The sequence below is a fragment of the Nocardia salmonicida NBRC 13393 genome (assembly GCF_001613085.1).
Classification (GTDB): domain Bacteria; phylum Actinomycetota; class Actinomycetes; order Mycobacteriales; family Mycobacteriaceae; genus Nocardia; species Nocardia salmonicida.
On record NZ_BDBR01000050.1, the window covers coordinates 1 to 57671 of the forward strand.

Consider the following 57671-nt stretch of genomic DNA (forward strand, 5'->3'; position numbering starts at 1 on the left):
CGGCGGGGCCGGTCAGCGCGGGTTCGCGCGGCGCGGAGCCGTCGGCGCCCGCCATCAGGGTGCTCACGTCCCACAGCACGCGCGAGAGCGGCACGTCGAGTGCCTCGCAGATGCTGGCGAGCAGTTCACTGGAGGCTTCCTTGCGGCCGCGCTCCACTTCCGACAGATAGCCGAGGCTCACGCGCGCCGAGGTCGACACCTCGCGCAGCGTTCGATGCTGGGCGAGACGCGCACGCCGCAGACTGTCCCCGATTGCCTCCCGCAGCAGCGTCATCTCGTTCTCCTCCACCTCGTGTCACCGCCGTAGCGGTGCTCACCTCTTTCTGGCACAACGTCGAGCATGGACCGGTGGTTCCCGAACCGGGCTACTTCACACTGACACAGCGCAGCAACTCACGCACCGCACTGTGCACCGCACCGAGTCTGATCGTCCACCGGTCACCGTGCAGTTTCAACCGGACCACTTCACTGTGACGTGGACCGGCCAACCCGAGGTATACCGTGCCGACGGGATGCCCGTCCTGGGAATCGGGTCCGGCGACCCCGGTCAATCCGACACCCCAGTCCGCGCCGCACTGCTCCCGCGCCCCCACGGCCAGCTGTTCGGCGGTCGAGGCGGCGACCGGGCCGTCGGTCCGAAGCAGGTGGTCGTCGACGCGGGCCAGGCGACTCTTGAGGTCGGTGGCGTAGACGATCAATCCGCCCCGCAACACCGCACTCGCACCGGGGACGCCCGCCACCGTGGCAGCCAGCAGACCCGCGGTGAGCGATTCGGCCGTGGCGACGGTCTGACCCGCCGCGTTCAGGGCCCTGACCAGTTCGGCGACCGGCGCACCGTCGACGAGCGGATCACTCACGAGCGCGACCGTCCACCCGCCAGCCACACTCTGGTCGCCTGCCCCACGTAATCCAGGCCGGTGATCACCGTGAGCGCCACGGCCAGATACATCAGCCACATGCCCGCGGTGGCGAACACACCCGACAGGGGCAGCACCAGCAGCGCGATCGCAACCGACTGCACCAGCGTCTTCAGCTTGCCGCCCCGCCCCGCCGGGATCACCCCGCGCCGCACGACCACCAGTCGCAGCAGCGTGATGCCGATTTCGCGGCCGACGACGACCACGGTGATCCACCACGGCAGATCGCCGAGTACCGAGAGCCCGATCAGCGCCGATCCGATCAGCGCCTTGTCCGCGATGGGGTCGGCGAGCTTGCCGAAATCGGTGACCAGCCCGTATTTGCGCGCCAGTTGCCCGTCGAAGCGGTCGGTGATCGCGGCCAGGCCGAAAACCGCCGCGGCGATGACTCGCCAGCGGGTGTCGTGCCCGCCCTCGGCGAACAGCGCCAGCACGAACAGCGGCACCAGCACGATGCGGGCGATGGTCAACACATTGGCGATATTGAGCAGCGGAACCTGAGTCTCCGGCACCGAATGCATCGGTGTCGCCGCACTCGACCCACGATCGATCTCTTCGGGTCGCACGCTCATGCCCCGCCCTCTCGGCATTCACCGGCACTGCGCCGAAATCCAACGGTTTCGCGAGCTGTTTGCTCGCTCGATCGGCGCCACGCGATCCGGTCGTCGAGCCCGGCGCGATGCGAGGAGCGGAACGACAGGATGTGCGGCACATGTTCAGACTATCGGTAACCGGTCCGACTACTCTGCACCCATGACCTCACGGGGACCCTCGAGCAGTCCGACCAGCGAAGCGCATGCTGTCGCGCCCACTGTGGCGCCTGTTTCCGGCGTGGTCGTGCGACGAGCGCGAACCTCCGATGTCCCCGAGATCAAGCGCCTGGTCGACGAGTACGCCGGGCGCATCCTGCTGGAGAAGAACCTGGTCACGCTGTACGAATCGGTGCAGGAATTCTGGGTCGCCGAGCTCGACGGACAGGTCGTCGGCTGTGGCGCGTTGCACGTGCTGTGGGCCGATCTGGGCGAAGTTCGCACTGTCGCAGTGGATCCCGTCGTCAAGGGCCGCGGCGTCGGCGGCGCGGTGGTCGAGCACCTGGTGACCGTCGCCCGCGAACTGCAGTTGCAGCGTGTGTTCGTGCTCACTTTCGAAGTGGACTTCTTCGGCAGGCACGGGTTCGTCGAGATCGACGGCACGCCCGTCACCGCCGAGGTCTACGCCGAGATGTGCCGCTCCTACGACACAGGTGTCGCCGAATTCCTCGACCTCAGCTTCGTCAAGCCCAACACCCTCGGCAACACCCGCATGCTGCTCACCCTCTAGAGAATCCATCGCGAGAAAGTGATCGACTGTGCCGATCTTCGCTGTCCACTACACCTACTCCGAGTCCACCGCGGCCGACCGAGCGACCAACCGACCCGAGCACCGGGGCTGGTTGAACGCTCTGGTCGACGCGGGCACGGTGCTCAGTAGCGGCCCCTACCCCGACGGTACGGGCGCGCTGCTGCTGTTCCGCGCCGAGGACGGGCCCTCGCTGACCGATCTGCTGAGCAACGACCCGTTCGCGAAGCTCGGCCTGATCGATGCCGTCCGCGTGGTCGAGTGGCTGCCGGTGATGGGCGCCTTCGCCGAATAGTCGATGCGCACACAACACTGCCCGGAACCCCAGCGGTTCCGGGCAGTGTCGTTGTGAGTCGTGTCAGGCGTTGGTGTGGCGGGTGCGCAGCAAGCTCGCCACCGTCGCGATGACCAAGATGCCGATGATGACGCTCAGCGAGACCACCGTGGAGATCTCCGGGACGCTCACGTGCTCGCCGCCGTTGATGAACGACAGCGTGTTCTCGTGCAGCGCGTGCAGCACCAGCTTCACGCCGATGAACGCCAGGATCGCGGCCAGGCCGTAGGACAGGTACACCAGGCGGTCGAGCAGCCCGCCGATGAGGAAGTACAGCTGACGCAGACCCATCAACGCGAAGGCGTTGGCGGTGAACACCAGGTACGGCTCCTCGGTGAGACCGTAGATCGCCGGAATCGAGTCCAGCGCGAACAGCAGGTCGGCGAAACCGATCGCCAGCAGCGCGAGCAACAGCGGGGTCACTACACGTTTGCCGTCGATCCGGGTGATGAGCTTGTCACCGTCGTACTCGTCGGTGGTGGGCAGGACCCGTTTGGCCAGCGAGACGATGTAGCTGTCGCGTTTCTGCTCGTGTTCGGCCTCGTGCCCGCTCTCGCGCAGCAGATTGATCGCGGTGTAGATCAGGAACGCGCCGAACAGGTAGAACACCCAGCTGTAGGCGCTGATCGCGGCCGCGCCGACTGCGATGAACACACCGCGCATCGCCAGCGCCAGCACGATGCCGATCAGCAGCACCTTCTGCTGATAGATCCGGGGCACGGCGAAGGTGCTCATGATGATGAGGAAGATGAACAGGTTGTCGACCGAGAGCGCTTTCTCGGTGACGAAGCCCGCGTAGTACTCCCCCGAGAAGGTGCCGCCCCACTTCCAGGCGACGAACAGGCCGAACAGCAGCGCCAAAGTGATGTAGACGGCTGACCAGATGCCCGATTCCTTGAAGGTGGGCTCGTGCGGGGTGCGCACGTGGGCGTAGAAGTCGAAGACGAACAGGCCGAGGATCACCAGTCCGGTGATCACCCACTCGAGCGTGGTCACCTGCATGTGGTGGTCCGATCGATGAAGTTCATGCCGTCCATCATGCCCGAATTGTCCGTTTCAGTTGGCTTGCAGAACGATTGCCCGCCATGATTTCACACACATCGGCGGCCGCGCACATGCCGCGCACACGAAAAAGCCCTATCGCCCCGTCCGCGCTCGCTGCTACCGTCACCGCATCACCCCGACAACACAGACCCGAGAGGAGCGAGCCGTGACCGAATCCACCGCGCAGATCAAGCGCCGAAACGCGATGCACCGGCTCTGCCCCGGTGTCCTGATGTCGGGTACCCGCCTCGCGCGCGCCCGCTTCACCGCCTGACAAGGCGATCGCCGCCCGATCCACCTCCGGGCATTCGATGACCACGAGCCGTGCCAGGTCCCTCCTCGTTCGTCGCCGTCTGCTTCCGGCACGGTCAGAGCAAACCGGGAACGGCGTCACTCGTCGTCGGACGCGCCCGGATCGCCGCCACGAATCGACCACAGCAAACCGTCCAGCTCATCGGGCTTGATCAACACGTCGCGCGCCTTCGAGCCCTCGCTGGGACCGACCACACCGCGGGTCTCCATCAGGTCCATCAACCGGCCCGCCTTGGCGAAGCCGACCCGCAGCTTGCGTTGCAGCATCGAGGTGGACCCGAACTGCGAGGTGACCACCAGTTCCACGGCCTGCAGCAACACGTCCATGTCGTCGCCGATATCGGGGTCGACGTCCTTGACCTCGCCGGCCTTGGCCGCGGTGACGCCCTCCTGGTATTCGGGTTCGGCCTGGGTCTTGCTGAACTCGACAACGGCCTGGATCTCCTCGTCGGAGATGAACGCGCCCTGCAGACGGGTCGGCTTGCCCTGCCCCATCGGCAGGAACAGCCCGTCGCCCATGCCGATGAGTTTCTCGGCACCCGGCTGGTCCAGGATGACGCGCGAGTCGGTGAGCGAGGAGGTGGCGAACGCCAGCCGCGAGGGCACATTGGTCTTGATCAGACCGGTCACCACGTCCACCGAGGGGCGCTGGGTGGCCAGCACCAGGTGGATACCGGCGGCGCGCGCCTTCTGGGTGATCCGCACGATCGCGTCCTCGACATCGCGCGGGGCGGTCATCATCAGGTCGGCGAGCTCGTCGACGATGGCCAGGATGTACGGGTAGGGCCGGTAGACGCGTTCACTGCCCAGCGGGGCCGTGATCTTGCCCGATCGCACGTTCTTGTTGAAGTCGTCGATGTGGCGGACCTTGTTGGCCTGCATGTCCTGATAGCGCTGTTCCATCTCCTCGACCAGCCAGGCCAGCGCGGCGGCGGCCTTCTTCGGCTGGGTGATGATGGGCGTGATCAGGTGCGGAATGCCCTCGTAGGGCGTGAGTTCCACCATCTTCGGGTCGATCAGGATCATCCTGACCTCTTCGGGGGTGGCCCGGTGCAGCAGCGAGACCAGCATCGAGTTCACGAAGCTCGACTTACCCGAGCCGGTGGAACCGGCCACCAACAGGTGCGGCATCTTGGCCAGGTTCGCCGAGACGAACTCGCCCTCGATGTTCTTGCCGAGGCCGATCACCAGCGGATGGTGGTCGTTGCGGGTATGCGGCGACTTCAGTACGTCGGCCAGGCGCACCAATTCGCGGTCGGCGTTGGGCACCTCGATGCCGACGGCCGATTTGCCGGGGATGGGCGCGAGCAGGCGCACGTTCTCGGTGGCGACGGCGTAGGCCAGGTTGCGGGCCAGCGCGGTGATCTTCTCGACCTTGACGCCGGGACCGAGTTCCACCTCGTAGCGGGTGACCGTCGGGCCGCGCACGAAGCCGGTGACCGCGGCATCGATCTTGAACTGCACCAGCACCTCGGTGATCGCCTCGATCATCGATTCGTTGGCCGCCGAACGCTTCTTGGGCGGATCGCCGTCGAGCAGCAGGGTCAGCGGGGGCAGCGTGTAGTCGCCGTCGACGACGCGATCGGTGACGAACTCCGGTGCCGGTGGCGGCGGCGGGGTCTGGTCGACCGGCTTGGCCACCGGACGCTTGCGCGCCGGTTTCGGCGCGGGCGCGGGCGGTTCCTCGATCGGCTTGGCATCGCGCAGCGGCGGTTCGCCCAGCGACTCGGTGACCGCGTCGGAGCCGCCGAACTCCTCGGGCGGGTAGTTGTCGTCGGGGTCGGCGCCACGGCGACGGGTTCGGTTGCGGTGCACCGGGAATCCGTCGGCGTCGTAGTTGGCCGGATCGTAGGGGTCGCTGTCATCGGCGTATTCGCCGAGACCGAAGTATTCGCGCAGCTTGGTGGGCACCTCGCGCACCGTGGTTCCGGTGAGCAGCAACACGCCGAACATCATGGCCAGCAACAGGATCGGCAGCGCGAGCCAGGGCGTGAGGCCCTGGCCGAGCGGTCCACCGATCGCGTATCCCACCGCGCCCGCCGCCGTGGAGCGGCCGTCCGCGTCGGTCGGGGACCCGGCCGCCAGATGCCACACGCCCAGCGCGGGCAGCACAACAAGCAGCCCACCGAGGACCAGCCGCGGCCGGATCTCCGGGTGCGGTTCGGTGCGCATCAGCACCACCGCGAGCGCGACCAGCAGAATCGGCGCGAGCACGGCCGCCGAACCGGCGATCGCCCGCACGACGTCTTCGAGGAAACGGCCGACCGGTCCGCCCGCCGAGAGCCACATCGCGGCGGCGATGATCGCGCTCAACGCGATGAGCGCCAGGCCGATGCCGTCGCGACGGTGCCCGTGGTCGAGTTCGCCTGCCCGGCTCAGCGTGCGCGTGGTGGCGCCGACCCCGCGCGCCAGCATGGTCCAGCCACTGCCGATGCCGCGGCTGATCACAGCCAGCGGAGCGGTGTCGGAGGCACGTTTGACCGGCCTGCGCACGGGTGTGGTGCGCCCACGGGGAGCCGCCGTCGCTCGCGGGGTCGCCGAACGAGACCGCGCCGCCGGCGTCCGCCCCCTGGTCGATCCCGCCCGCGCACGAGAGGTCGTGGTGCTGCGGGACTTACCTGCCATGACCTCAGGCTAGCCGCTCGAGCACCTCCGAGACCATCCGCAACACTGGTCCCACCCCGCTCGCCGGGGTGATCCAGGGTGGATGCGCAGGTCGCAGCGCCCCGGTCAGCGCGGGGAAATCTCGCCGGGAACCGCGTTTCGCGGGCCCGCACTTACGGAATCCTTGTCGATCGCCATTGATTCGGGCGAGCGCGGGCTCGCTGGTCTAGCGCGGGCGCCGTAACCCTCGGTACGTTGGCGGCGCTCTATCGGGTCGTCGACCCGTGCAGATGAAGGGGACGCTACAAGTGAAGAGAATGCTCACCAGCGCGGCCGTGCTCGGTGCCACCGCGGCAGCAGTGTTCGCGGGACACATCGCACCGGCCCAGGCGCAGTCGGGCAATTACGGCGCCATCGCGGTGTCGGTCAGACCGGGGGTCTACGGGTACGCCACTGATTACAGCAGCTATGCCGATGCCGAGGCGGGCGCCATGGCGGCCTGCCTGCGGGGCGGTGGCGGGAGCGGGTGCGATGTGAAGGTGTCCTACCGCAACGGCTGCGGCGCCATCGCCGTCTCGCGCGGTTGGTGGAGCTACGGCTCCGCGTCGACGATCGGCGGCGCCAAACGCGAAGCGCTGAACAACAATCCGGGCAACGCCTCTATCAAGCACTGGAACTGCACCAGCGGCTACCAGCTCTAGCCCGACCCGTTCCGACCATGATCATGGGAGTTGTAGTGAATATCCGTCCAGTGAAAACCGCCGCTGTCCTCGTCGCGATCGTCGCGGCGCTCGGCCTCGGCGCGTGCGGTTCCGACGCGGGCTCGACCAGTACGAGCACGGGAACCACGACGAGCAAAGCCGGCGCCTTCGAAACGGGCGACGCCAAATCGGGCAAGGAAGAGGGCGGCGAGCCCGCGGCCACCACGGTGCCCAACCTGCCCAAACCGACCGCCGCCGAGCTGAACAGCCGGGTGACCAAGGCTCTCGCGGGCCAGCTGACCGGCGAGGAGAAGAAGACCTACATCGAGGACGCCGACCAGGATCCGATGCTGGTCGACAAGTTCGTCGAGGCGGCGAACCAGAACAACGTCAAGGTCGCCATCACCACCGTCGGCGACCCCGTCGATGGGAAGCTCAAGGCGAACGCCGATGTCACCATCGACGGGACCCCGGTGAAGGATGCCTTCGTCGACTTCGTCGCCGAGGACGATTCCTGGAAGGTCTCGCACGTGTTCGCGTGCAACATCGTGAAGTCGGCCCAGCTCGACTCCGCGGCCTGCCAGGCCTGAGAACCGGAATCCGTCCGAGGACAAAGAAAACCGCTGGGCGACCATGTCGCCCAGCGGTTTTCCGTTGATCTGTATCAGTCGATCAGACGGCGACGACCGTCGGCACGATCATCGGACGACGACGGTAGACGTCGGCGACCCAGCGGCCCACCACCCGGCGCACGCCCTGGGCGATGCGATGGGTGTCGGTGATGCCCTCACCGGCCAGGCGCAGCAGTTCCGCCTCGACCAGTTCGTTCGCGCCGTCGAGCGCGGTCCGGTCGTCGGAGAAGCCGCGCCCGTTGAGCTCAGGCGTGCTGACCGCCTTGCCGGTGGTCGAGTCGATGACGATGGTGATCGAGATGAAGCCACCCTCGCCGAGGACCAGGCGGTCCGACAGGGTGGACTCGCCGACGTCACCGACCGAGAGGCCGTCGACGTAGACGTGCCCGACCGGCACGCGGCCGACGATGGAGGCGATGCCGTCGACCAGGTCGACCACCACGCCGTCCTCGGCCAGCATGACCCGCTCCTCGGGCACACCGGTCGCCACGGCCAGTGCGGCGTTGGCGCGCAGGTGGCGCCATTCGCCGTGCACGGGCATGGCGTTGGTGGGGCGCACCGCGTTGTACAGGTACAGCAGCTCACCGGCGGAGGCGTGCCCGGAGACGTGCACCTTCGCGTTCTGCTGGGTGATCACGGTCGCGCCGAGCCGGGCCAGGCCGTTGACCACGGCGAACACCGAGTTCTCGTTACCGGGGATCAGCGAGGACGCCAGCACCACCAGGTCGTCGGCACGGATGTTGATCTGGCGGTGCTCGCCGCGCGCCATCCGCGACAGCGCCGACAGTGGCTCGCCCTGCGAACCGGTGGAGATCAGCACCAGGCGGTTGCCGGGCAGGTTCGCGGCCTGGTCGAGGGTGACCACGACATTGTCGGGCACCGTCAGGTAGCCCAGGTCCTGCGCGATCTCCATGTTGCGCACCATCGAACGGCCGACGAAGCAGACCTTGCGGTTGTACTTCTGCGCCACGTCGACGACCTGCTGGATGCGGTGCACGTGGCTGGCGAACGAGGCCACGATGACGCGATTGGTGGCCTTGCCGATGACATTGTCGAGCACGCCGCCGATCTCGCGCTCGGGAGTCACGAAGCCGGGGACCTCGGCGTTGGTGGAGTCGACCAGGAACAGGTCGACGCCCTCGTCGCCCAGGCGCGAGAAGCCGGCCAGGTCGGTGAGGCGGCCGTCGAGCGGCAGCTGGTCGAGCTTGATGTCACCGGTGTGCAGCACCACGCCCGCGCCGGTGCGGATCGCGACCGCCAGTGCATCGGGGATCGAGTGGTTGACCGCGAAGTACTCGATCTCGAACGGGCCGTGCACGGTGGTCTCGCCCTCGGCGACCTCGCGCAGCTTGGGCTGCAAGCGGTGCTCGCGAGCTTTCGCCGCCACCAGGGCGAGGGTGAACCTGGCGCCGATCACCGGGATGTCCTGGCGCAGACGCAGCAGGAACGGCACGGCACCGATGTGGTCCTCGTGGCCGTGGGTGAGCACGATGGCCTCGACGTCGGCCATCCGGTCCTCGATGGGCCCGAAGTCCGGCAGGATCAGGTCCACGCCGGGCTGCTGGTCCTCGGGGAACAGCACACCGCAGTCGACGATCAGCAGCTTGCCGCCGTATTCGAATACGGTCATGTTGCGGCCGATTTCGCCGATACCGCCCAGTGCGAACAGGCGAAGACCGTTCTTCGCCAGCTTCGGCGGCGGGCCCAGCTTGTCGTGGGCGGCCTTCTCGCGCGGCTCGGCTACCGGTGCCGCACCGCGACCACGACCGCCGCCCTGCCTGCCACGACCGCCGCCACGGGACTGCTCGGCGGCGGGCTTGCTCTTGGCTTCGGCCTGCTTGCCCTTGGCTTCGGTGGCCGGCTTCGTCCTGGCACGGCGCGGCGCGGTCTTCTTCGCGGTGACGCCTTCCTCGGCGACGCCGCGCAGGTCGGTGCCCGCTTCGGCGGCACCCGCCAGGTTCGCCTCGGCGGCGACCTCGGCGATCGGTTCGGCGATAGCCGGAGCTTTCACCGCGGCCTGCACACTCTCCACGGGTGTCGGCTCGGGCGCACCGGCGGCACGCGATGCCGAACGGCGACGGGGCTTACGGGCTACGGGTTCGGTCATGCCGACACCCCCGCTGCCTGCAGATCGAGCATCAGTTCCTCCAGTTGTGCCTGCGTCGGCATCAGCTGGGGCAAACGGGGCTCACCTACATCGATGCCGAGCAATCGGAGTCCTCCCTTACACATCGCCACACCTCCCAGGCGGGTCATGGCCGCGTACAGCGGCAGTAGTGTCGCGTTGATCTCTCGCGCCCTGGCCACGTCACCGGTGGTGTAGGCCTGGTGGATCTCGCGCAGTCGTTCCGGCACGAGATGGCCGATGACGCTGATGAATCCGATCGCACCGACCGAGAGCCAGGGCAGATTCAGGCCGTCGTCACCGGAGTAGAAATCCAGATCGGTGGTCGCGATGAGATCGGCTCCGGAGACGAGATCGCCCTTGGCATCCTTCACCGCGACGATGTTGGGATGCTCGGCAAGGCGCCGGATCGTGTCGATGGCGATAGGCACCACCGACCTCGGTGGAATGTCGTAGAGGGTGATCGGCAGCGCGGTGGAGTCGGCGACCGCGGTGAAGTGCGCGATCAGGCCCTCCTGCGTGGGCCGCGAGTAATACGGCGTCACGACGAGCAGACCGTGCGCGCCCGCGTTCTCGGCGGCACGCGCCAGTTCGATCGAATGCGCGGTGTCGTAGGTACCCGCCCCGGCGACCACGGTGGCCCGGTCGCCGACGCCGTCGACGACGGCCCGCAGCAGGTCCGCCTTCTCGGTTTCGGTGGTGGTCGGCGACTCGCCGGTGGTACCCGAGATGATCAGCAGGTCGACCCCACGGTCGACCAGGTGTGCCGCCAGTGCGACACCGGCATCGACGTCGAGCTTGCCCGCAGCGCTGAAGGGGGTCACCATCGCGACACCTACCGTGCCGGACGCGCGCAGCTCCGTTGGCGTCGATTCACCGTTCGTCATGGTCAGAAAGGCTACCCGGTCGCCGGATGTGTCTCGACACCCTAGCGGCCGAAGCGGCGGCCGGTGGGCGCCTTCCACCTTGCGTGATGTCATATATGACGTCACACTGATGTCATGGATCTGAATGCTCATACCGCGCGGTTGCGCGAGGAACTGATCGCCGCCGCCGCGCTCGGCGACGAGAAAACGCAGGCCACCGCCGCCGCCCTCGCCGCCGCGGTGGAGAGCTCGAGTCGGCTGGTACTGCTCTCGGCGCTGTCGGAACTGGCCGCCGAGATCAGCACCGAGCTCGGCGACCGCACCGTGCACGTCCGGCTGGAGGGCACCGAGGCGAAGGCCGACGTGCGCAAGAACACCCCGCCCGGGGCGGAGGAACCCCAGACTTTCGAGGAGATGACCGGCGACATCAGCCGGGTGACCCTGCGACTGGTCGAACAGCTCAAGTCGCGCGCGGAGGAGGCGGCCCAGCAGAACGGCCAGTCGCTGAACTCCTGGCTCTCCGGCGCCGTCAGCGGCGCGTTGAAGGATCAGATGCGCGGCTACGGCGGCAAGGGCTGGTAGACGCGGCCGCGATCAGAGCAGCGGGGCGAGATCGCCGCGTTCGCCGATAACGACTTCGTCGAGTTCGAGCCAGTCGGCCATTTCCCGCAGCGCCCCGCGCAATGCCTGAGCGGTCTCGGCGGTGGCGTAGCCGGGCTCGGCGAACGCGGCGGGGGCGAGCAGTCGGCCGGTGGCGCGTTCGGCGCGCAGATCCACCCGGCCGACGAGCTTGCCGTCGACGAGCAGCGGGAAGACGTAATAGCCGTGCACCCGTTTGGGTTCGGGGGTGTAGATCTCGATCCGGTAGTGGAAGTCGAAGACCCGCTGGGTGCGCGGACGGAAGAAGATCAGCGGATCGAACGGGCACAGCAGTGCGGTGCCGGTGATCCGGCGCGGGGTGGCGGCCTCCGGGTGCAGGTAGGCGGGCGCATCCCAGCCGTCGACGTCGACCGGCAGTAGTTCGCCCGCGTCGACCAGGTCGGCGATCGCCGGGGCGCTCTGGCGACGGGCCAGGCGGTAGTAGTCGCGCAGGTCGGCCTCGGTGCCGATACCGAGGGCGCGGCTGGAGCGGCGGATCAGCTCACGCACGGCGTCTTCCTCACCGATCTCGCGGCCGAGCACGTCGGCCGGGACGACGCGTTCGGTGAGGTCGTAGTGCCGGGTGAAGCCCACTCGACGCGCGGTGGACAGCTCCCCCGCGGCGAAGAGCTGCTCGCAGATCATCTTGGTGTCGCTCAGGTTCCACCACGTCCCTTTCAGGCGCGGCTTGTCCAGTTCCAGATGGCGTTCGATCTCCCCCGCGCTCGCCGCGCCCACCTCGGTCACGACATCGAGAATGTCCTTGCCCAGTGTCGGATTGCGTTCGACGACCTTGCGCATCCCCGACCAGCGCCCGTGCCGGTACTCCGCCATCCGCCAGCGCATCAACGGCCAGTCGGCGACCGGGATCAGCGCGGCCTCGTGCGCCCAGTACTCCACCAGCCCCCGCCGAGCCTTCGCGCTGTCGCTCCAGGCGGCGCCGTCGAGCAGGCTGCGATCGTAGGGGCCGATCCGGCTGAACACCGGCGCGTAATGCGCGCGCACCACCGCCGATACCGAATCTATTTGCAGCAGACGGGTTCTGGCGACCACATCGAGAATCGCCCGCCGCTTCGGGTTGGTCGGCTTTCGCTTGCCGAAGCCCTGCGCGGCCAGCGCCGTTCGACGGGCCTGCGCCGCATTCATCCGCTGCATCCCCTCAGCCTGGCACAGGGGTCCGACAGGTTTTCGGCGCTCAGGTGGAGACCCGAACCTCGCCCGCGGTGTCGATCTCGGTCCGTCGATCCCCGCCCGGCGCGGCAGCCAGCACGGTCGCCACCCAGCGTCGACCGACCGGGAGGACTCGCACGGTCACCGAACCCGCTCCCGCCATGTCGAGTTCCTCGACCGCGGCCTCGATCACGTTGTGGCGCACCCACTCCGGTACGCCGAGGAAGCCGCCGTCGTCGAGCAGGGTGACCTCGACCCCGCGCGATCGGGCCGCGCGCGCCGCGGCGCTGAGCCGGTCGGTGACCAGTTGCGGCGCCCGAAGACCGTCGCGCAGTTCGGCTTCGAGCAGCCTGCACTGTTCGCGTTCGGTCTCGGTCAGCTCGATCCCCGCCGCGATGCGGGCCAGCAGCGGCCCGGCCACCCGGTCGAGCGCCCCCAGCTGACGATCACGCTCGGCGTTGGCCGCGGCCAACGCCGCCTCGGTCGCCGCCCGGCGATTGGCCTCGCTGCGCAGTTCCCGCAGCGAACGCTGGGTGGGCCGCACGATCGACATGAACACCGTCACCGCGCCGACCGTGGCCACCGGCGTGAGCGCGCGCACCACGGTTTCGGGATGCCAACTGGTGAACACGCCCATCGCCACCAGCACCGTCGCGGCGGCCGCCACCCCCACCCAGGCCGACAGGATCCGCCCGCGCAGCACCAGCATCGCCAGCAGATACGACGTCGGATAGGCGGTCCACATCTGGTGGGCGAACCCCGAGTCGCTCTCGAGCCATGGCACGGTCAGCGCCATCGCCGCGGGCCCCGCGGACGCCACGAAGATCGTGACGGGCCACGGCAGCGGATCCACCGGGAACACCAGCACCACCAGCGCCGCCACGGTCATCAGCGCCAACGCAGCGAACGCGGCCGCGGGCGGCGCGATATCGAAATTCACCCGCAGATACATCACGATGGTGGCTTCGAAGATCACCACGAACAGCCATGCCGTGCCGTCGCTGAGGCCGAACAGGTCGCGCATCGCGAACGGCAGATCACGCTCGACCATCAACTCCCCCACACCAGAGTCACCACGGTTCCCGCGCCGGGCGCCGATTCCACGAAGGCCGCACCGCCGGCGAGCGCGCGCATCCGGCCCAGAATGCTGCCCGCGATCCCCATCCGGTCGGCCGACACCCGCGCCGGGTCGAACCCGGCGCCGTCATCGGAGAACACCACCCGGATGCCCCCGGTCGCGATGGTCACCGACACCCCACGTCGCACCGTCCGACCCGCGACGTCGGCATGGCGCACGCTGTTGCGCACCGCCTCAGAGAGCGCGGCCCCGAGCACCTGGGCGGCCTCGATCGGCAGGCACAGATCCGCCGCGCGGCGCGAGGACACCTGCACCGGAATCTCGGACTCCGCCTCACGCACCGCCTCACGCAGGAACTCGATCGTCGCGGCGGCGTCGAGGTGGTCGATCTCGGGCGCGGTCCGCGACAGCTCGAGCTGCTCGAGGGTGCGCGCGGCCTGATTGCGCAGCACCGACGAGGACTCCTGCGCCCGCGAGGCTTCCAGCAGCGTCGAGAGCACCGCGTCGTGGATGAGCGCCGCGAAGCGCGCGCCCTCGCGTTCCCTGGCCGACGTCGCCGCGACCGCCGCCGCTCGGCTGCGCTGACGGACCGCTTCCCGGTCGACCCGTTCGGCGGCGGCGCGCGCGTACACCACGCACCACAGGAACAGCGCCGCCACGCCGAGTCCCCTGGTGATGTCGCCGAACAGCGCCCACATCGAACTACCGGGCACGACAAGGGCATTGGACACACTGGTCGCCACCGCGAGCAGGGCGCCGAATCCGGCCGCACCACGCCGGGGCCACGCCAGCCCCGCGGCCATCACGCCCACCGCCAACCCGCGGTAGGGCCATGACGCGAACGAGCCGATGTGCACTACCGAATACACCAGCGGCGTCGCCAAGGTCGCCGCGAGATAACACACCGCGGCCACGGCGGCGGTGCGCCGGATCGCCTCGGCGGGGCCGCGCGTGGACACCAGGGCCAGCACCCCGAACATCACATACGCGGCCGCCAGATGCAGTTCCGGCCAGATCGACTGGTTGATCGGCTGAACCAGCACCGCGGGCAGTTCCAGCACCATCACGATCGTGGCGCCGGTTCCGATCACCAACCCGAGTCTGCGCAGGATCTGTTCGGTCGCCGCCCGCGAGAATTCGACATCGCCGACCGGTGCGGGCGCCGTCGCGACCGCGAGGTCACTCACGTGCGCTGCTGCCTTTCCGGCACGGGCAACCACCCGTCTTCGACGGCCCGTTTGTACAGATCGGTCTTGGTCGGGGCGGGCCGGCCCGCGTCGGCGTATTTCTGCCGGATGCGGCCGAGGTAGTCGTTGACGGTCTGTTCCGACAGGCCGGTCAGCCGCGCCACCCGCGAGGCCTTCTCCCCCGAGGCGTACAGCATCAGCACTTCCTCCTGACGCGGGCTGAGCCCGACGTCGGAGAGCTGGGGATCGCCGTCGATGGCGGCGGCCCAGTCGGTGGTCACCACCTGCTCGCCCGACGCGGCCCGGCGCACCGCCTCGACCACCGTCGCCACGCTCTCCGACTTGCGCAGCACGCCGAGCACACCGGCCTTGGCGGCGGAGCGGACCAGAAAGGCGTTGTCAGCGCCGGTGAACACCAGCACCTCGATGCCGCGTTCACGCAGCGCGGTCACGTTGTCCTCGGGCGTCGACCCGTCGGGCAGGCGCAGGTCGAGGACGACGAGATCGAGATCGGCGGTCTCGGCGAGCAGCCCGGCGACGGATTCGGCCACCGCCACCAGTTCCAGATCGGGTTCGGGGCCGAGCATGGCCGCCAATCCGATCGCCACGGACTCGTGGTCCTCCACCAGCCCGACCCGTCGCACCGTGCGCGTCTGCTCCAACTCGCTCACCGACCACTCCCCATCTGAAGAAACACCCACCGCGGCCAACCCGCAACACGTCGGTCTCGAGTTCTACCGCATCCCTACCCCGCGTGTCAGCCCACCAATATTCGGGGCGGGCCCGCTCCGGCGGACCAGTTACTCCATCAGACCGGCGGCGATGGTCGCGCCGAGTCCCCGGCATTTCTCCGGTCGCGCTCGAACGGCTGCGTGTGGTCACGGTCCCACACTCGTATCTGGAGTGGCAGCGCACCGTAGCCGCCGGGCCGTGACGACCTGGAGGAGGCCGTAGCCAGACGGATGTCCCGCAAGGGCGTTCTGGCGCGGGCCGGACACCGCTTCCACATGGTGGCACAGCTCGAACAGCTCCTCGGCGAGCTGAAGCGGCCCAACCTCCGGCTCGGCGTGATCCCCCTGGACGCCGAGTACCGCGCCCCGGCGACGAACTTCGTCATCTACGACCGCGCCCAGGTGCTCATCGAGACCGCAAGCGCGGAACTGACCCTCACCCGGCCGTCCGAGATCGCCCTGCACGAGAAGACCTTCGCGCTGCTCGCCGAGCAGGCCGCCTACAACGACGCCGCCCGAGCGCTCATCGGGCGAGCGCTGCTGCGGCGTCGGGATTCGGTGTGACTGTCCGGGCTAATAGCCACTGACACTTCAGCTGGCGCATATTTCGGCCAGGCCTGTCCGCACGGCGCTATGGCTTCCCGACCAAGTGCCGACGCTCGGCCACGCGCTCGGTATACCCAGTGACTCGAGGAAGTCCACGTATGCGGGCCCGACCGGTTCGGAGAAGACAGCGAGACAGATCGGCGGTCGATCCGGATCGTACAGGAAATGGGCATACATCTGGAGCTGAGCGGCGGCGGCGCGGACCGCCTCGGTGGCGTTGCCGTTGTAGACCACCTTGACTTCGACCATCACCTCTCGGTCGAGCCCGCGTATCAACAGATCCCGAGGATGCGCCCCTACCGTCACCGGGCGCAATCCCCGCGCGCCGCACCAAGCTCCGTACTGCTCGACAACGTCCTCGTGAGTTCGTTGCTTCACCAGCACAGCATGTTTCACGACAGCTCTGTAGTCGGCCGAGTCCTTTGGTTTGAAATCCTCGAAGGCACTGCGGGGCGCGTCATCGCGAAGGTCCTTCGCGGCCGATACACCTGCCTCCGACAACTGCCAGAGCCCTTTTTGCCCATCGACATTGGGGTCGCGGAGCAGACCGATCCGAACCATGGTGGCGCGCTCATAGGACGCTACGTTCATCCAAATAGCCTCGCCGGGGCGACTTTCGCGCTCGTAGTGGTCGCCTGGTAAAAAGTCACTCGCGTGAGCTGCCCCTATCAGGCCGAGCACTTGCTGACGGGATGCGGACCCTCCCACTGTGGCGAGTGACCGAAGAATCCACTCCCGGTACCGAATTTGCGGTGTCTGTTCTGCCATTGCTCCGAATTCCGAATCTGTCACCAGCTCGCCGAAAGTGCTGCTACCGCCCCGCGCAAACTGTAGCCAGTCGGTCCGACGCCGACTGACCGATCGAGGGTATCGCCCTAGGGGCCTCAGCCGGACGGCTCGTTTTGGCCCGCCCGAGAACCTGCCCCGAGATTCGTCTCGTCGCCGCGTCCACCACCGCCGAGGGCGTCGTGGTGGTGCACCGCGACATCTCCGCGCCTATGACCTCCGAGCAGTGGGCGCGGGCAGCGGTAGAGCTGGCGTTGGATGTGGGAGCGTCCGAGATCGCCGTCGAAGGCTTCGCGGCCCGCGAGACCTACACCCGCGTGGTCTCAGATGCACTGCGCCGCTACAGGACTGCCCGACCCATCCGGGTTGCGAGCTGGCCGCCTCGGGGGTCTGGCCGCGGGGGCGGTGACGCACAGGCTCGCTCGGCTGCGCTGCTGCAAGGGCTGGAAGTCGGGACGTGCCGGATCGCCGGTCACCTGCCCGCGCTCGAACAAGCGGCGGTGCAGTGGAATGCCGGACAGCACCAGCCTGATTCGCTCGCCGCGTTGGTGGTCTCGCACGACGTGCTGGTCCACGCGGCCGGGCAACGGATGACCTTCGGCTCCCCGCTGGCGGCCGAACGCAAGTTCGGCGAGGGCGGAGCCGTGACGGGGATGTCAGAGTTCCTGCGTCGCAGACTAGGTTGACCAGCATGGAGAACGAGAGTGCGCAGGCTCGGCGGTGTCGACCGGTTCCCGAGCGGGCAGTGTGCGCCGTCGAGGCATGCACTTACAACGACACCGACGACGGCATGCTGGCCGGTGGAGGTCGCACTCAGCTCCTCGAATTCCTCCAACAACCACCGGAGGGTGGCGACTGTGATTGTGCGCGGTGCCAGGCCCGCAATCAGCCGTTCACCTTCGAAGAGGCCATCGGCGTTCTCGATCATGTCTCAGACCGGGTCGCCGTGCTCTACTTGCTCGGCAAGGTTGACCTGAGCGCAGGCCTCACGTCGTGCGACAACTGCGGGCACTGGCTACCTTCGTTCGCGGATTCGCCATCATCGACGCCCGGCACCCTGGAACACGCACGCTGCCCCTACCACCCCGACGGTCGATCGTGGTCGGGCAGTCCTGGCGAAAACACGCCGGGCAACCTCTGATCGCGGCTGTAATCCGCTAACTGCTCCGGGTTGGCGAACGAGACGAACCCCGCTGAATCCCGCTAACTCGCGATGACATGTAGGCAAGATGTCGTATCCCACCGACAACAACGAGATCATGCTCTGGCTGAAAAGTCCTGAGTGTCAGAGCGGAATGCTTGGATGGGCTGCGTGATCGACTTCCTCCACTCCAACGCGGGTATCTACGTCACCGCGACCATCGGCTTGGTGTTCCAGATGGCCGGTGTTTATCTCGTCGTGCGAGACCTGATGCAGGCGCACGGCATCGCTCGCAAGTTCACGGACAACATGAACGTCATCGAGAAGGCTCATCAAGAGCTGCAAGACGATTCGATGACCGTCGCCCGTGAGTACACCCAGGGCGAGGACGAAGCATGGTCCACAATGATCCGCCCGACTGTCGAGATCGACATGCGTGCTCGGAAGGTCGAGTTGGTGACGCGCCAGATCGTTGGCTACTTGTTGTCCGAGGTGCAGGTTCCGAACCGCTGGAAGACATGGATCGGCCCGGCCTCGCTCCTGCTGGGCATCGTGTTGGCGTACGCAGCTTCTATGCTCTCAGTCCGGTGACTGCTGCTCAACCCAGGCCAGTGACGGCAGTTGCGCTGCCGGTCCTCGGCCTCGACGCGCGCACGGATGCCGTCGACCGACTTCTCCGGCGGGATGCGCTCGGGCCAGTAAATCGCACCGACGATGACCGCCAGCGGCAATCCGACCACCACCACCCACCCGAGGACGATCACCGCGCCGCCCGGCGCGGTCCCCGGAGGCACAGCAGACCGTGATGGACGGCGATCAGCAGGCGCTCATCCACCGGCGTCTCGTCCACGGCTGCGAGAGCTGCGGTCACGTCGGCGTGGAGTTCCAGGTACTCGTCCATCGGGACCGGCCAGCCGTCCGCTCCGACCACCTCCCAGGTTCCATCGCTGTGCTGGATGTAGCGCGCGCCATCCATGTCGTTCCCCTGCCTTCGCTGCTGCGTGTAGTGCGCCCGCCGCCGGGGAACCGGTGCCGGGCCGGGTCGCTACCCGGCGGCGGGGCTGCACCGAAGCTTGGACGGATACGAGCCGCAAACGGTCCCGCTGCGGGACACACAATGCCCGTTAAGATTGGTTGTTTCACCGGGATTGTCGAGGGAGCGATATGAGCGACCAGTACGACGAAGACGAGTTCATCGGCCGTAGGGTGCGCCAGATTCGTGCCCGCCGAGGCATCTCACAGCAGGTGCTCGCCGATCGAGTGGGCCTGAGCCGTGGAGCAATCGCGAAATACGAAGGCGGCGAACGACCGCTGGACTCGCGCCGCACGCAGCTGGCGCTGGCGTCCGCGCTCGGCGTCACCCTAGGCGACCTGACCGGCAGCGATGATCGAATCGACCCGTCTACGAGCGCCTTCCATCGAGCTGTGCCCGCTATAGAGACGGCCCTGTGGACACAGGGGAACCTGACCGATAACCGCCCGCCGGGCACCCTGGACGAACTCAGCTCGGCCGTCGAGCACGCCTCGCGGCTGCGGCAGAGCGGGGATTACGCCGCGCTCGGCCCGCTGCTGCCCGACCTGCTCACTGACGCCTACCGCCTCACTGATACGGGCAGTCCTGCGGCATGGGACTTGCTGGCCACGGCCGCCTACGGGGTGTCCTCGGCGCTGCGGCAGCGCGGCCACGATGCCCTGGCATGGACCGCTGTGCAGGAATCCGAACGCGCTGCGGGGCACGCCGATTCACTCGCTCCGGTCGCCGCCGCGCACTTCCTCAAGTCCCAGATTCTCGCAGCCCGCCCCGGTGCTCTGGGAGCTGCGCTGACCGTCGCAACCGGAACAGCCGACCAGCTCACACCCGACGCGAGCACGCGCGGCGAGCTGGAGACGGTCGGGATGGCCCGCCTCCAGGCAGGGTTCGCCGAGACGCTGGCCGGGGGCGACCCTGCGCCCCACCTCGAAGAGGCGGCCGAGCTGGCGAGCAGGCTAGCCGACGCTCCGACCGGCCCGAGCACAGCGCGCAACAAGACGTTCGGCCCGGCCAACGTCGCCCTGTGGCGTCTCAGTTCAGCCGTGGAACGCCGCGAGCCCGGCGAAGCGCTGCGCCTCGCGGAGACGCTGGACCCGAACCAGTTGCCGAAGGGGTCTCGACACGCGCTGTACTTCGTAGAGACCGGCCGTGCGTACGCGATGAAGCGTGACCAGCGGGCCGCACTGCACGCGCTGCTTCGCGCCGAGCACGCCGCGCCCCAGCACGTTCGGGGTCTGGCCCCGGTGCGCGAACTCGTCGGCGCGATGCTGCGGGAGGCCCGGCGCGATCTCGCCACTGGAGAACTCGGGCGGCTGGCCCAGCGCGTCGGCGTTGTTCCGGCGTGAGTGGTCCGACTCATTCCATGAGCTGTGCCGCCACGGTCGCGCCGAGTTCCCAGCACGTTTCGAGGTCGCCCGTGGACAGCCACTTAGTTGGCCGCCTTCACGCCCTCTCCGCGTCGGGCGACGCTAGTGTGGCCTGGTGCCAGAAGTCGACGGTTCGGACACCAACCTCCGGTCATGCCCTCTTGTGTTGACGCATGACCGTGTATTCGAGTGTCACTTTCAGCTTCATCAGATGATCGCCGCCTATCATCACCCTGCTCCGTTTAGATACTCAGCCAACGCCTTTCTCGCCAGTTCGAAATCTGTGCTTGAGATGGTGAGGCTCGACATGGAGAAGGAAGGCGAGAACGCTTGGCGTCACGAGCGCTTGGGTCAAGTATTGGCCGATGACCTGTTCACTCAATTCAACCTCGCCCGCAATTTTGTGATCCATCGGGGAAGTCTGATTCGGTCCAGCCAGGTTGAAGTCGGGCTCTTCAATTACCGGCGCCTAAAGCTCGCGCTCAGCACCGAACTCAAGACTGACGAGCCGAGTCATGTTCTGATCGACCGCGTCGCGAACAGCGGTTCCGCTTCGATGTTCGTTCATCCCGACCGCCCATTTATCGGGGAACAGCTTGGAGTTCGGCGTGTGTATCGCGAGCCTCAGTTGAGTACCGAGCATGATGTTTTGACCGCCACCGACATGATTCTGAGCCAGCTGTGCGATCTAGTGGATGACTGTCATGCGCGCCTTGGGGTGCCCTCTGACGATGACGCCCATGACTGCTGTACGGCGCATGACCTCGAACAGCACGCAACGCTGCTGGAAACGGACATAGATCCGTCACTCGTGGAGCAATGGGGCTGGGACTGAGCCCGACTCCCACCTATGCCATGAGCTGAGCCGCCACGGTCGCGCCGAGTTCCCAGCAACGCTCGATGTCGCCCTTGGACGGCTTACCCGACACCACCAGGTACTCGGCCGCCTTCACCCACCCGAGCCCTGTGGTGATCGAGGTGACGCCCTTCTCCGCGCCTTCGGTGCCCTCGTTGCCGTGGAAGTACGCCCCGAACGGGCGGCCACGGGTCGAATCCAGGCAGGGGTAGTAGATGACATCCAGCCCGTGTTTCAGGCCGCCACTCATGTATCCGAGGTTGGCTGGGGTGCCGAGCAGATACCCGTCCGCATCCAGCACGTCCGTCGGCGACAGCGACAGGGCAGCCCGGCGCACCACCTCGACCCCCTCGATCTCCGGGTCGCTCGCTCCGGCGAGGACCGCTTCGAACATCGCCTGGGTGTGCGGGGAGGGGGTGTGGTGGATGATCAGCAACCGGGCCATGGGCTCGCTACTCTCCTGGGTCGCGTTCCAGTTTTTCCAGTGCCACCGCGCGACGCATGGTGTCGCGGGCGCGGCCGCGGTCGCCGGCGTAGTCGTAGGCGCGGGCCAGCCGGTAGGAAGAGCGCCAGTTGTCCGGGTCGGCTTCCCATTCGGTCTTGATCCGCGCGAACAGGGCGTCGGCGGCGTCGCGTTCGATCCGGCCCGAGGGACGGCGCGGCAGCTGCGAGGTGTCGACCTCGAGGCCCTCCTCGTGGATACGCCGGGCCAGTCGTTGATGCGCGAAGGCCGCGCTCAAGGTCGCCCACAGGATCCAGATACCGACAACAGGCAGCAGCAGCATGCCGATGCCGATCGCGATACCCGCGAACCCGCCGTCGGCGATGTAGGCGATGGCGAGACCACCGAGCCGGACGAAGTAGAACAGCAGCGCGACGACCAGAAATGCCACGACCGCAACGGTTTTCAGGACCTGCCGATCAGGTCGCTGGTCGGCGGACTCGCTCACAGATCCAGGAACGGGTCGAGCCCGACGGTCAGCCCCGGTCGCCCGGCGATCTCGCGCACCCCGAGTAGCACGCCCGGCGCGAACGAGGACCGGTCGATGGAGTCGTGGCGGATGGTCAGGGTCTCGCCCTGGGTGCCGAACAGCACCTCCTGATGGGCGACGAGCCCGGCCAGCCGCACCGAATGGACCCGCACACCGTCCACGTCGGCGCCGCGAGCACCCTCGAGTTCGGTGGTGGTGGCGTCGGGGCTGATCCCGACCCCGGCCTCGGCGCGGGCCGCGGCGATCACCGCGGCGGTGCGGTAGGCGGTGCCGGAGGGGGCATCGGCCTTGTTCGGGTGGTGTAGCTCGATGACCTCGACCGAGTCGAAGAACCGTGCCGCCTGCTCGGCGAAGCGCATCGACAGCACCGCGCCGATGGCGAAGTTCGGCGCGATCAGCACGCCCACCTCGGGACGCTGTGCCACCTGCCCGCGCACCTCGGCGAGGCGGGCCTCGTCGAAGCCGGTGGTACCGACGACCGAGTGGATGCCGTTCGCGATCAGGAACCTCAGGTTGCCCATCACCACATCGGGGTGGGTGAAATCGACGACCACCTGGGTGCCGCTCTCGGTGAACGCCTCGAGCGCGTCGCCCTTGTCGACCTGCGCCACCAGCTCCAGATCGGGCGCCGCCTCCACCGCCGCGCAGATCGCCTGCCCGACCTTGCCGCGTGCTCCGAGCACTCCGACCCGAATGGTCACCGCATCTCCTCGTCCTCGACTCAGCTTGCTCGGGCAAGCCTATCGAGCAGCCGACGGGGCCGCGGCGCCGACCTCACGCCATCGAACCAGGCGAGGCGTCAGTCGAAGACGATGACCTGCCGCAGCGCCGCGCCCGCCGCGAGATCGTCCATCGCCTTGTTCACCTGCTCGAGTCCGATGCGGGCCGAGACGAGCCGCTCCAGCGGCAGCTTGCCCGCGCGCCACATCCGCACATATTCGGGAATGTCGCGGGCGGGAACCGCGGAGCCGAGGTAGCTGCCGATGATGGTGCGGCCCTGCGCGACCAGCGCCAGCGGCGAGATCGTGGCGGTGGCGGTGGGGGCGGGCAGGCCGACCGTCACGGTGACGCCACCGGGCGCCGTTGCGGCGACGGCGGTTTCGAACGCGCGAACATTGCCCGCCGCTTCGACCACGACCTCGGCCAGCACCCCTTGCTCGGCGACTTCGCCCGGCGTGCAAGCCACCGTCGCACCGAATTCGCGTGCCAGCGCCAGCTTCTCGGGAACGGTATCGACGGCGATCACCTCACCGAGACCGAGCGAGACCGCGACGAGCACGGCCGCCATCCCCACGCCACCGAGCCCGACCACCATGATCCGATCTCCCGCACCGGGTTTCGCCGCATTGAGCAGCGCGCCGCCGCCGGTGAGCACCGCGCAACCCAGCACCGCGGCCACCTCGGGCGGCACGTCGTCGTCGACGGGCACCACCGAACGCCGGTCCACCACCGCGTGCGTGGCGAAGCCGGAGACGCCGAGGTGGTGCTGCACCTGCTCGCCGTCGCGGGTGAGCCGTCGGCCGCCACCGAGCAGTTCGCCCGCGTTGTTGGCCACGCTGCCCGGCCCACACGGCGTGCGCCCGTTGCTCGCGCAGCCCGCGCAGTCACCACAGCGCGGCAGGAACGTCATCACGACCCGCTGTCCGGGCGTCACATCGTCGACACCGGCGCCCACCGATTCGACGATGCCCGCGGCTTCGTGGCCGAGCAGCATCGGCACCGGGCGCACCCGATTGCCGTCCACCACCGACAGATCCGAGTGGCACAGTCCGGCCGCTTCGATCCGCACCAGCAATTCACCCGGTCCCGGTTCGGCCAATTCCAGGTCGCACACGGTGATCGGTTGTGAATCGGCGAACGGCGCCGGGTCGGCGATCCGTTCCAGAACGGCTCCACGAATCTTCATGCTCGCGACGCTACCGCGAGAGCTCTTTACAGGTTCCGGGATCTGTCGCTAACCTCGATCTCGGTGATGGTGCTCCTGTCGGCCGCCTCGTACCGTGCCCAGGGTCGGCGCCATCACGAACAAGGAGAAATCCCCTGTCAGTGCAGTTCAATCACACCATTGTCGGATGTCGCGATAATCGGGAAACCGCCGAGTTCTGGGCGGACATCCTCGGGTTGGACATAGGAAAAGAGTGGGGGCCGTTCATTCCGATCGCCCTCGATCACGGAGCGGCCTTCGATTTCGCCAAGGTTCCGCCCTTCATTTCCGAGATCCAGCCACAGCACTACGCGTTCCTGGTCTCGGAGGCCGAGTTCGATGCGGCCTACGCCAAGATCCAGCGCTACAAACTGGACCATTGGGCCGACCCTCAGCAACACGGGGTCAACGAGATCAATCACAACGACGGGGGTCGTGGCGTCTACTTCCTCGACCCCAACGGCCACTTCCTGGAACTGATCACCGTTCCGTACGGCGGTTGGCCCGAGTAGGACACCCAGGCCGGTCCCGATTCCTTCGGGACCGGCCTGTGTTCTACGCCGGTTTCGCGCCGGCCCGGATCCCGCGCAGACCCAACAGCGCGGCGCCGACACAGGCCACCGAAACGATCACGATGAACCACGGGAACACCGTCGCGATCCCCCAGGTCGTCGCCGCCCAGCCCGCCGCCAACGTCGGCAACGCCATCGCCGAGTAGGCCAGCAGGTAGAAGGCCGACATCGTCTCGCCACGGCGATGCGGCGGAACGACTTCGGACAGATGGCGCAGCGACCCACCGAACCCGAGCCCGAAGGTGGCGCCGAGCACCAGTCCCGCGAGTACCACCACCGCGGGCTGTTTCGTGGCCAGCGCCGGGATGGTGGCGAGCAGCGCCGCCGCCATGCCGAGGTCGCCGATCACCGCGGCGCGGCGGGCCGGAACGCGGGTGGCGAAGAGCTGGACCACGGCGGCGACCAGCGCGGTGCCCGCGACGACGATGCCGCCGAAGACCAGGTTGTGCATGCCGGTCTCGGCCGCGGCCAGCGACGGATACAGCGACAGCAGCACGCCGAGCACCGACCAGGCGGCCATCACGCCGATCGCGGAGAACCAGAAGTCAGCCTTGATTTCGTGCGGCACCGAGGGTTTCGCGATGGTGATGCGCGCCTTCACGCGGGTGGTGTGCGGTTCACGCAGGGCGAGGATGCCCGCTCCCGCGGCCAGACACACCACCGCGATCACCACATACGGTGTACGCAGCGGCGACGGCGCGTACTGCGCGAGGACCGCGGTGCCGAGGACCGCGACCGCGATGCCGACATTGAACGCGACGCCACTGAGTTGCCCGGATCGCGCACCACGCTCGGGCCGCAGATCCAGCAGGGCCGCGGCGCCCGCGACGACAGTGGCCCCGACGGCCGCCCCGTGTAATGCCCTGGCCAGCAACAACATCGGCACCGAATCGGCGAGCAGGAACGCGACCAGCCCGAGAATCATGGTGGCGAAGGCGCCGATCATCACCGGCTTGCGACCGACCACGTCGGAGATCCGGCCGGAGACCAGCACCGCGCCCAGCGCCGCGAAGGCGTACACGGCGAAGACCAGCGTCGTGGTCAGCGGCGACAGATGCCACTCGGTCTCATAGATCCCGTAGAGCGGAGCGGGCGCCCCGGACACCCCGAGCGCCACCGCGCTCGCGGCCAGGACGAGCCCGTACGCCCAGCGCTGCCCGGCCTCGACCGGCACCATCGTTGTCGCTGCCACAGCAGTCCCCATCAGCAGAGTTTGATCACCATCGAACGTGCCTCACGCTACGCCGAGTATGATGATTATCAAACCCCCGAGTGAGGTAAATCATGACACAGGCTAAAGATCTTTCCCCGGCGCCGACCATACCCGTCGCCGCGCTCCCCACCATCCTCGGCGCCCTGCACGACCCCGTCCGCCTGGAAATGGTCCGTCGTCTGAGCAATGCGGCCGCCCCGATTCGCTGCGCGGCCCTCTACGACGCGATCAACAAATCCACCGCGACCCACCACTTCAAGATCCTGCGCGAGGCGGGCCTGATCGAGCGCCTGACCATCGACGGCCAGACCTACCAGAACCTGCGCACCGAGGCTGTCGAGCACGCCGTCCCCGGCCTGCTCCCCTCGATCGTCGAGGCCGCGAACCGCGCCGACACGCACTCGGCGTGAGCTAGCGCGGCGCGGTGGACTCCGCGCTACCCGGTAGCGGCCTGATCGGCGTCTGCAGCAATCGGCTCGGGATCGTGGGTAGTGGGCGACGCGTAGTCGTCGGCGTCGGCGGCACCACCACCAATTCCCGCCCGCGCACTTCTCCGTCGACGATCTCGGCGCCACCCCACCGCACCGCCAGACCCGCCCCGGCCAGCAGCACCAGCACGCACAACGCCACCACCGCGAGCCCCCAGGTGTGGCGGAACGCGCGCCGGTCGAGCCAGACCGTGATCCCGGCCTCGATCAGCAGGGCGCCGAGCACGACGCCGAGCACCGCAACCAGCGCACCGAACACCGCGGGCTGACGCGCCCACCCCCGCACGAACCCCGCGACGACAACCAACGGGACCAGGCACATGCCGAGTACGACGATCTGGGTCAGAGCGAAGTCCGAACCGTCGTCGGGATCGGGATCGTCGAGACCACGCCGCATCCATGCCGTGAACAGCAACAGATGCCCGAAGGCGGCACCGAAGGCGCCGAGCACCAGCAGTACGCACCCCAGCCGCACCAACCCGGCGAATTCCGACCGCGTCGCGATCGCACCCAGATCCACGATCAATCCCGACACCGCCACCGCGGCGAGCGCCAGCAGCACCCGTGGTCGTCGCGCCACCCTGGCCCGCAGATAACCCGGTGGTAGTTGCTTGCGCACCTTGCGAAACACCCCGTACCAGGCGAGCGGCAGGGCCGCGAACATCACCGGGGAGACCACCCGCAACACGATCGGCGGCGCCCACATCGCCACGGCCGCAAAGCAACCCGCGAAAGCCCAGACCCATGCCGCCAGTCGGAGCAGTGCCCGCCAGTGCATTTCGGCGAGGAGCCGCCGCGCCGCGGTATCGGTCGGCGCGCCGGCCAGCAGGCCGCGCAGGGTCGCGATGGCGGCCTCGCGACCACCGTTGAAACCACCGATCTCGAATTCGGCTCGCGCCTGCATCCGCAGCAGGTCGACGTGCAGCGGGTCGATCGCCAGCCCGGCCGTGATGTGGCGCCGAACCCCGTCGAGGTCGACGAGCCGCTGGTAGGTCTCGGCCGCCGAACAGTGGACGAAGGCGTCGCCGGGTGCCAGCGCGACCGCGTCGACCACCGCCGCGCGCGCCCGGTCCGGGTCCTTGCGCGGACCGTTGCTGTACAACCACGCCAGCAACAGCAGAGTTCCCGCATCGTGTGGCCGCAGCCGGGCGGCGGTGTGGCCGTGCTCCAGCGCCAGGTCCCACTCCTCGCGCATCGGGTAGGCCATCGCCACCAGCTGGTGCGCGCGGGCGGAATCGGGATCGGCGTGCAGCGCCTGTCCGGCGAAGCGCACGGCGTCGTCGTACTCGTCGAGGTCGTAGGCGATGTCCGCCAGTGCGACCAGCACGCGCGGGTCGTCGGGCGCGTGCGCCAGCGCCGTTCCGAGAATCCGCCGCGCCTCCTCGATCCGCCCGATCTCCTGGGCTGCGCGAGCGCGCTCCAACGCCACCTGCACCGGCATGACCGATCCCCTCCCCCTGTCGTTCGGCTCCCCGAGCCGAATCGGTCAGCGCTCGACGAGCTTTCGCACCGAGGCGGGCAGGTCGCGGGTGCGCTGGTACGGCCCCGACACCGCCGCACCGTAGGGGCGGGCGAGCAAGGTGGCGGCGATGTCGCTGACTTCCTCGGTGGTCACGGCGTCGATGCGGGCCAGGGTGGCCGAGACGCTGCGATGATTGCCGTAGCTGAGTTCGCTGCGGCCGATGCGGTTCATCCGCGAGGCCGAGTCCTCGAGACCGAGTACAAGTCCGCCACGCAAAGAGCCCTTGGCCCTGGCGCATTCGGCGTCGGTGACGCCGTTGGCCGCGATGTCGTCGAGCACATCGCGCGCCAATGTCGTCACCTGGCCGAGGTTTTCGGGCTGGCAGCCCAGCGAGACCGAGAACGAGCCGGTATCGGCGAAGGTGTCCACGCTCGAGTACACCGAGTACGCCAGGCCGCGTTCTTCCCGGATGCGTTGGAACAGACGCGAACTCAGGCCCCCGCCGACGATCGTGTTGAGGATCGACAGCGGCCAACGCTGCTGGCCCTCGTGCCTGCCGAAGGCCCGCACGCCGAAGGCGAGGTGGGTCTGTTCACTGTCGCGATTGATCCTGATCAGTCCGGGGGCGCCCTGGGCGCGGAACTTCCCCTCACGACGCGGCGCGGGTTCGGCGGCGGTGTCGAGATGGGGACCGAACGCGCGGTGCACCAGTTCCACGACGCGTTCGTGAGAGACGTTGCCCGCCACCGCGACCACCATGCGCTCGGGTCGGTAGCGACGCTGGTGGAAGCCGCGCAGCTGTGCGGCCTGCATGTTCTCGATGGACTCGACGCTGCCGATCACCGGGCGACCGATGGGGTGGTCGCCGAACATGGCGGTGAGGAAGGAATCGGCCACCAGGTCTTCGGGGTCGTCGTCGCGCATCGCGATCTCTTCCAGGACCACCTGGCGCTCCACGTCGACGTCGATCGCGCGGCACAAACCGTTGAGCACCACGTCGGAGACCAGGTCGACCGCCAGCGGCAGGTCCTCGTCGATGACGTGGGCGTAGTAGCAGGTCTGTTCCTTGGCGGTGAACGCGTTGAGTTCGCCGCCGACCGCGTCCATGGACTGCGCGATGTCGAGGGCGGTGCGCGTCGGGGTCGCCTTGAACAGCAGGTGTTCGAGGAAGTGCGCGGCGCCTGCCACGGTGGGGCCTTCGTCGCGCGAACCGACGCCCACCCACACCCCGATGGAGGCCGAGCGCACGCCCGGCACGTGTTCGGTGACCACGCGCAGGCCACCGGGCAGCACGGTGCGGCGCACCCCACCGTCGGTGGACACGGCGTCAGCGGATTCGGAACTCGACTCGGTCAACTTCGGCTCTGTCACCCGATCCTCGATAGCGGTGTCCTCATCTGGTTCGGTATCCGACTCGATGTGCTTCGACCTCGTCACCCGATCTCACCGGACGGCTGTTCTGGCATGGGTCCTCAACCTCTCGAACGGGAGCTGGCGACGTGCGCGTATTGCCTCATCGTGCAGGCAGCAGGCACGACGGCCGGCTCCTGGATTCTATGCGCCCATCGCCCCCGCCCGTGCATCGGCCCTCGTCGTCGGGGCCCCGCTCGCACCGGATCCGCTCCCGTCGAGGACGTCGGCGATCCGGGCGAGCGCGGCCTCGCCCGCCATCGCCCAGTGCGTGGCATCGATGCCGTGCCGGTGGACGGCGCCCTCGACAGCATCTGTCCAACTGGCCGCGCCGCGCGACCCGCTGGGGTCGTCGACAGTGGCGGCGAAGTAGACGAGGTCGCCGTCGAAGCGGCGCGGACGGTAGTCGTCGACCATCCGCATCGAGGCGGTGGCGGCGTCGATGATGCGGGCGATGCGGGCGCGGTCGAGGGCGGCCAGTGGTCCGCCGATGTTCGCGGCCGCGTCGGCGAGACCGTCGGTATCGAAGGCGAGATCATCACCGGCGAGGCCACCGAGCAGGTCGCCGACGGTGGGCATCGGGGTCTGTTCGGGTCCGTCGCCGAGCCAGCTGTCCATCATCGCCAGCTGTGCCACCTGCGCACCGTCGGCTTGCAGGCCGGTGGCGACGGCGTGGGCCAGCAGCCCACCCAGCGACCAGCCGAGCAGGTGGTAGGGCCCTTCGGGCTGTACTTCGCGGATGGCCGCGATGTAGCGCTGGGCCCAGTCGTCGATGCTGACGGGCAGCGGTTCGTCGGCGGTGAGGGCTGGCGACTGCAACCCGTAGATCGGGCGCTGCGGGTCGAGGTGGCGGGTGAGCCCGGCGAACGACCAGGACACACCACCCACGGGGTGGATGCAGAACAGTGGTGCGCCGGTGCCGCCCGCACGCAGCGGCAGCAGAACCGCGAACGCGTCGTCGGTCGAATCGACTTCGGCGCGTAGCCGTTCCACGACGACAGCGGGTGTGGGGTCGGTGAAGAACCACGCCACCGGCACCGCGCTGCCCAGCGCTTCACTCAGTCGCGAGGACAGCTGGACCGCGGTGAGGGAGTTGCCACCGAGGTCGAAGAAGTTGTCGTCCATGCCGATTCGATCCAGGTCGAGTACCCGGGCGAAAGCGCCCGCCACGAGTTGCTCGGTCTCGGTGATCGGCGCCCGGTAGGTGGCTTGGCGCAGTTCCGGTCGGGGCAGCGCGGCGCGGTCGAGCTTGCCGGACGTGTTGACCGGCAACGCGTCCAGCTCGAGCACCACCGTCGGCACCAGGTAGCCGGGCAATTCCGCGGCCAGCGCCGAACGCAGTGCCACCGCGTCGAAGCCCGAACTACCGTGTGCCGCGCCGACTCCGGCACCGTCGAACTCTTGACGACGTGCCATGACGACGTAGGCGACCAGCCGGTCGGCACCGACCCCGGCCACCACAGCGGCCGCGGCCTGCGCGACCCCCGGCTGACGCTGCATCGCGGCCTCCACCTCGCCGAGTTCGATGCGCTGACCGTTGAGCTTGACCTGGAGATCGCCACGGCCCACGTATTCCAATGTGGGAGAGTCGGTTCCACGCAGGCGCACGAGGTCGCCGGTGCGGTACATCCGAGCGCCGGGCGCACCGAACGGATCCGGCACGAACCGCTCCGCGGTGAGCTCGGCCGCCCCGACATACCCGTGCGCGAGCTGCACACCGCCGACATACAGTTCCCCGGTCACCCCGGGCAACACCGGCCGCAGCCGCGCATCGAGCACGTAGAGCCCGGTATTCCATACCGGCGCACCGATCGGCACCGTCACGACGTCGCCGTCTGTCACCACATGCGAACTCACCTGCACCGCGGTCTCGGTGGGCCCGTACAGGTTCACCACCTCCGCGCCGGTCAGCGCCCGCACCTGGTGCGCCAGCGCCGCGGGCAGTGCCTCGCCGCCCGCGAACACCCGCCGCAGCGGACCGCTGGCTCGATCGGTGTCGGCCAGGTCGGGGCGGACCTGCAGGTGCGCGATATAGGCCGCGAGCAGTGTCGGCGCGAACTGCACGGTGTCGATGCGGTGTTCGGTGACGAGTTCGGCCAGGTAGGCCGGATCACCGTGGCCGCCGGGCCGGGCGATGATCGTGCGCGCGCCCACCCGCTGCGGCAGCAGCAGTTCCCAGATCGAGGCGTCGAAGGTCGTCGGCGTCTTGTGCAGCACCGTGTCGCCGGCGGCGAACCCGAAACGCCGCGCCAGCCAGTCGAGTTGGTTGACGATCGCGCGATGCGGAACACCGACGCCCTTGGGCAGACCGGTGGACCCGGAGGTGAAGATCACGTACGCCGTGTGCTCCGGGAGCAAGGGCGACACGCGCTCGGCGTCGGCGATCGGCCCGACCGGGAAGCCCGCGAGATCGACGGTGTCGAGCGCGACCACATCGTGCCCGCGCACCGGGAGGTCGGCGGCATCACGGCTGGTGGTGAGCACGCACACCGGCTGCGCGATCCGCAGGATGCGGGTGATCCGCTCGGCCGGATGATCCGGATCGATCGGCACGTAGGTTCCACCCGCCGCCAGCACCGCGTACACGCCGACAAGCAGGTCGGCCGAGCGCCGAACTCCCACCGCCACCGCGTGATCCGGTCCGACACCGTATTCGATCAGATGACGGGCGAGCCGGTTCACTCGCGCCGCGAACTCGGCGTAGGTGAGAACGGTGTCGCCGTCGACGAGCGCGACAGCCTCCGGCGTCGCGGCGACCTGGCGGTCGAAGGCCGTCGGCAGAATGCCCGCCGCGTCGGCATGCGCGGTGTCGCACCAGGTCTCGAGCATCCGGCGGTCGTCGGCGGTGAGCAGATCGACATCGCCGACGATGACCTCCGGATTCGCCGTCACCGCGTCGAGCATCCGCACGTAGCCCTCGGCGATGCGAGCCGCGGTCGCGGCGTCGAACAGGTCGGTGGCGTAGGTCAGGCTCACCGCGCAGCCACCGTCGCCGGTGTCGGCGAGTACCAGGTCCAGGTCGAACTTGGCGACAGCGACGTCGGCTTGCAGTCCGGTCACGGTGAGGTCGGGCAGGACCACCTCGACCGGGCTCGCGGCCAGGTTCTGGAAGGCGAGCATCACCTGGAACAGGGGGCTGTGCGCGGTCGAGCGGTTCGGGTCGAGCACATCGACGAGCCGCTCGAACGGCACCTCCGCGTTCTCGAAGGCGTCCAGGTCCACCCGCCTGGCCTCGCGCAGCAGCGCGGTGAACGAGGCGCCGGGATCGACACCGGTTCGCAGCACCAGCGTGTTCACGAACATGCCGACGAGATCGTCGAGGGCCTGCTCACCGCGGCCCGCCACCGGTGTGCCGATCGCGATGTCGCCGGTGCCGCTCAGTCGTGCGAGCAACGCGGCCAGCGCGGCGTGGGCGACCATGAACTCGCTCCCGTCGGCACGACGAGCCACCTGACCCACCCGCTGCCATACCGTCGGCGGCACCACAGTGTCGACGCTCGCGCCGCGATGCGAGGCGACCGCCGGACGCGGCCGGTCGGCGGGGAGGTCGAGCAGTTCGGGCAGCCCGGCCAGTTCGCCGCGCCAGAATCGCAGCTGTCGTGCGGCGACCGACTCGGCGTCGTCCTCGCTGCCCAGCACCGCCCGCTGCCACAGCGTGTAGTCGGCGTACTGGACTTCCAGTGGCGCCCAACTGGGTTCGGCGCCCGCGCGGCGGGCGAGGTAGGCGGCGGTGGTGTCGCGCAGCAGCGGCCCGGCGGAGAAGCCGTCGGCGCTGATGTGATGAATCACCACGACCAGCACCACTTCGTCAGCGGTACAGCGCAGTACGCGCACCCGCACGGGCGGGGCGGCGGTGACATCGAATCCGCGCCCGATCTCGGCCGCGACGATCGCCGGTACCGCGATCGGATCGACCGTCTCCACCACCGGCGTCGGCACGAACTCCCACACCGCCTGATGCCCGATCCCATCGATCGCCGGGTAGGCCGTGCGCAGCACCTCGTGCCGGTCGAGCACATCGGTAACCGCGGCGGCCAGCGCGACGGCATCGACATCGCCGGTGAGCCGCACCGCGATCGGGATGTTGTAGGCGGCGGTGTCGGGATCGAGACGATTGAGCAGCCACATGCGCTGCTGGGCGGCCGACAGCGGAATCCGCGCGGGCCGCTCACCCGCTGTCAGCGCGATCCCCGCGCCACTGCCTGCCCGCACGGCGAGCGTGGCCGCCAGGTCGATGACCGTAGTGGCTTCGAACAGGGTCCGCACCGGCACCCGGGTCGACAGGGCCGCGCCGAGCCGGGCGGCGACCCTGGTCGCGATGAGCGAGTTGCCGCCGAGTTCGAAGAAGTCGTCGTCGAGACCGACCTGCTCGCGCCCGAGCACCTCACCGAACACCTCGGCCACCGCGCGCTGGGCCGTCGTGACCGGGGCACGGAACGGCCTCGCCACGAATTCCGGTGTGGGCAGGGCTTTCCGATCGAGCTTGCCGGACGTGTTGAGCGGGAACGCGTCGAGCACGACGATCACCGACGGCACCATGTACGACGGCAACACCGCGCCCACGGCAGACCGCAGCGCGACCGGATCCAGCTCGACGCCCGGCGTCGGCACCACATAGCCGACGAGCCGATCACCGGTGGCGCTCGCCGAGACCACCGCCGCCGCCTGACCGACCCCGTCCGATCCCCGCAACGCGGTCTCGATCTCACCGAGCTCGATGCGCTGACCGCGGAATTTCACCTGGAAGTCGATGCGCGCCAGGTAGACGAGCACGCCGTCGCGAGTCCAGCGCACCAGGTCGCCGGTGCGATACATGCGGGCGCCCGCCGTGCCACCGGACCCCGCGCCGGCGAAGGGGTCGGCGACGAAGCGATCCGCCGACAGGTCGGGCCGACCGAGGTAACCGCGAGCCAATTGCGCACCGGCCAGGTACAACTCACCGGCGACACCCGGAGCCACCGGCCGCAACCGCTCGTCGAGCACATAGACCCTGGTGTTCCACGCGGGCACACCGATCGGCACGGTCTGTCCGGTCGCGCCGTCGGCGGGCCAGGCGGTGACCGAGACGGCCGCTTCGGTGGGCCCGTACAGGTTGTGCACCGTGGCCGACGATTTCGCACGCAGCGCGCCGACCGCCTCCGGGGTGAGCGCCTCACCGATCGCGAAGACCAGCCGCAGACTGGCCAGCTGGTCGGCGTCGGCGTGGGCGGCGAACATCGCCAGCATCGACGGCACGAAGTCGACGACGGTGATCCGCTGCGCGGCGACGAGTTCGGCGAGATAGATCGGGTCGCGGTGCCCTTCGGGGGTGGCGAGCACCAGGGTCGCGCCCGCGGCAAGTGGGGCGAAGAACCCCCAGACCGACAGGTCGAAACCGGCCGCCGACTTCTGCAGGTACACGTCGTCACCGTCGAGCTGGTACTGCTCGATCAGCCATGCGATCTGGTTGTGGATCGCGGCGTGGCTCATCGCCACGCCCTTCGGCCTTCCGGTCGAGCCGGAGGTGAACAGTACGTAGGCCACGTTCGAATCCCGCAGCGGCGCACGGCGTTCGCCGTCCGCCACCGGGTGGCCGGGGTACCTGCCGGTGTCGATCTCGTCCACCGTGACAATTCGCTCGTCCGAGGAATCGCCGAACTCGTCCCCGCTGGTGGTCAGCACGAGCCGGGGGCGCGCGGTGTCGAGGATCTGGGCGATGCGGTCGGCCGGATGATCGGGATCGACGGGCACATAGGCGCCGCCCGCGGTGAGCACCGCGTAGATGGCGACGACGAGGTCGATCGAGCGCCGCATCGCCAGGGCGACGAGGACCTCGGGGCCGACGCCTTCGGCGATCAGGTGACGGGCCAGCCGGTTCACCCGGTCGTCGAACGCCGCGTAGGTCAGTTCCGTGCCCTCGAAGACCAGTGCCGGAGCAGCGGGATGCGCCGACACCTGGGCCCGGAAGGGCGTGAGCAGCGTTGCGGTGCGGTCGATTTCGTGCGCGGTGGCATTCCAGTCGTCGAGAATGCGGTGCCGTTCGGCGAGCTCGAGCACATCCAGGGAATCCAGCGGCGTGCGCGGGGTGGCGGCGACGGCGGCGAGCAGCCGTTCCAGGCGGGCACCGATCGTGATGGCGGTCTCGGTGTCGAAGACGTCGTGCGCGTAGGTGAGCACGCCCGTGACGCCGGCGGCGGTCCCGTCGGCCGCGTACTCGTCGCTGACGATGAGATGCAGATCGAACTGCGACAGCTCGTTCTCGGTGTCCAGCCCCGACACGGTGATCCCGGGCAGCGCCAATTCGGCACGCTCGAAGTTCTGGAACGAGAAGCCGACCTGGAACAGCGGATGCCGAGCGGTGGAGCGGGTCGGATCGAGCACCTCGACGAGGCGCTCGAACGGCACCTCGGTATTCGCGTACACCGCCACATCGGTGGCGCGCTGGCGAATCAGCAACTCCTCGAAGGACTCTCCCGCGCGCAGGCGAGTACGGAAGACCAGCGTGTTGACGAACATGCCGATCAGATCTTCGAGCGCGGCCTCACCACGCCCGGCGACCGGCGTACCGACCGTGATGTCGGCACTGCCCGAGAGCCGCCCGAGCAGCGCGGCGAACGCGGTGTGCACGACCATGAACAGCGTGGCCCCGGCGTCCCTGGCCAGTGCGCCGAGCCGAGCGTGGGTGTCGGCGTCCAGCCTCACCGGCACGGTCCCGCCGGCGAGGCTCCGCACGGCCGGGCGCGGCCGATCCAGCGGCAGCGCCAGCTCGTCGGGGAGGTCGGCGAGTTCGCCGCGCCAGAAGTCGAGCTGGCGGGCGGCCACCGATTCGGGATCGGCTTCGTCGCCGAGCACGGCCCGTTGCCACAGCGCGTAGTCGGCGTACTGCACCGGCAGTGGCGTCCACCGCGGTGCCGCACCGTCGCGGCGTGCGAGGTAGGCCGTCATGAGGTCACGCACCAGCGGCGGCACCGACGAGCCGTCGGCACTGATGTGGTGCACCACCATGGCCAGCACTGCCTCCTCGGCGCTGATCCGGTACAGCACCACCTGCCACGGCACACCCGCGGTGACATCGAAGGTGGTGGCGGCCAGCGCCGTCACCGCCCCCACGATCTCGGCCGCGTCGACATCGCGAATCCGCAGTGCGACACCGGCTTCGCCGACAGGCAGGATCCGCTGTTCCGGCCCGTCGGCGGTCTCGGGGTAGTAGGTCCGCAGTACTTCGTGCCGACCGACGAGGTCATCCACCGCGGCGGCGAGCGCGTCCAGGTCGAGCACGCCACCGAGTCGTACCGCGATCGGCACGTTGTACCCGGCCGAATCCGGATCGAACCGATTGAGGAACCACATGCGTTGCTGGGCGGGCGAGAGCGGAATCGAAGCAGGCCGCTCCCCCGCCGCCAGCGCCAGTCGGGCCGCGCCGCCGTCGGCATCGAGCACGGCGGCCAACGCGGCCACCCTCGGCGCCTCGAAGATCCGCGCCACCGGCACCTGCCGGTTCAACGCCGCCCCGAGGCGCGCGGCGACCCGGGTCGCGATCAGCGAGTTGCCGCCGAGATCGAAGAAGTCGTCGTCGGCGCCCACCAGTTCGACACCGAGCACCTCGGCGACGACTCCGGCCACCAGCTGCTCCGACGGCGTCGCCGGCGCACGGAATGCGCGAGCGACCGACTCCGGCGCGGGCAGTGCCCGCCGATCGAGCTTGCCGGAGGCATTGATCGGCAGCGCACCGAGGACGACGAACGCACTCGGCACCATGTAGGCCGGAAGTGCTTTCTGCAGAGACGCTTTCACCACGTCGAGGTCGATCGCCGCGATGCCGGGTGCGCTCGCGTCGTCATCGTCGGCTGACCCGCCGTCCCCCATCTGTTGCGCGGGGACGAGGTAGGCGGTGAGGTACTCGCCCGTGCCGTCGTCGCGGACGGTGACCACAGCACGGTCGACGGTGTCGAGCCCGGCGAGGACGGCCTCGATCTCGCCGAGTTCGATGCGCAGACCGCGAAGCTTCACCTGGAAGTCGTTGCGGCCCAGGTAATCCAGTTCACCCGAGCGGGTACGGACCACGAGGTCGCCGGTGCGGTACATGCGCTCGCCGGGGGCGCCGAGGGGATTGGCGACGAAGCGGTCGGCGGACAGGTCGGGGCGGCCGAGATAGCCGCGCGCCAGTTGGACACCGGCCAGGTACAGCTCGCCGGGCATGCCGACCGGAACGGGTCGCAGGCGCGCGTCGAGCACGTGCAGGGCGGTGTTGGCGACCGGGGCGCCGATCGGCACCGTCACGGTGTCGGCGTCGGTGACCTCGTGGAAGCTGACGTCGACGGCGGCCTCGGTGGGCCCGTACAGGTTGTGGACGGCGACACCGGGGATCAGTGCGCGCAGGCGCTGGGCGTCCGCGGCAGGCAACGCCTCGCCGGAGGCGAACACCTGCCGCAGCGAAACACAGTCGGCGGCGAGCGGTTCGGTGAGGAAGGCCGCCAGCATCGACGGCACGAAGTGGGCCACGCCGACTCCGGTGCGGGTGATGAGCTCGGCCAGATACGCCGGATCGCGGTGCCCGTCCGGGCGGGCGATCACCAAGGTGGCGCCGATCTGCAAGGGCCAGAACAGCTCCCACACCGAGACGTCGAAGGTGATCGGCGTCTTCTGCAATACGGTGCCCGCGGCGTCGAGCCGGTAGGCGTCCTGCATCCAGACCAGGCGGTTGACGATCGCGGTGTGGGTCACCGCCACGCCCTTGGGCTTGCCGGTCGAGCCGGAGGTGAACAGCACGTAGGCCAGGTCAGCGCCACGCAGGGGCCGGAGCCGATCGGCCTCGGCCACCGGGTCGGTAGCGAACCCGGACAGGTCGAGCGCGGCAGGCTCGACCACGCGCATGCCGGTGTCGGGGAAGTCGGCAGCTGCCAGCACACAGACCGGTGCCGCGGTCGCGAGAACATCGGCGATCCGGTCGGCCGGATGATCGGGGTCCAGCGGCAGGTACGCGGCGCCCGCGGCCTGCACGGCGTAGATCGCGACCAGCAGATCGATGCCGCGCCGCAGCCCGACACCGACAACAGCACCGGGTCCGACCTGCTCCGCGATCAACCACCGCGCCAAGCGGGCGACGCGAACAGCGAACTCGCCGTAGGTGATCGGCGTCCCTTCGAATTCGAGCGCCACGGCGTCGGGAGTACGCACGGCTTGCGCGGCGAACAGCGAGACAAGTGTCGCGTCGGCGTCCAGCGGGGCGGCGGTGTCGTTCCACGCCGCGAGTTGAGCGGTCTGTGCCGGATCCATGAGATCGATCTCGCCGACCGCCGTGCTGTCGTCGCCGACGACCGCGCTCAGCACCCGCACGAAGCGCGCGCCGAACTCGGCGACCGTGTCGTGATCGAACAGGTCGGTGGCATAGCGCAGCCATCCGCGCATCCCGGGTTCGCCTGCGGCGCCGACGATCTCGTTGATCGCCAGCGACAGATCGAACTGGGTGGTCGCCGCGGGCAGCGCGAACTCGTCGATCCGCAGCCCGGGCAGTTCGATGACGGTGTCCTCGCGATGCTCGAACGCCAGCATCACCTGCACGATCGGCGAATACGACGTGGAGCGCACCGGATTCAGCTCGTCGACGAGCCGCTCGAACGGTAGGTCCGCGTTCGCGAAGGCCCGCAGATCGGCCGCCCGCACCTCGGCGAGCAACTCGGCGAACCCGGCACCAGCATCGACCGCTGTCCGCAGCACGAGGGTGTTGACGAACATGCCGACGAGATCGTCGAGCGCGGCATCGGCGCGCCCGGCGACCGGCGTGCCGACGAGAACATCCGCGCCGGCGCCCTGACGAGACAGCAGCACCGCGAACGCCGCGTGCACCACCATGAAGGTGGACACCCCGTGGCGACGGGCCGTTGCCTCGATCCCGGCAACCACCTCGGCGGGCACATCGAACCCGACCGCGCCACCCGCACCGCCGCGCACAGCGGGCCGGGGCCGATCGGTCGCCAATTCGAGAGCCGGTGCGACCCCAGCCAATTCGTCGCGCCAGTGCGCCAGCTGGCGCGCCAGTCGCGACTCCGGTTCGGCGGCATCGCCGAGCACGGCGTGCTGCCAGAGGGTGAAGTCCGGATACTGCACCGGCAACGGCTCCCACACGGGGGCTGTCCCCGCGGCACGCGCGGCGTAGGCGGTGATCAGGTCGCGGGCCAGCGGCGTGGTCGACACACCGTCGGCGGCGATGTGATGCACAGCGAGCACCAGCACATGCTCGACCTCGTGCGAACCCGCGTGATCGACCGCAGCGGGGCGTGTCACCACGTCACCCGATCGGATGCTCGCAGGTTCGATGTGCGGAGCGCGACGCAGCAGCGCGGCGCGCAACGGGGGCTGGGTGGTCAGGTCGTAACCCTCGCCGATGATGGTGCGCACCGTGTCGGCCAGATCGGCCTCGGTGATCGCTCGCACGACGGTGGCGGGCAGCACCGCGTCGACGGGCAGCACCACCTGGGTCGGACCGTCGGCGTCGTCCGGGAAAACGGTGCGCAGTGATTCGTGCCGGTCGAGGACATCGGCGAGCGCCGCCCACAGGGCATCGGCGTCGAGATCGCCGGTCAGGCGCAGCGCGATCGGCAGGGTGTAGACGGCCGAGTCGGGGTCGATCCGGTTCAGCAACCACAGGCGAGTCTGCGCCAGCGACAGCGGGATTCGATCCGGGCGCGGTCGTACGACGGTCAGCGGGGGCGACTGCTCGAGGCCGGTGCCCGCACGCTCGGCGAGTCCGGCGACGGTCGGTGCGTCGAACACATCGCGCACGTCCAGCGCACTGCCGAGGGCCGCATTGGCTCGGGCCACCAGTCGCATCGCGAGCAGCGAATTGCCGCCGACGGCGAAGAAGTCATCGTTGGCACCGACGCGCGCCACCCCGAGCAACTCGCCGATCACACCGGCGAGCGCGGTCTGCGCACCCGGTCGCGGCGCCACGTATTCGGTGGTGGTGGACAGGTCGGCGGCGGGCAGGGCGGCGCGATCGAGCTTGCCCGCGGAGTTGAGCGGCACGGTATCGAGCACCACCAGGTGCGAGGGCACCATGTAGGCGGGTACCCGGCCCGCGACGTGCGCGCGCACCGCCACGATGTCGACGTCGCCCGCGACGTACCCGACCAGGCACTGGCGGCCCGCGTCGTCGGTGGCGGGCAGCACGGTCGCGTGGGTGACGCCGGGCGCGTCGCCGAGTGCGGCCTCGATCTCGCCCAGCTCGATCCGCAGACCGCGAATCTTTACCTGGAAGTCGTTGCGGCCCAGGTAGACCAGCGCGCCGTCGCGATCGCGGCGCACGAGGTCGCCGGTGCGGTACATGCGGGCACCGTCGACCCCGAACGGATCGGCGACGAAGCGGTCGGCGGTCAGGTCGGGCCTGCCGAGGTAGCCGCGCGCCAGCTGATCGCCCGCGAGGTACAGCTCGCCCGCGACGCCGCCGGGCACCAGGTGCAACCGTTCGTCGAGCACGTAGGCGCGCACATTCCAGGTCGGCTTGCCGATGGGCATCTCGGTCTGCTCGACCGGCGCGGAGATCTGCTGGTACGTGCTGGTGATCGCCACTTCGGTGGGGCCGTAGGTGTTGTGCAGCTCGCCGGGGATCGTGGCGAGCACGGTCGCCGCGAGCGGGGCGGGCAGTTCCTCGCCACCCACGTGCAGCATCCGCAGTCCGCTCAGCGCATCGCCGAGCCCTTCGGCCAGCATCGCGGCCAGCACCGACGGCACGATCTCCATGATGGTGACGGCCTGTTCACGGATCACTCGCGCCTGATACGCCAGGTCGAGGTGTCCGCCGGGCCGCAACAGCACCAGCGGGGCGCCGAGCAGGGCGGGGGCCAGCAGCTCCCAGAGCGAGACGTCGAAGGTGAGTGGCGCGCGCTGCAGGAAGCGGTCCGCCGCCGTCATGCCGTATTCACCACGCAGCCAGCAGATTTCGTTGACTATGGCACGATGCGAGATCAGCACACCCTTCGGTGTACCGGTGGAGCCGGAGGTGAACAGCACGTAGGCCGGATGCTCGGGGTGCAGCGGCGCAAGGCGTTCGGCATCGGTGAGCGGTGTTCCCGCGTCGGCGTCCGGCACCGATTCCTCGAGCTGTGCGACGGTCAGCACCGGGAACCCGGAACGCGACGCGGCAGCGAAATGCACCGAGGCCGTGGCGGATCGGATGCCGCTGTCCACATGGTCGAGGTCACCGGCGGACGCGACGACGACGAGTCGCGGGGTCGCGGTCGCTAGCACATGTCCGATACGTTCGGCGGGCAGTGTCGCATCGATCGGCACGTACACGCCACCGGCGGCGAGCACACCGTGCAGCACCACCAGCAGTTCGATGCCGCGCGGAACAGCCACGGCCACGGGTGTTTCCGGGCCGACTCCGCAATCGATCAGCCTGCGGGCGAAGCGGTTGGCCCTGGCGGCGAGCGCACCGTAGGTGATCTCGGCGCCTTCGAAGACCGCCGCGACGGCCTGTGGATCACGCGCGGCCGCCGCGTCGAGCAGGTGCGCGGCCAGCGGGGCGCACACGCCCAGCTCGGCCAGTGCGCCGTCGAGGGCGACCACGTCGCCGTGCGGACCTGTCGGCAGCGTGATCTCGTCGGTGTCCGGGAGCAGGGCGAGGTCACCGACAGCGGTCGTGGGTGCCGTGACCGCGTCTCGCAGTAGGCGCTCGAGCATGCCCACCATAGTCACGATGGTGTCGGCATCGAAAAGGTCGGTGGCGTAGCGGAGTTCGAGGTCGAGGCCGTCGGGCGCGCCGTCCGGGGCGAAGCGGTCGACGAAGGTGAAGTCCAGGTCGACCTCGATCGGCGCGTCCGGCAGGGTCAGCCCCGACAGCGTGAGGCCGGGCAGTTCGAACGCGGTCCTGCGCTGGTTCTGCAAGGCGAGCGAGATCTGATACAGCGGTGAGTAGCCCTGTGAGCGAGCGGGATTCAGCGCGTCGACCAGGCTCTCGAACGGCACATCGGCATTGTCGAAGGCATCGAGGTCGCCCGCGCGGACCTCGTCGAGCAGATCGCCGAAGCGGGTATCGGCGTCGACCCGCGCACGCAGCACGAGCGTGTTGACGAACATGCCGACGATATCGTCGAGCTCGCGATGACCGCGACCGGCCACAGGTGTGCCGACCACGATGTCGCCACCGGCCGAGAGCCGTGCCAGCAGGACCGACAGTCCCGCGTGCAGCACCATGAACGGGCTGGCGCGGTGTGCGCGAGCCAGTTCCTCGATGCCGCGATGCAGGTCGGCGTCGAGGGTCGTCGTGAAGGTGGCGCCCCGGTTGGAGGCGATCAGCGGCCTGCGCCGGTCGGCGGGCAGCGTCAGGACATCGGGCAGGCCCGCGAGCCGGTGTGTCCAGTAGTCGAGCTGGCGGGCCAGCGGGGCGTCCGGGTCGTCGGCGCTGCCGAGGCCCTCGGTCTGCCACAGCGCGTAGTCGGCGTAGTGCACGGCCAGCGCGGGCAGCTGCGGTTGCGCACCCGCCGCGCGGGCGGCGTAGGCGGTCACCAGATCGCGGGTGAGCGGGCCCATCGACCAGCCGTCGGCCGCGATGTGGTGCACGACGAGCACCAACACGTGCTCCGTCGCCGCCACCCGAAGCAGGGCGGCGCGCACCGGCACCTCGGTGGTGATCTCGAAACCACCGGCGAGGACGTCGACCACCGCCGCGGGGACGTCTTCGGCCTCGACCTCGGCGACAGCGAGGTCGGGCACGAACGCCGGCCCGACGAGCTGCGTTGCCTGCCCGTCGAATTCGGGATAGGTGGTGCGCAACGTCTCGTGCCGGGCGATCAGATCGCCCAGCGCGCCACGCAGCGCGGTGGTGTCGAGTTCGCCGCTGAGGCGGATCGCGACCGGAATGTGGTACGCGGCGGAGTCCGGATCGAAGCGGTGCAGGAACCACATCCGCTGCTGGGCGGGCGAGAGCGGGATCCGCTGGGGCCGTCGGCCCGCCGCGGGTCCCCGCCTGCTTCCCGTCCCGCGCAGCGCGTCCAGCCGCACGGCGAGTCCGTCGACGGTGCTCGCCTCGAACAGCTCCCGCACCGGCACCCGGGCATCGAGCGCGGCACCGAGCCGCGCCGCCACCTGGGTGGCCAGCAGGGAGTTGCCGCCGAGGGCGAAGAAGTCGTCGCCCGCACCGACGCGGTCGAGGTCGAGCACCCCGGCGAACGTCGCGGCGACGATCCGCTCGGTGGCGGTGGCGGGCTCGCGGTAATCGAGCTGCCCCGAATCCGGCGCGGGCAGTGCCCGACGATCGAGCTTGCCGGACGCGGTGACGGGCAACTCGTCGAGGAAGACGTAGGCACCCGGGACCATGTAGGAGGGCAGGGTCGCGGCGATCGCGGCGTCGAGGTCGGCGGTGGTGGGCGGTGCCGAAGAGTCGACGCCGACGACGTAGGCGACGAGCTGATCGGGCCTGCCTTCGTTCGAGCGGACCAGGACGGCGACCCGACCGACGCCCGGAACCGAGGCGATCGCCGCTTCGATCTCGGCGGGCTCGATGCGCAGGCCGCGCAGTTTCACCTGGAAGTCGGTGCGGCCCAGGTAGTGCAGCGCCGGGCCGTCGGGACCGGTGCGCCAGGTGACCAGGTCGCCGGTGCGGTACAGGCGTTCGCCGGTGCCGTGGGGGTCGGCGACGAAGCGTTCCGCGGTGAGGTCGGTGCGGCCGTGGTAACCGTCGGCGAGCTGCGAGCCCGCCACATACAGCTCACCCGGGACACCGGCCGGGACGGGGTGCAGGCGCGAATCCAACACGTACACGCGGGTATCGGCGACCGGTGCGCCGATCGGCACCACGGCACTCTGCTCGTCACCGGCCTCGTGTGTGGTGACCTGGATGGCGGTCTCGGTGGGTCCGTACAGGTTGACCACGGTCGCGCCGGTGCTCGTGCGCACCCGTCGCGCCAGGTCGGTCGGCAGCGCCTCCCCACCCGCGAAGACCAGTCGCAGCGAATCCGCCTGCGCGCAAGCCGGTTCCGCCGCCACGGCGGCGAGCACGGACGGCACATACTGGACGACGCTCACCCCATGGCGCACGGTGGCCGCCGCCAGGTACCCCGGATCACGATGCCCGTCGGCGGTGGCGAGCACCAGCCGCGCCCCGACGTGCAAGGGCCACAGCAGTTCCCACACCGACGCGTCGAAGGTGAAGGGCGTCTTCTGCAGCACCACGTCGTCGGCGCCGAGCGGGTAGGCACGCTGCAACCACCGCAACTGGTTCACGACGGCCTTGTGCGGTACTGCCACACCCTTCGGCCTGCCGGTGGAACCCGAGGTGAACAGCACATAGGCGAGGTGCTCGGGACGCAGCGGGACCACTCGCTCGTCATCGGTGATCGGATCACCGGACAGTCCCGACAGGTCGAGCGCGTCGACCTCCAACACCAACTCCCCTGAAGCCACACCACTTCCGGCAACGGTCAGCACACAGACCGGTGCCGTCTGCGCCAGCACATACGCGGTCCGCTCGGCCGGATGATCCGGATCCACCGGCACATACCCGGCTCCGGCCGCGAGGACAGCGTGCACGGCGACCAACTGCTCCGCGCCACGGCGCATCGCGACCGCGACCAGCGAGCCGGGGCCCGCCCCGAGCCCGATCAGATGACGGGCCAGTCGTGCGACGCGCGCACCGAACTCCGCGTACGAAAGCTCCACTGCGGACAGGGAATCGACAGCGGAACGCAGCGACACCTCTGGCGCCGCACCCCCGGCACGGTGTGCGGCGATGGCATCGGCTGCCGCGTGTTCGAGCCGGGAGATCGCGCTCGAGGACACCTCGCTTCCGAGGGGCGCGCCATCCGCGGTCACCCGAGCATCGAGCGCGTGCGCCGCTGTCGGCACGTCATCGGCCGCGGTGGGGTCCGTGTCGACGACCACGGCGATCGCGTGGGGCGTTGCGACAGCTTGCTCAGCGAGAAGCGAGGCGAGCGTCGCGGCGTGGTCGGTCTCGGTGGCGGTGTCGTTCCACGTGGTCAGGAGTTGGGTCTGCTCGACCGCGTCGAGGAAGTCGAGGTCGCCGACAGGGAGGGCCGGGTCGGCGAGGACCGCGGTGAGAACACGGAGCAGACGGGTGGCGAAACCGGCGACGGTGGCGGCGTCGAACAGGTCGGTGGCGTACAGGAACGCGCCGGAAATGCCCGTGGGAGTGCCGTTCTCGTCGCGGTGCTCGGTGAGGGTGAGCTCGAGGTCGAACTTGGCGACGCCGGTGGGCAGGTCGAAGCCCGCGACAGTGAGACCGGGGAGGGCGAGTGCGCTCGGGGTGTCCTCGTTGAGCGACAGCATCACCTGGAACAGCGGGTTGCGGGCGGTGGAGCGGACCGGATCGAGGATCTCGACGAGGCGCTCGAACGGCACGTCGGCATGGCCGAAGGCGGCGAGGTCGGTTTCGCGGACCTGGGCGATCAGCTCGGTGAACGAGGTCGCGGGCGTCACGTCGGCGCGCAGGACGAGGGTGTTGACGAACATGCCGACCAGATCGTCGAGCGCGCGTTCGCCACGCCCCGACACTGGTGTGCCGATCGCGATATCGGTCGTCGCCGACAACCGCGCCAGCAGCACCGCGAACACCGCGTGCGCCGCCATGAAGACCGTAATGCCCTGCGCCCGGGCGAATTCGGCCAGTGCGCGATGGGTTTCGCCATCGATCTCGACGCTGTGCATCGCACCACGCCGGGAGGCGATCGCGGGCCGGGTCCGGTCGGTGGGCAGGTCCAGCTGCTCGGGCACGCCTGCCAGCGCGGCACGCCAGAACGAGAGCTGCTTCGCCACAAGAGATTCCGGATCGGCCGCGTCACCGAGCACCGCGTGCTGCCACACGGCGTAGTCGGCGTATTGCACGTCCAACGGCGCCCAGCCCGGGTGCTCACCGACGGCTCGCGCACCGTAGGCCGTGAGCACGTCCCGGATCAGCGGTCCGAACGAGAAACCGTCGGCCGCGATGTGATGCAACACGATGACCAGCACATACTCCGCGCCAGCGGAGCCCGCCAGACGATCGACGTCGGGTTCCGACGAATCCGCCGGCGCTGCCGCAGTGTTCGCGGCCACGCGGAGCAGGGTCGCGCGAATCGGGGCGTCGACGGTGAGGTCGAAGCCGATGGACGCGAAGGTGCGTACGGCGTCGGGCACCTCGGCCGCGCCCACGATTCGGGGGTGAACCTCGGGAACGAGCCCGACCGCCGGAAGGATCTCGGCGACGGCGTTGCCGTCGAGTTCCGGGTAGCGGGTGCGCAGGACCTCGTGCCGATCCAGCACGTCGACGATCGCGGCCTGGAGGGCGGCGATGTCGAGCGCACCGGTGAGCCGGACCGCGATCGGGATGTTGTCGGTGGCCGACCCGGGGTCGAAGCGGTTGAGGAACCACATGCGCTGCTGGGCGGGCGAGAGCGGAACGGGATCGGGGCGCGGTCCTGCCACCAGCGCGGGGCCGGTGCCGGTGCCACGCAGACGGTCGGCCGCCGCGGCCAACGCCAGCACCGTCGTGGTGTCGAAGAGCTGACGGATCGGGATACGGATGTCGAGGTCGGTGCCGATGCGGGCCATCACTCGGGTGGCGAGTAGCGAGTTGCCGCCCAGATCGAAGAAATCGTCGTCGCGGCCGACCCGGTCCAGCCCGAGCACCTCGGCGAACGCGGCGGCCACCACCTGCTCGGCCACGGTTTCCGGCGCCCGGTAGGCAACCGTTTCGAAGACCGGCGCGGGCAGCGCGGCCCGGTCGAGCTTGCCGACCGGGGTCAGCGGCACGGCATCGAGGGCGACGATCGCGGCGGGCACCATGTGCGCGGGCAGGTGCGCGGCGGTGTGCGCGAGGAGGGTCGCGGTGTCGATCGTGGCACCGGCGACGGGCACCACGTGGGACACGAGCAGGGTCGCGCCCGCGTCGGTCCGGTGGCCGATGGTGGCGGCGAAGTCCACCGAGGGATGGCGGGCGAGAACCGCGTCGATCTCACCGAGCTCGATCCGGAAACCGCGCACCTTCACCTGGAAGTCGTTGCGGCCCAGGTACTCCAGATCGAACGAGTTCTCGCGCCGCACCCAGCGGACGGTGTCGCCGGTGCGGTACATCCGCTCACCGGGAGCGCCGAAGGGATTGGTGACGAACCGTCCGGCGGTCAGCGCGGGCCTGCGGTGGTACCCGCGCGCCAGCTGCGCACCGGCGATGTACAGCTCGCCGACCACCCCGGCCGGCACCGGTCGCAGCCGCTCGTCGAGCACCAACTCGGTCGTGCCCTCCACCGGCGCGCCGAGGGTGACCGGCGTTGTCGCACCGAGAGGTTCGCTGATGTTGGTGACGATGGTCGTCTCGGTCGGACCGTAACCGTTGCGGAAGATCAGACCCGGGATCGCGGCCGTCCAGCGTGCCACCAGTTCCACGGGACACGCCTCACCACCGACCACCACCACGCGCAGCTCGTCGAGCCCGTCCGGGTTCACCGTCGCCAACGCCGAGGGCGTGATGACCACATGGGTCACCCGCTCGACCCGCAACAGTTCTCCCAGCTCGGCCCCACCGAACACCCCGGCGGGCGCGACAACCATCGTCGACCCCTCGGTCACCGTCAGCAGCAGCTCGGCCACGGAGATATCGAACGACGGCGACGCCACATGCAACACGCGCGCATCGGCGGCGGCCAGGTAGCGCCCGGCCTGCACGGGCAGATACGCCGCGACCGCGCCGTGCGGAATCACCACGCCCTTGGGCAGACCGGTGGTGCCGGAGGTGTAGATGACGTAGGCGGGATCCAGCGGATCCACCGCTCGACCGGCTGCGGCGCTACCGGTCGTCGCCGCGGCGGAACCGAGACCATCGAGCGCGAGCCAGTTCACCGTGCTGGGCAAGTCTGCCGACACGGCCTCGATCGTGATGCCCGCCGCCGCACCGGAATCGGAGAGCATGTGCGCGATGCGATCGGCAGGATAGTTCGGGTCCACCGGGAGGAAGCCCGCGCCGGACTTCACGACGGCCCAGATCGCGGTGACCGAGTCGGCAGAACGCGGAATGCTCACGGCGACAACGTCGCCCGCACCGATGCCGAGATCGGTGAGCCGGGCGGCCAGGCGGGTGGATGCGGCGTCGAGCTCGCCGTAGGTCAGGGTGCGGGCGCCGTCGCGGATGGCGATCGCGGTGGGGTCGGCGGCGGCACGGGCGAGCACCTGCGGCAGCAGCGGGGCCGGGGTGGACGGGCCGCCGGTGCGCGCGGTGAGCTCGGCGAGTTCGGTGTCGATCAGCAGGGGCAGATCGGCGACGGGGGTCTGCGGAGCGGCGGCGATCGCGGTGAGCAGTCCGGTGAAGCGCGACATCATGCGCGTGACGGTCGGCTCGTCGAACAGATCTGTGGCGTAGGAGAATTCGCCGGACAGACCCATGGCCGGGGAATCACGCAGGGTCAGCGAGAGATCGAACTTCTCGATGTCGTAAGGCATTTCGACGGCGGCAGCGCGCAGACCGGGCAGTTCGAAGGTCGTCGGCGGCAGGTTCTGCAGCGACAGCGCCACCTGGAACAGCGGATGGCGACCGGCCGAACGCGACGGCGCGAGCACCTCCACGAGCCGCTCGAACGGCAGAGTGGTGTGGTCGAAGGCGGCGAGGTCCCCGGTGCGGACACGGCCGAGCAGCTCGGCGAACGGTTCGGCGCCACGCACCTGGGTGCGCAGCACGGCGGTGTTGACGAACATGCCGATGACGTCGTCGAGTTCGGCGGCGCCGCGTCCGGCGACCGGCGTGCCGATCGCCACGTCCGCAGTGCCCGACAGGCGTGCGATCAGTACCGACAACGCCGCGTGCAGCACCATGAACAGGGTCGCGCCCTGTTCTGCGGCAACAGCGTTCAGCGCCGCGACCACCTCGGCATCGAGCTCGAACGAGACCCGGCGCCCGTGCATAGACGCCGTGGCGGGGCGCGGCCGATCGGTCGGCAGGCTCGACTCGTCCGGCAGCCCGGCCAGCGAGTCCCGCCAGAACGCGATCTCGCGCCCGGCTCGGGAGTCGGCATCGGTTTCCTCGCCGAGGAGCGCACGCTGCCACAGGGTGTAGTCGGCGTACTGCACCGGCAACGGCGCCCACTGCGGCGCCGTGCCTTCGGTACGCGCGTAGTAGGCAGCCATCGTGTCGCGCACCAACGGACCGGCCGACCAGCCGTCGGAGGCGATGTGGTGCACCACCAGCACCAACACGTGATCGCCGTCGACCTCGAACAGCCGCACGCGCACGGGGGGCGCGGCGACGACATCGAACCCACGCAGGATCACCTCGGCCAAGACGCCGGGGAGTTCCCCAGCGCTGATGCCGACGGGGTCGAGCAGTTCGGCAGCGAGCGATTCGAGCGCCTCTGCGACAGGGAGGACGACCTGCGTCCCCACCCCGTCGATCTCGGGATACACCGTGCGCAGCACCTCGTGCCGCACGATCAGATCACCGACCGCCGCCCGCAGCGCGTCCTGATCCAGCACACCCGACAACCGCACCGCGATCGGAATGTTGTACGCACCGGTCTCCGGATCGAACCGGTTCAGGAACCACATCCGCTGCTGCGCGGGCGAGAGCGGCACCACCGCCGGACGCGGCCCCGCGACGAGCGCGGGCCGGTCGTCGGCCACGCCGTCCTCGACCAACTTCGCCAGCACCGCGACGGTCGGGCTGTCGAAGAAGTCGCGAACATTCACCCGCACACCGAAATTCGCCTGCAACCGGCCGATCGCACGGGTGGCGATCAGCGAGTTGCCGCCGAGGCGGAAGAAGTCGTCGTCCAACCCGACGGTCTCCACATCGAGCAGCTCGGCGAACAACGCGGCGACAGCACGTTCGGCCGCGGTACGCGGCTCCCGGAACTCAGCGGCGGAAACCCGGAAATCGGGCTCCGGCAGGGCTTTCCGATCCAGCTTGCCGCTGGCATTGGTCGGCATCGCGTCCAACTGCACCAGTAGCGAGGGCACCATGTACTCGGGCATCGACGACTTGGCGTGTGCGACCAACTCGGCCTCTTCGAGTTCCGCCCCGTCGACGCTCACCACATAGCCGACCAGCGCCTCACCGGCGGCATGCCGATGCAGCACCACCGCGGCATTGCCGACCCGAGGATGCGTGGCCAGCACGGCCTCGATCTCCCCCAGCTCGATCCGCAAGCCACGCAGTTTCACCTGGAAGTCGGTGCGCCCCAGGTATTCCAGCTCACCGCGCGACTCCCGCACCAGGTCACCGGTGCGATACATGCGCTCACCGGCCACGTCGTACGGATTCGCCACGAAACGATCAGCGGTCAGTCCGGGCCGCGCGACATAGCCGCGAGCCAGCTGGATACCGGAGAGGTACAGCTCGCCGACGACGCCGACCGGCACCCGATCGAGATTCTCGTCGAGCACCAGCAGCCCGGTGTGATCGGCCGGACCGCCGATCGGCACCGACACCTCGTCCGCCGCGGTCACCTCGTGCGCGGTGACGTCGACAGCCGCCTCGGTGGGCCCGTACAGGTTGTGCAGCGCGGTCGACGACAGTGCGCGCAGCCGCGCGGCGGTAGCGGCGGGCAGCGCCTCGCCCGAGGCGAACACCATCCGCAACGACGACAGATCCACGTCGGGGCCCAATTCACCGACGAACGCGGCCAGCATCGACGGCACGAAGTGCGTCACCGTGGCCCGGTGCTGAGCGATCAACGCCGCCAGATACGCGGGATCACCGTGGCGACCCGGCTCGACGATAACGAGCCGAGCACCGACCTGCAGAGGCCAGAACAGCTCCCACAGCGACACATCGAAGGTGTAGGGCGTCTTCTGCAACACCACATCGGTATCGGTCATGCCGTAGCGGCGCTGCCGCCACACCAGGTTCGCCACGATCGCGCCGTGGGTCACGGCCACACCCTTCGGGCGGCCGGTGGAACCCGAGGTGAAGATGACGTAGGCCGTATTGCCGGCTCGCACCCCGGACACGACCTCACCGGGCACCGCGTCCCAGTCGATGTCATCGGTGCGCAGCGACGGTGCGCCGTTCAGATCCGGCTCATCGCCGACTCTCGTCACGACCACCACCGGCCGCGCCACCTCGAGCACATAGTGCAACCGGTCCACCGGATGATCGGGGTCGAGCGGCACATACGCGCCGCCCGCGTGCACGATCGCGTGCACGGCGACGATCAACTCGACGCTGCGTCGCAGCGCCACCCCGACCAGCGTCTCTGGCCCGACACCCAACTCGACCAGCCGCGCCGCCAGCACCCGCACCCTGGCATCGAATTCCGCATAGGTCAGCACCTCGTCACCGAACTGCACCGCGACCCGATCGGGCGTGCGAGCGACCTGCGCGGTGAACCGATCGACCAGCGTCGCGGCGGCCGACGGTTCCATCCCCAGCGCTGCCATCGCATCGCCCGCGAGCGCATCGAGCAGTGCGCCGAAGGCCCCGTCGGCGGCATCGACCACGCCGGGGAACAACTCGGCGAGCACCACCTGCACGAGCGTGTCCGTATCCAGCGCCCCACCGGTGAGCTCGGCCATCAGCGTGAGCTGGACATCGAGATCGGCATAGGACACCGCGGCGCCATCGAACTCGACCGCGATCCGCGCCGGATCCATCGCCGCGACCGTCGCCACCAGCGCTGCCAGCTGTTCTGTTTCCGCGCGCGCCGGAGTGGGGTTGGTCATCGCACACTGCCTTCCATTACCGACCGCGGGCAACGCCACACGGCCGCACAAACTCTCGGAACTCCCCGGCTCACACGGGGTGAGGTGGATCGGCGCGGGGGGCGGCCAACCTCGGGCACCCTGCCCGAAATCCACCCACTCACACCGGATTCAGTGCGATCGGCTATGACACGATCGCGGCAATCCGGCTCGCCACCACGCAACCAGCAATGACTCGGTTATCTCCCGACCTCCATCGTCGACCCCGACACCTGAACCACGCGTCCGAACACGAGCAGAAGCGTATTCGTTTCAGTAATAAACCGGACCGGATTCAGTCAAAATAACGCCTGGGAGACTCACTTTTCGACGCTGAGAACGGTCCAGCGATCCGACCGCGTACGCCGAGCCGACAGCGGTCGGACGCACTGCTCGATGAGCGGCATCACGGCTGTCGACACAGGTTCTTACTGTGTCCAGACACACTAGGCGAGGCAACGTTGCATCACCGTTGCATCTTCGTGATCCAGATCACGAGCACGATGCGGCGCCCGGAAACGACAAAACCCCCGCCGTACAACGGCGGGGGTTTCGGTCAGACGTTGCGACGCTTACTCGGCGTCGACGGTCTCCTCGACAGCGGCCGGCTCGGCGACCGCGGCAGCCTCGTCCTCGACCGGGACGAGCGAGATCTTGCCGCGGTTGTCGATATCGGCGATCTCCACGCGCAGCTTGTCGCCGACGTTGACCACGTCTTCGACCTTGGCCACGCGCTTGCCGTTGCCCAGCTTCGAGATGTGCACCAGACCGTCGCGGCCCGGCAGGAGCGACACGAACGCACCGAAGGCGGTGGTCTTGACGACCGTGCCCAGGAAGCGCTCGCCGACCTTGGGCAGCTGCGGGTTGGCGATGGCGTTGATCATGTCGATCGCGGCCTGGGCCGACGGCCCATCGGTCGCACCGACGAACACGGTGCCGTCATCTTCGATGGAGATGTTGGCGCCGGTTTCCTCGGTGATCTGGTTGATCATCTTGCCCTTGGGCCCGATGACCTCGCCGATCTTGTCGACCGGGATCTTGATGGCGGTCACGCGCGGGGCGTAGGGGCTCATCTCGTCGGGGTCGGTGATGGCCTCGGCCATCACGTCCAGGATGGTGGTGCGGGCGTCGTGGGCCTGGTTCAGCGCACCGGCCAGCACCTGCGAGGGGATGCCGTCGAGCTTGGTGTCGAGCTGCAGGGCGGTGACGAAGTCACGGGTACCGGCAACCTTGAAGTCCATGTCGCCGAAGGCATCCTCGGCGCCGAGGATGTCGGTGAGCGCGACGTAGCGGACCTCGTCCTCACCCTTGTCGTTGGTGATGGTGTCGGAGACCAGGCCCATGGCGATACCCGCGACCGGCGCCTTCAGCGGCACACCGGCGTTGAGCAGCGACAGGGTCGAGGCACAGACCGAGCCCATCGAGGTGGAGCCGTTGGAGCTCAGCGCCTCCGAGACCTGACGGATGGCGTAGGGGAACTCCTCCTGCGAGGGCAGCACCGGCATCAGCGCACGCTCGGCGAGCGCGCCGTGGCCGATCTCGCGGCGCTTCGGCGAACCGACACGACCGGTCTCGCCGGTGGAGAACGGCGGGAAGTTGTAGTGGTGCATGTAGCGCTTGGAGGTCTCCGGGCCGAGCGAGTCGACCTGCTGCGCCATCTTCACCATGTCCAGCGTGGTGACACCCATGATCTGGGTCTCGCCACGCTCGAAGATCGCCGAACCGTGGGCGCGCGGGATCACGTCGACCTCGGCCGACAGCTCACGGATGTCGGCCAGGCCACGGCCGTCGATGCGGAAGCCGTCGGTGAGGATGCGCTGGCGAACCAGCTTCTTGGTGACCGAGCGGAACGCGGCACCGAGTTCCTTCTCGCGGCCGGTGAAGTCGTCACCCAGACGGGAAAGCACCTCGGCCTTGATCTCGTCGATCTTGGCTTCGCGAACCTGCTTGTCGGCGATGCTCAGCGCCTGGTTCAGCTCGACCTTCGAGGTGCCTTCGACAGCCTCGAACACGTCGGGGCCGTACGGCGGGAACAGCGGGAACTCCTGGGTCGGCTTGGCAGCCAGCGCCGCCAGGTCGGCCTGCGCACGGACCAGACGCGCGATGAACGGCTTGGCGGCTTCCAGACCCTGGGCCACCACGGCCTCGGTCGGCGCCTGCGCACCGTCTTCGATCAGCGCGATGACCTTGTCGGTGGCCTCGGCCTCGACCATCATGATGGCGACGTCGCCGGTGTCGGTGACACGGCCCGCGACGACCATGTCGAATACGGCGCCTTCGAGCTCCTCGACGGTCGGGAACGCGACCCACTGCTCACCGATGAGGGCGACGCGAACGCCGCCGATCGGGCCGGAGAACGGGATGCCCGAGAGCTGAGTCGACGCCGAAGCGGCGTTGATGGCCACCACGTCGTACAGGTCTGCCGGGTTCAGGCTCAGCACGGTGACAACGACCTGGATCTCGTTGCGCAGACCGTCGATGAAGGTCGGGCGCAGCGGCCGGTCGATCAGGCGGCAGGTCAGGATCGCGTCGGTGGAGGGGCGGCCCTCGCGACGGAAGAACGAGCCGGGGATGCGACCCGCGGCGTACATGCGCTCTTCGACGTCGACCGTCAGCGGGAAGAAGTCGAACTGGTCCTTGGGGTACTTGCCGGCGGTGGTCGCCGACAGCAGCATGGTCTCGTCGTCCAGGTAGGCGGCGACGGAGCCGGCGGCCTGCTTGGCCAGCCGGCCGGTCTCGAAGCGGATGGTGCGGGTGCCGAAGCTACCGTTGTCGATCAGCGCGACCGACTCGAAAACACCGGGCTCGACCTCGACCGCAGTCGAAGGGCGTTCAGTTGTCTGCGTCATATTTTCTTCTCTCGACCTCTCGTCTCGCTGGTCGCGCTGCCGTTTCCAGGCGTACATTTCCCCTGGTGGGCGCGAACCCAGCTGTCGTCAGCCGTACCGGACACGGACACGTGGAAACCCTCCTGGCGTCCACGCGCAGCACCCGGCCGTATCCCCTTGGAAGCGGCGACGCGGAGGCGGTCATCGATCGAAGCCCGACGGCGGCGAGAACAACGCCTGCCGAAAGGCCACTACCGAAGACCGACGCCACGCGGACGGATGCATACGGCTGTCACATGTTGTAATGCAGCCGGGAACCCGATGGTCCCCGAATACACGAATAGCCAACGAGAAGAAGTGTACTTCTTCTCGTTGGCCAGGTGTCGACCGCCTCGACGAGGAGGCGTGTCCGATTCAGATCAGCGACGCAGACCCAAGCGCTCGATGAGCGAGCGGTAGCGGTTGATGTCGTTGGCCTGCAGGTACTTCGACAGGCGACGACGACGACCGATCAGGGCCAGCAGGCCGTGACGGGTGTGGTGATCGTGCTTGTGCTGCTTCAGGTGCTCGGTCAGGTCCGAGATCCGCTTCGACAGCAGCGCGATCTGCGCCTCCGGCGAGCCGGTGTCGGTGGGGTGCAGGCCGTATTCGGCGAGAATTGCCGACTTCTGCTCAGTGGTCAGCGCCATGTGGCTCGACTCCTATTTTTCAGTTCCGCGCTCGAAGGTCCGGTTACCCGGGATGGGCGCCACCGCGGACCGCAGCAAACCCGAGGAGCCACTTTACTCGACCCTTGACGAGAGGTGAAACCGGGATCAAGCGTCGGCGGCGGTGAGGACTTTGCGCGCTTCCTCGACATCGCGACCCATGGCCTCGACCAGATCGTCGATGGAGTCGAATTTGCGCATCCCGCGCAGTTGTTCGACGAAATCGACACCGACGTGCTGGCCGTAGAGATCGGCCTCACCGTCGAGGACGAACGCTTCGACGGTGCGCGCGCGGCCCGAGAAGGTGGGGTTGGTGCCGACCGAGATCGCGGCCATGGCGCGTTCGCCGGGCGAGGCGCCACCGATGGCCGGGCCCGACCCGAGCACAGTGAACCAGCCCGCGTACACCCCGTCGGCGGGGATCGCGGCGTGCATCGGCGGGGCGACATTGGCGGTCGGGAACCCGAGCCCGCGGCCACGACCGTCGCCGTGCACGACGACGCCCTCGACGCGATGCGGGCGTCCGAGCGCCTCGGCCGCCGCGCCCATATCGCCCGCGTCGACGCAGGCACGAATATAGGTGGAGGAGAAAGTGACGGCGTGTTCGCCGAGCAGGGTCACCCCGTCGACCTCGAAACCGAACCGCTCACCGAGTTCGCGCATCGTGTCGACGGTGCCCGCGGCCTTCTTGCCGAAGGTGAAGTTGTCGCCGACCACGACCTCGGTGACGTGCAACCGTTCGACCAGCAGATCGTGCACGTACTCGGAGGGGGTGAGTTTCATGAAGTCCTGGGTGAACGGCATCACGCAGAACACATCGATCCCGAGCTCGGAGGCCAACTCCGCGCGGCGGGTCAGCGTGGTCAGCTGTGCGGGATGCGAACCGGGTCGCACAACCTCCATCGGGTGCGGATCGAAGGTCATCAGAACCGAGGGAACGCCACGCTTGCCCGCCGCGGCGACCGCGCGGCTGATCAGCTGCGCGTGCCCCCGATGTACCCCGTCGAACACGCCGATCGTGAGAACGCAACGCCCCCAGTCCGCGGGCACGTCGTCGAGACTTCGCCATCTCTGCACAGAGCGAAGCCTACGCAAAGCGGTGCCCGAACAGAATTCCGGTGTGACCGGATCACCGATACACGGCGTGCCGGTTCGCCGATGTGTTATTCGGGGCAGGGATGCCTAACATTGGTGATGTGCCAGCTAAACGAGATGTCGCGACCCGAAGCGCGCTGACGCAGCCCGCCGAGCAGGCCGAACTCGCCGCCACGATCGCGCCCGACCTCTCGGCGGTGGCACAGGATTATCTGAAGGTCATCTGGACCGCCCAGGAGTGGTCGCAGGAGAAGGTGTCGACCAAGCTGCTGGCCGAGCGAATCGGCGTGTCGGCCTCGACCGTGTCGGAGGCGGTGCGCAAGCTCACCGATCAGGGCCTGGTCGAACACGCCCGCTACGGCGCGATCACCCTGACCGAGCACGGCCGTCGCGCCGCGGTCGCGATGGTGCGCCGACACCGTCTGATCGAGACCTTCCTGGTGAACGAACTCGGCTACGGCTGGGACGAGGTGCACGACGAGGCCGAAGTACTCGAACACGCCGTCTCGGACCTGCTCATGTCCCGCATCGACGCGAAACTCGGCCACCCCGACCGCGACCCCCACGGCGACCCCATCCCCTCCACCGACGGCGCCGTACCCACTCCCCCCGCCCGTCAACTCAGCGACTTCGCCGCGGGTGAATCCGGCCGGGTCGCCCGCATCTCCGACTCCGACCCCGCCATGCTGCGCTATTTCGACTCCGTCGGCATCGCCCTCGACACCACCATCGAAGTAGCCGAACGCCGCGATTTCGCCGGCACGATCGCCGTCCATATCGCCTCGTCCGAGACTCCCACCGAGCTGGGAACCCTTGCTGCCGAAGCGATCTGGCTCACCGCCTGATCGGTCGAGGCGCGCCGGATCAGCAGTTGAAATAGG

Annotated in this window: 39 protein-coding genes (1 of these 39 running past the window's edge); 14 read left to right on the forward strand and 25 right to left on the reverse strand. The window is 68.9% G+C overall.

Going from position 1 to position 57671, the window contains the following annotated elements; translation table 11 throughout:
• The 3 genes from NS1_RS33630 to pgsA form a co-directional block, all read right to left on the reverse strand.
• Positions 1–274 (reverse strand): helix-turn-helix domain-containing protein (locus tag NS1_RS33630; RefSeq protein WP_157125528.1); only part of this gene is annotated, 274 nt, incomplete at its 3' end.
• A gap of 91 nt (positions 275–365) precedes the next feature.
• A complete protein-coding gene (locus tag NS1_RS33635) occupies positions 366–857 on the reverse strand; it encodes a CinA family protein (protein WP_062991124.1) in 492 nt (163 codons plus the stop codon).
• Positions 854–1438 (reverse strand): CDP-diacylglycerol--glycerol-3-phosphate 3-phosphatidyltransferase, encoded by a 585-nt coding sequence (gene pgsA, locus NS1_RS33640; protein ID WP_235569437.1) that lies wholly within the window; start codon positions 1436–1438, stop codon positions 854–856. Before pgsA ends, NS1_RS33635 begins: the two co-directional genes overlap by 4 nt.
• Positions 1439–1670: 232 nt before the next feature.
• Between pgsA and NS1_RS33645 the strand changes: the two genes are divergently transcribed.
• Positions 1671–2237, forward strand: coding sequence for an amino-acid N-acetyltransferase (locus tag NS1_RS33645; RefSeq protein ID WP_131816631.1), 567 nt, complete (start codon positions 1671–1673; stop codon positions 2235–2237).
• A gap of 28 nt (positions 2238–2265) precedes the next feature.
• Positions 2266–2550, forward strand: a complete 285-nt coding sequence (locus tag NS1_RS33650) for a YciI family protein (RefSeq protein WP_062991054.1) — start codon at positions 2266–2268, stop codon at positions 2548–2550.
• Between the two features lie 63 nt (positions 2551–2613).
• Here NS1_RS33650 and NS1_RS33655 read toward each other — a convergent pair whose 3' ends face one another.
• Both NS1_RS33655 and NS1_RS33660 read right to left on the reverse strand, forming a co-directional pair.
• Positions 2614–3591, reverse strand: coding sequence for a TerC family protein (locus NS1_RS33655; RefSeq protein ID WP_062991056.1), 978 nt, complete (start codon positions 3589–3591; stop codon positions 2614–2616).
• A gap of 432 nt (positions 3592–4023) precedes the next feature.
• Positions 4024–6570, reverse strand: a complete 2547-nt coding sequence (locus tag NS1_RS33660; protein ID WP_062991058.1) for an FtsK/SpoIIIE family DNA translocase — start codon at positions 6568–6570, stop codon at positions 4024–4026.
• 296 nt (positions 6571–6866) lie between these two features.
• Here NS1_RS33660 and NS1_RS33665 point away from each other — a divergent pair, with 296 nt between their 5' ends.
• Both NS1_RS33665 and NS1_RS33670 read left to right on the forward strand, forming a co-directional pair.
• Entirely contained in the window at positions 6867–7250 is a 384-nt protein-coding gene (locus tag NS1_RS33665; protein WP_255284798.1) for a DUF4189 domain-containing protein, read from the forward strand.
• A gap of 35 nt (positions 7251–7285) precedes the next feature.
• Positions 7286–7840, forward strand: a complete 555-nt coding sequence (locus tag NS1_RS33670) for a WKL family lipoprotein (RefSeq protein WP_062991063.1) — start codon at positions 7286–7288, stop codon at positions 7838–7840.
• An 82-nt stretch (positions 7841–7922) separates the two neighbouring features.
• Here NS1_RS33670 and NS1_RS33675 read toward each other — a convergent pair whose 3' ends face one another.
• Together NS1_RS33675 and dapA are read right to left on the reverse strand one after the other, a co-directional pair.
• The gene (locus NS1_RS33675; protein ID WP_062991065.1) at positions 7923–9989 is read right to left on the reverse strand and encodes a ribonuclease J; all 2067 of its coding nucleotides are present in this window, start codon (positions 9987–9989) and stop codon (positions 7923–7925) included.
• On the reverse strand, positions 9986–10894 hold the full coding sequence (gene dapA, locus NS1_RS33680) for a 4-hydroxy-tetrahydrodipicolinate synthase (protein WP_056811455.1): 909 nt from the start codon (positions 10892–10894) through the stop codon (positions 9986–9988). Before dapA ends, NS1_RS33675 begins: the two co-directional genes overlap by 4 nt.
• 114 nt (positions 10895–11008) lie before the next feature.
• On the opposite strand from dapA, the gene NS1_RS33685 reads away from it, so the two are divergent.
• Positions 11009–11455: a hypothetical protein gene (locus NS1_RS33685; protein WP_056811459.1), complete on the forward strand. Its 447-nt coding sequence runs from the start codon at positions 11009–11011 to the stop codon at positions 11453–11455.
• A 12-nt stretch (positions 11456–11467) separates the two neighbouring features.
• Here NS1_RS33685 and NS1_RS33690 read toward each other — a convergent pair whose 3' ends face one another.
• From NS1_RS33690 to NS1_RS33705, 4 genes are read right to left on the reverse strand one after another with little or no spacing between them, the layout of a single operon-like run.
• On the reverse strand, positions 11468–12667 hold the full coding sequence (locus NS1_RS33690; protein WP_062991067.1) for a winged helix-turn-helix domain-containing protein: 1200 nt from the start codon (positions 12665–12667) through the stop codon (positions 11468–11470).
• A 40-nt stretch (positions 12668–12707) separates the two neighbouring features.
• Complete coding sequence (locus NS1_RS33695; protein ID WP_062991126.1) at positions 12708–13733, reverse strand: DUF8320 family protein; 1026 nt, start codon at positions 13731–13733, stop codon at positions 12708–12710.
• Positions 13733–14947, reverse strand: coding sequence for a sensor histidine kinase (locus tag NS1_RS33700; RefSeq protein WP_255284794.1), 1215 nt, complete (start codon positions 14945–14947; stop codon positions 13733–13735). The genes NS1_RS33695 and NS1_RS33700 overlap by 1 nt, the downstream gene beginning before the upstream one ends.
• Entirely contained in the window at positions 14944–15618 is a 675-nt protein-coding gene (locus tag NS1_RS33705) for a response regulator transcription factor (protein ID WP_062991071.1), read from the reverse strand. The genes NS1_RS33700 and NS1_RS33705 overlap by 4 nt, the downstream gene beginning before the upstream one ends.
• 291 nt (positions 15619–15909) lie before the next feature.
• Here NS1_RS33705 and NS1_RS33710 point away from each other — a divergent pair, with 291 nt between their 5' ends.
• On the forward strand, positions 15910–16242 hold the full coding sequence (locus NS1_RS33710; RefSeq protein WP_174562707.1) for a Scr1 family TA system antitoxin-like transcriptional regulator: 333 nt from the start codon (positions 15910–15912) through the stop codon (positions 16240–16242).
• Between the two features lie 27 nt (positions 16243–16269).
• Here NS1_RS33710 and NS1_RS33715 read toward each other — a convergent pair whose 3' ends face one another.
• Positions 16270–16875 (reverse strand): hypothetical protein, encoded by a 606-nt coding sequence (locus tag NS1_RS33715; protein ID WP_062991074.1) that lies wholly within the window; start codon positions 16873–16875, stop codon positions 16270–16272.
• A gap of 311 nt (positions 16876–17186) precedes the next feature.
• Between NS1_RS33715 and NS1_RS33720 the strand changes: the two genes are divergently transcribed.
• The 3 genes from NS1_RS33720 to NS1_RS33730 all read left to right on the forward strand — a co-directional run bounded on the left by NS1_RS33720 (position 17187) and on the right by NS1_RS33730 (position 18802).
• Entirely contained in the window at positions 17187–17756 is a 570-nt protein-coding gene (locus NS1_RS33720; protein ID WP_373864383.1) for a hypothetical protein, read from the forward strand.
• Positions 17757–17761: 5 nt separating this feature from the next.
• A complete protein-coding gene (locus NS1_RS33725) occupies positions 17762–18211 on the forward strand; it encodes a hypothetical protein (RefSeq protein ID WP_157125529.1) in 450 nt (149 codons plus the stop codon).
• Between the two features lie 171 nt (positions 18212–18382).
• Complete coding sequence (locus tag NS1_RS33730) at positions 18383–18802, forward strand: hypothetical protein (RefSeq protein WP_157125530.1); 420 nt, start codon at positions 18383–18385, stop codon at positions 18800–18802.
• A gap of 169 nt (positions 18803–18971) precedes the next feature.
• On the opposite strand, the gene NS1_RS33735 is transcribed toward NS1_RS33730, so the two are convergent.
• Positions 18972–19187, reverse strand: a complete 216-nt coding sequence (locus tag NS1_RS33735; RefSeq protein ID WP_062991080.1) for a hypothetical protein — start codon at positions 19185–19187, stop codon at positions 18972–18974.
• Positions 19188–19375: 188 nt separating this feature from the next.
• Between NS1_RS33735 and NS1_RS33740 the strand changes: the two genes are divergently transcribed.
• Both NS1_RS33740 and NS1_RS33745 read left to right on the forward strand, forming a co-directional pair.
• Entirely contained in the window at positions 19376–20587 is a 1212-nt protein-coding gene (locus tag NS1_RS33740; RefSeq protein WP_062991082.1) for a helix-turn-helix domain-containing protein, read from the forward strand.
• A gap of 136 nt (positions 20588–20723) precedes the next feature.
• Positions 20724–21443 (forward strand): Ea47 family protein, encoded by a 720-nt coding sequence (locus NS1_RS33745; RefSeq protein WP_157125531.1) that lies wholly within the window; start codon positions 20724–20726, stop codon positions 21441–21443.
• 13 nt (positions 21444–21456) lie between these two features.
• On the opposite strand, the gene NS1_RS33750 is transcribed toward NS1_RS33745, so the two are convergent.
• From NS1_RS33750 to NS1_RS33765, 4 genes are all read right to left on the reverse strand, one after another.
• Complete coding sequence (locus NS1_RS33750; RefSeq protein ID WP_062991085.1) at positions 21457–21909, reverse strand: flavodoxin family protein; 453 nt, start codon at positions 21907–21909, stop codon at positions 21457–21459.
• Between the two features lie 7 nt (positions 21910–21916).
• Positions 21917–22357 carry a hypothetical protein gene (locus tag NS1_RS33755; RefSeq protein ID WP_371852069.1) on the reverse strand — a complete coding sequence of 147 codons (441 nt, stop codon included), beginning with the start codon at positions 22355–22357 and terminating at the stop codon, positions 21917–21919.
• Between the two features lie 53 nt (positions 22358–22410).
• The gene (gene dapB, locus NS1_RS33760) at positions 22411–23157 is read right to left on the reverse strand and encodes a 4-hydroxy-tetrahydrodipicolinate reductase (RefSeq protein ID WP_062991090.1); all 747 of its coding nucleotides are present in this window, start codon (positions 23155–23157) and stop codon (positions 22411–22413) included.
• 98 nt (positions 23158–23255) lie between these two features.
• A complete protein-coding gene (locus tag NS1_RS33765) occupies positions 23256–24362 on the reverse strand; it encodes an alcohol dehydrogenase catalytic domain-containing protein (protein ID WP_062991092.1) in 1107 nt (368 codons plus the stop codon).
• Between the two features lie 134 nt (positions 24363–24496).
• Between NS1_RS33765 and NS1_RS33770 the strand changes: the two genes are divergently transcribed.
• Complete coding sequence (locus NS1_RS33770; protein WP_062991128.1) at positions 24497–24892, forward strand: VOC family protein; 396 nt, start codon at positions 24497–24499, stop codon at positions 24890–24892.
• Between the two features lie 43 nt (positions 24893–24935).
• Here NS1_RS33770 and NS1_RS33775 read toward each other — a convergent pair whose 3' ends face one another.
• On the reverse strand, positions 24936–26156 hold the full coding sequence (locus NS1_RS33775) for an MFS transporter (RefSeq protein ID WP_255284795.1): 1221 nt from the start codon (positions 26154–26156) through the stop codon (positions 24936–24938).
• Between the two features lie 80 nt (positions 26157–26236).
• Between NS1_RS33775 and NS1_RS33780 the strand changes: the two genes are divergently transcribed.
• Entirely contained in the window at positions 26237–26575 is a 339-nt protein-coding gene (locus NS1_RS33780) for an ArsR/SmtB family transcription factor (RefSeq protein WP_062991094.1), read from the forward strand.
• 1 nt (position 26576) lies between these two features.
• On the opposite strand, the gene NS1_RS33785 is transcribed toward NS1_RS33780, so the two are convergent.
• The 6 genes from NS1_RS33785 to NS1_RS33810 all read right to left on the reverse strand — a co-directional run bounded on the left by NS1_RS33785 (position 26577) and on the right by NS1_RS33810 (position 56772).
• On the reverse strand, positions 26577–28094 hold the full coding sequence (locus NS1_RS33785) for a tetratricopeptide repeat protein (protein WP_062991096.1): 1518 nt from the start codon (positions 28092–28094) through the stop codon (positions 26577–26579).
• 45 nt (positions 28095–28139) lie between these two features.
• Positions 28140–29471, reverse strand: a complete 1332-nt coding sequence (locus tag NS1_RS33790) for a M16 family metallopeptidase (protein WP_062991133.1) — start codon at positions 29469–29471, stop codon at positions 28140–28142.
• A 198-nt stretch (positions 29472–29669) separates the two neighbouring features.
• Entirely contained in the window at positions 29670–52142 is a 22473-nt protein-coding gene (locus tag NS1_RS33795) for a non-ribosomal peptide synthetase (protein ID WP_062991098.1), read from the reverse strand.
• A 590-nt stretch (positions 52143–52732) separates the two neighbouring features.
• Positions 52733–55009 (reverse strand): polyribonucleotide nucleotidyltransferase, encoded by a 2277-nt coding sequence (locus NS1_RS33800; RefSeq protein ID WP_062991100.1) that lies wholly within the window; start codon positions 55007–55009, stop codon positions 52733–52735.
• Positions 55010–55407: 398 nt separating this feature from the next.
• Positions 55408–55677: a 30S ribosomal protein S15 gene (gene rpsO / locus NS1_RS33805; protein WP_056811493.1), complete on the reverse strand. Its 270-nt coding sequence runs from the start codon at positions 55675–55677 to the stop codon at positions 55408–55410.
• A 126-nt stretch (positions 55678–55803) separates the two neighbouring features.
• Positions 55804–56772, reverse strand: a complete 969-nt coding sequence (locus tag NS1_RS33810) for a bifunctional riboflavin kinase/FAD synthetase (RefSeq protein ID WP_062991102.1) — start codon at positions 56770–56772, stop codon at positions 55804–55806.
• A 101-nt stretch (positions 56773–56873) separates the two neighbouring features.
• Between NS1_RS33810 and NS1_RS33815 the strand changes: the two genes are divergently transcribed.
• Positions 56874–57635, forward strand: a complete 762-nt coding sequence (locus NS1_RS33815) for a metal-dependent transcriptional regulator (protein WP_255284796.1) — start codon at positions 56874–56876, stop codon at positions 57633–57635.
• A gap of 19 nt (positions 57636–57654) precedes the next feature.
• On the opposite strand, the gene NS1_RS33820 is transcribed toward NS1_RS33815, so the two are convergent.
• Positions 57655–57671 carry the end of a hypothetical protein gene (locus NS1_RS33820; protein WP_062991104.1) on the reverse strand. 826 nt of this gene lie beyond the right edge of the window, so the window shows 17 of its 843 coding nt (coding positions 827–843); its start codon lies off the right edge, out of view; its stop codon occupies positions 57655–57657.

Bases quoted from the DNA above. Each gene is read 5' to 3' on its own strand.
- pgsA (WP_235569437.1), bottom strand. From the start codon at position 1,438: ATGCATTCGGTGCCGGAGACTCAGGTTCCGCTGCTCAATATCGCCAAT.
- NS1_RS33645 (WP_131816631.1), top strand. From the start codon at position 1,671: ATGACCTCACGGGGACCCTCGAGCAGTCCGACCAGCGAAGCGCATGCT.
- NS1_RS33655 (WP_062991056.1), bottom strand. From the start codon at position 3,591: ATGCAGGTGACCACGCTCGAGTGGGTGATCACCGGACTGGTGATCCTC.
- NS1_RS33660 (WP_062991058.1), bottom strand. From the start codon at position 6,570: ATGGCAGGTAAGTCCCGCAGCACCACGACCTCTCGTGCGCGGGCGGGA.
- NS1_RS33665 (WP_255284798.1), top strand. From the start codon at position 6,867: ATGCTCACCAGCGCGGCCGTGCTCGGTGCCACCGCGGCAGCAGTGTTC.
- NS1_RS33675 (WP_062991065.1), bottom strand. From the start codon at position 9,989: ATGACCGAACCCGTAGCCCGTAAGCCCCGTCGCCGTTCGGCATCGCGT.
- dapA (WP_056811455.1), bottom strand. From the start codon at position 10,894: ATGACGAACGGTGAATCGACGCCAACGGAGCTGCGCGCGTCCGGCACG.
- NS1_RS33685 (WP_056811459.1), top strand. From the start codon at position 11,009: ATGGATCTGAATGCTCATACCGCGCGGTTGCGCGAGGAACTGATCGCC.
- NS1_RS33690 (WP_062991067.1), bottom strand. From the start codon at position 12,667: ATGCAGCGGATGAATGCGGCGCAGGCCCGTCGAACGGCGCTGGCCGCG.
- NS1_RS33695 (WP_062991126.1), bottom strand. From the start codon at position 13,733: ATGGTCGAGCGTGATCTGCCGTTCGCGATGCGCGACCTGTTCGGCCTC.
- NS1_RS33710 (WP_174562707.1), top strand. From the start codon at position 15,910: ATGTCCCGCAAGGGCGTTCTGGCGCGGGCCGGACACCGCTTCCACATG.
- NS1_RS33715 (WP_062991074.1), bottom strand. From the start codon at position 16,875: ATGAACGTAGCGTCCTATGAGCGCGCCACCATGGTTCGGATCGGTCTG.
- NS1_RS33725 (WP_157125529.1), top strand. From the start codon at position 17,762: ATGGAGAACGAGAGTGCGCAGGCTCGGCGGTGTCGACCGGTTCCCGAG.
- NS1_RS33735 (WP_062991080.1), bottom strand. From the start codon at position 19,187: ATGGATGGCGCGCGCTACATCCAGCACAGCGATGGAACCTGGGAGGTG.
- NS1_RS33740 (WP_062991082.1), top strand. From the start codon at position 19,376: ATGAGCGACCAGTACGACGAAGACGAGTTCATCGGCCGTAGGGTGCGC.
- NS1_RS33750 (WP_062991085.1), bottom strand. From the start codon at position 21,909: ATGGCCCGGTTGCTGATCATCCACCACACCCCCTCCCCGCACACCCAG.
- NS1_RS33765 (WP_062991092.1), bottom strand. From the start codon at position 24,362: ATGAAGATTCGTGGAGCCGTTCTGGAACGGATCGCCGACCCGGCGCCG.
- NS1_RS33775 (WP_255284795.1), bottom strand. From the start codon at position 26,156: ATGGGGACTGCTGTGGCAGCGACAACGATGGTGCCGGTCGAGGCCGGG.
- NS1_RS33780 (WP_062991094.1), top strand. From the start codon at position 26,237: ATGACACAGGCTAAAGATCTTTCCCCGGCGCCGACCATACCCGTCGCC.
- NS1_RS33785 (WP_062991096.1), bottom strand. From the start codon at position 28,094: ATGCCGGTGCAGGTGGCGTTGGAGCGCGCTCGCGCAGCCCAGGAGATC.
- NS1_RS33795 (WP_062991098.1), bottom strand. From the start codon at position 52,142: ATGACCAACCCCACTCCGGCGCGCGCGGAAACAGAACAGCTGGCAGCG.
- NS1_RS33800 (WP_062991100.1), bottom strand. From the start codon at position 55,009: ATGACGCAGACAACTGAACGCCCTTCGACTGCGGTCGAGGTCGAGCCC.
- rpsO (WP_056811493.1), bottom strand. From the start codon at position 55,677: ATGGCGCTGACCACTGAGCAGAAGTCGGCAATTCTCGCCGAATACGGC.
- NS1_RS33815 (WP_255284796.1), top strand. From the start codon at position 56,874: ATGCCTAACATTGGTGATGTGCCAGCTAAACGAGATGTCGCGACCCGA.